At 70.6% G+C, this 55133-nt stretch carries 55 protein-coding genes, 1 tRNA gene and 2 riboswitches (2 of these 58 only partly in view); of the genes, 32 read left to right on the forward strand and 24 right to left on the reverse strand.

What is annotated here, in order from left to right:
- Window positions 1-1850, reverse strand: partial view of an acyl-CoA dehydrogenase gene (locus ACFSDF_RS03395; RefSeq protein ID WP_167006733.1) — the 5' portion only. Its footprint begins 22 nt before the window's first position; only the first 1850 of its 1872 coding nucleotides appear in the window; its start codon is at window positions 1848-1850; its stop codon lies beyond the left edge, outside the window.
- 145 nt (window positions 1851-1995) lie between these two features.
- On the opposite strand from ACFSDF_RS03395, the gene ACFSDF_RS03400 reads away from it, so the two are divergent.
- Complete coding sequence (locus ACFSDF_RS03400) at window positions 1996-2454, forward strand: RrF2 family transcriptional regulator (protein WP_167006730.1); 459 nt, start codon at window positions 1996-1998, stop codon at window positions 2452-2454.
- A 23-nt stretch (window positions 2455-2477) separates the two neighbouring features.
- Here ACFSDF_RS03400 and ACFSDF_RS03405 read toward each other — a convergent pair whose 3' ends face one another.
- A complete protein-coding gene (locus ACFSDF_RS03405; RefSeq protein ID WP_167006727.1) occupies window positions 2478-2702 on the reverse strand; it encodes a hypothetical protein in 225 nt (74 codons plus the stop codon).
- Between the two features lie 86 nt (window positions 2703-2788).
- Between ACFSDF_RS03405 and ACFSDF_RS03410 the strand changes: the two genes are divergently transcribed.
- On the forward strand, window positions 2789-3538 hold the full coding sequence (locus ACFSDF_RS03410) for a helix-turn-helix domain-containing protein (protein ID WP_167006724.1): 750 nt from the start codon (window positions 2789-2791) through the stop codon (window positions 3536-3538).
- Between the two features lie 77 nt (window positions 3539-3615).
- Here the strand turns inward: ACFSDF_RS03410 and ACFSDF_RS03415 are convergent, their stop codons facing one another.
- The 3 genes from ACFSDF_RS03415 to ACFSDF_RS03425 form a co-directional block, all read right to left on the reverse strand.
- Window positions 3616-5190, reverse strand: coding sequence for a M28 family metallopeptidase (locus ACFSDF_RS03415; protein WP_167006721.1), 1575 nt, complete (start codon window positions 5188-5190; stop codon window positions 3616-3618).
- 156 nt (window positions 5191-5346) lie between these two features.
- Window positions 5347-5417, reverse strand: a tRNA-Gly gene (locus ACFSDF_RS03420).
- A gap of 45 nt (window positions 5418-5462) precedes the next feature.
- The gene (locus ACFSDF_RS03425) at window positions 5463-6293 is read right to left on the reverse strand and encodes a VldE C-terminal domain-containing protein (protein WP_208322460.1); all 831 of its coding nucleotides are present in this window, start codon (window positions 6291-6293) and stop codon (window positions 5463-5465) included.
- Between the two features lie 277 nt (window positions 6294-6570).
- Here ACFSDF_RS03425 and dcd point away from each other — a divergent pair, with 277 nt between their 5' ends.
- Both dcd and ACFSDF_RS03435 read left to right on the forward strand, forming a co-directional pair.
- Window positions 6571-7146, forward strand: a complete 576-nt coding sequence (dcd, locus tag ACFSDF_RS03430) for a dCTP deaminase (protein ID WP_167006718.1) — start codon at window positions 6571-6573, stop codon at window positions 7144-7146.
- Window positions 7147-7161: 15 nt separating this feature from the next.
- A complete protein-coding gene (locus ACFSDF_RS03435) occupies window positions 7162-8061 on the forward strand; it encodes a pseudouridine-5'-phosphate glycosidase (RefSeq protein ID WP_377156181.1) in 900 nt (299 codons plus the stop codon).
- Between the two features lie 86 nt (window positions 8062-8147).
- On the opposite strand, the gene ACFSDF_RS03440 is transcribed toward ACFSDF_RS03435, so the two are convergent.
- Window positions 8148-8345 carry a hypothetical protein gene (locus ACFSDF_RS03440; protein ID WP_167006712.1) on the reverse strand — a complete coding sequence of 66 codons (198 nt, stop codon included), beginning with the start codon at window positions 8343-8345 and terminating at the stop codon, window positions 8148-8150.
- A gap of 138 nt (window positions 8346-8483) precedes the next feature.
- Window positions 8484-8675: a hypothetical protein gene (locus ACFSDF_RS03445; protein ID WP_167251286.1), complete on the reverse strand. Its 192-nt coding sequence runs from the start codon at window positions 8673-8675 to the stop codon at window positions 8484-8486.
- 101 nt (window positions 8676-8776) lie between these two features.
- Between ACFSDF_RS03445 and ACFSDF_RS03450 the strand changes: the two genes are divergently transcribed.
- The 4 genes from ACFSDF_RS03450 to ACFSDF_RS03465 all read left to right on the forward strand — a co-directional run bounded on the left by ACFSDF_RS03450 (window position 8777) and on the right by ACFSDF_RS03465 (window position 11988).
- Entirely contained in the window at window positions 8777-9682 is a 906-nt protein-coding gene (locus tag ACFSDF_RS03450; protein WP_377156184.1) for a carbohydrate kinase family protein, read from the forward strand.
- Between the two features lie 118 nt (window positions 9683-9800).
- Entirely contained in the window at window positions 9801-10721 is a 921-nt protein-coding gene (locus tag ACFSDF_RS03455) for an ABC transporter ATP-binding protein (RefSeq protein WP_167006703.1), read from the forward strand.
- Entirely contained in the window at window positions 10718-11536 is an 819-nt protein-coding gene (locus tag ACFSDF_RS03460; protein ID WP_377156186.1) for an ABC transporter permease, read from the forward strand. The genes ACFSDF_RS03455 and ACFSDF_RS03460 overlap by 4 nt, the downstream gene beginning before the upstream one ends.
- Window positions 11537-11646: 110 nt before the next feature.
- Window positions 11647-11988, forward strand: coding sequence for a hypothetical protein (locus tag ACFSDF_RS03465; protein ID WP_377156188.1), 342 nt, complete (start codon window positions 11647-11649; stop codon window positions 11986-11988).
- A gap of 70 nt (window positions 11989-12058) precedes the next feature.
- On the opposite strand, the gene ACFSDF_RS03470 is transcribed toward ACFSDF_RS03465, so the two are convergent.
- Together ACFSDF_RS03470 and ACFSDF_RS03475 are read right to left on the reverse strand one after the other, a co-directional pair.
- Entirely contained in the window at window positions 12059-14440 is a 2382-nt protein-coding gene (locus ACFSDF_RS03470; RefSeq protein WP_377156190.1) for a (Fe-S)-binding protein, read from the reverse strand.
- A 124-nt stretch (window positions 14441-14564) separates the two neighbouring features.
- A complete protein-coding gene (locus tag ACFSDF_RS03475) occupies window positions 14565-15770 on the reverse strand; it encodes an MFS transporter (protein WP_377156192.1) in 1206 nt (401 codons plus the stop codon).
- Between the two features lie 62 nt (window positions 15771-15832).
- Window positions 15833-15892: riboswitch (guanidine-III (ykkC-III) riboswitch) on the forward strand.
- Window positions 15893-15920: 28 nt separating this feature from the next.
- On the opposite strand from ACFSDF_RS03475, the gene ACFSDF_RS03480 reads away from it, so the two are divergent.
- Complete coding sequence (locus ACFSDF_RS03480; RefSeq protein ID WP_167006698.1) at window positions 15921-16235, forward strand: DMT family transporter; 315 nt, start codon at window positions 15921-15923, stop codon at window positions 16233-16235.
- 180 nt (window positions 16236-16415) lie between these two features.
- Here ACFSDF_RS03480 and ACFSDF_RS03485 read toward each other — a convergent pair whose 3' ends face one another.
- A complete protein-coding gene (locus tag ACFSDF_RS03485) occupies window positions 16416-16961 on the reverse strand; it encodes a DUF4916 domain-containing protein (RefSeq protein WP_167006696.1) in 546 nt (181 codons plus the stop codon).
- Between the two features lie 48 nt (window positions 16962-17009).
- Here ACFSDF_RS03485 and ACFSDF_RS03490 point away from each other — a divergent pair, with 48 nt between their 5' ends.
- Window positions 17010-18473: an MFS transporter gene (locus tag ACFSDF_RS03490; RefSeq protein WP_243843058.1), complete on the forward strand. Its 1464-nt coding sequence runs from the start codon at window positions 17010-17012 to the stop codon at window positions 18471-18473.
- A 32-nt stretch (window positions 18474-18505) separates the two neighbouring features.
- Here ACFSDF_RS03490 and ACFSDF_RS03495 read toward each other — a convergent pair whose 3' ends face one another.
- Genes ACFSDF_RS03495 through ACFSDF_RS03505 form a run of 3 tightly spaced genes read right to left on the reverse strand, consistent with a single transcriptional unit; the run spans window position 18506 to window position 20475 of the window.
- Window positions 18506-19231: a GPP34 family phosphoprotein gene (locus ACFSDF_RS03495; RefSeq protein WP_167006694.1), complete on the reverse strand. Its 726-nt coding sequence runs from the start codon at window positions 19229-19231 to the stop codon at window positions 18506-18508.
- 40 nt (window positions 19232-19271) lie between these two features.
- Window positions 19272-19889 carry a nitroreductase family protein gene (locus ACFSDF_RS03500; protein ID WP_167006692.1) on the reverse strand — a complete coding sequence of 206 codons (618 nt, stop codon included), beginning with the start codon at window positions 19887-19889 and terminating at the stop codon, window positions 19272-19274.
- Between the two features lies 1 nt (window position 19890).
- On the reverse strand, window positions 19891-20475 hold the full coding sequence (locus tag ACFSDF_RS03505) for a hypothetical protein (protein WP_167006689.1): 585 nt from the start codon (window positions 20473-20475) through the stop codon (window positions 19891-19893).
- 61 nt (window positions 20476-20536) lie between these two features.
- Here ACFSDF_RS03505 and ACFSDF_RS03510 point away from each other — a divergent pair, with 61 nt between their 5' ends.
- Window positions 20537-21193, forward strand: a complete 657-nt coding sequence (locus ACFSDF_RS03510; protein ID WP_167251294.1) for a hypothetical protein — start codon at window positions 20537-20539, stop codon at window positions 21191-21193.
- A gap of 7 nt (window positions 21194-21200) precedes the next feature.
- Here the strand turns inward: ACFSDF_RS03510 and ACFSDF_RS03515 are convergent, their stop codons facing one another.
- The 8 genes from ACFSDF_RS03515 to ACFSDF_RS03550 form a co-directional block, all read right to left on the reverse strand.
- On the reverse strand, window positions 21201-21992 hold the full coding sequence (locus tag ACFSDF_RS03515; protein ID WP_167006683.1) for a DUF1295 domain-containing protein: 792 nt from the start codon (window positions 21990-21992) through the stop codon (window positions 21201-21203).
- Window positions 21989-23257 (reverse strand): class I SAM-dependent methyltransferase, encoded by a 1269-nt coding sequence (locus ACFSDF_RS03520; RefSeq protein ID WP_377156197.1) that lies wholly within the window; start codon window positions 23255-23257, stop codon window positions 21989-21991. The genes ACFSDF_RS03515 and ACFSDF_RS03520 overlap by 4 nt, the downstream gene beginning before the upstream one ends.
- The gene (locus tag ACFSDF_RS03525) at window positions 23254-24582 is read right to left on the reverse strand and encodes a class I SAM-dependent methyltransferase (RefSeq protein WP_377156199.1); all 1329 of its coding nucleotides are present in this window, start codon (window positions 24580-24582) and stop codon (window positions 23254-23256) included. The genes ACFSDF_RS03520 and ACFSDF_RS03525 overlap by 4 nt, the downstream gene beginning before the upstream one ends.
- Window positions 24579-25271, reverse strand: a complete 693-nt coding sequence (locus tag ACFSDF_RS03530; protein ID WP_377156201.1) for a DUF1365 domain-containing protein — start codon at window positions 25269-25271, stop codon at window positions 24579-24581. The genes ACFSDF_RS03525 and ACFSDF_RS03530 overlap by 4 nt, the downstream gene beginning before the upstream one ends.
- Window positions 25268-26530: an NAD(P)/FAD-dependent oxidoreductase gene (locus ACFSDF_RS03535; RefSeq protein WP_377156203.1), complete on the reverse strand. Its 1263-nt coding sequence runs from the start codon at window positions 26528-26530 to the stop codon at window positions 25268-25270. Before ACFSDF_RS03535 ends, ACFSDF_RS03530 begins: the two co-directional genes overlap by 4 nt.
- 39 nt (window positions 26531-26569) lie before the next feature.
- Window positions 26570-27070: a MarR family winged helix-turn-helix transcriptional regulator gene (locus ACFSDF_RS03540; RefSeq protein ID WP_377156620.1), complete on the reverse strand. Its 501-nt coding sequence runs from the start codon at window positions 27068-27070 to the stop codon at window positions 26570-26572.
- Window positions 27071-27151: 81 nt separating this feature from the next.
- Window positions 27152-28657: a gamma-aminobutyraldehyde dehydrogenase gene (locus ACFSDF_RS03545; protein ID WP_167251306.1), complete on the reverse strand. Its 1506-nt coding sequence runs from the start codon at window positions 28655-28657 to the stop codon at window positions 27152-27154.
- 173 nt (window positions 28658-28830) lie between these two features.
- Window positions 28831-30450, reverse strand: coding sequence for a PucR family transcriptional regulator (locus ACFSDF_RS03550; RefSeq protein WP_377156205.1), 1620 nt, complete (start codon window positions 30448-30450; stop codon window positions 28831-28833).
- A 334-nt stretch (window positions 30451-30784) separates the two neighbouring features.
- Here ACFSDF_RS03550 and ACFSDF_RS03555 point away from each other — a divergent pair, with 334 nt between their 5' ends.
- From ACFSDF_RS03555 to ACFSDF_RS03605, 11 genes are all read left to right on the forward strand, one after another.
- Window positions 30785-31597 (forward strand): STAS-like domain-containing protein, encoded by an 813-nt coding sequence (locus ACFSDF_RS03555; protein WP_377156207.1) that lies wholly within the window; start codon window positions 30785-30787, stop codon window positions 31595-31597.
- 90 nt (window positions 31598-31687) lie between these two features.
- On the forward strand, window positions 31688-33208 hold the full coding sequence (locus tag ACFSDF_RS03560; protein ID WP_167006622.1) for a CoA-acylating methylmalonate-semialdehyde dehydrogenase: 1521 nt from the start codon (window positions 31688-31690) through the stop codon (window positions 33206-33208).
- A gap of 38 nt (window positions 33209-33246) precedes the next feature.
- Entirely contained in the window at window positions 33247-34572 is a 1326-nt protein-coding gene (locus ACFSDF_RS03565; protein ID WP_377156209.1) for an aspartate aminotransferase family protein, read from the forward strand.
- Between the two features lie 2 nt (window positions 34573-34574).
- On the forward strand, window positions 34575-35990 hold the full coding sequence (locus tag ACFSDF_RS03570; RefSeq protein WP_377156211.1) for an NAD(P)/FAD-dependent oxidoreductase: 1416 nt from the start codon (window positions 34575-34577) through the stop codon (window positions 35988-35990).
- A complete protein-coding gene (locus ACFSDF_RS03575; RefSeq protein ID WP_243845137.1) occupies window positions 35987-36337 on the forward strand; it encodes a cupin domain-containing protein in 351 nt (116 codons plus the stop codon). The genes ACFSDF_RS03570 and ACFSDF_RS03575 overlap by 4 nt, the downstream gene beginning before the upstream one ends.
- 49 nt (window positions 36338-36386) lie before the next feature.
- Entirely contained in the window at window positions 36387-37100 is a 714-nt protein-coding gene (locus tag ACFSDF_RS03580; RefSeq protein WP_167251312.1) for an SGNH/GDSL hydrolase family protein, read from the forward strand.
- Between the two features lie 10 nt (window positions 37101-37110).
- Complete coding sequence (locus ACFSDF_RS03585) at window positions 37111-37494, forward strand: ankyrin repeat domain-containing protein (protein WP_167006612.1); 384 nt, start codon at window positions 37111-37113, stop codon at window positions 37492-37494.
- Between the two features lie 119 nt (window positions 37495-37613).
- A riboswitch (TPP riboswitch) is annotated at window positions 37614-37733 on the forward strand.
- Window positions 37724-38359 (forward strand): ECF transporter S component, encoded by a 636-nt coding sequence (locus ACFSDF_RS03590; RefSeq protein ID WP_167006609.1) that lies wholly within the window; start codon window positions 37724-37726, stop codon window positions 38357-38359. It overlaps the preceding riboswitch by 10 nt.
- Window positions 38356-39807 carry an ATP-binding cassette domain-containing protein gene (locus ACFSDF_RS03595; protein ID WP_377156214.1) on the forward strand — a complete coding sequence of 484 codons (1452 nt, stop codon included), beginning with the start codon at window positions 38356-38358 and terminating at the stop codon, window positions 39805-39807. Before ACFSDF_RS03590 ends, ACFSDF_RS03595 begins: the two co-directional genes overlap by 4 nt.
- Entirely contained in the window at window positions 39804-40493 is a 690-nt protein-coding gene (locus ACFSDF_RS03600) for an energy-coupling factor transporter transmembrane component T family protein (RefSeq protein WP_167006603.1), read from the forward strand. The genes ACFSDF_RS03595 and ACFSDF_RS03600 overlap by 4 nt, the downstream gene beginning before the upstream one ends.
- Window positions 40494-40573: 80 nt before the next feature.
- Window positions 40574-41026, forward strand: coding sequence for a MaoC family dehydratase (locus ACFSDF_RS03605; RefSeq protein WP_167006600.1), 453 nt, complete (start codon window positions 40574-40576; stop codon window positions 41024-41026).
- An 11-nt stretch (window positions 41027-41037) separates the two neighbouring features.
- Here the strand turns inward: ACFSDF_RS03605 and crcB are convergent, their stop codons facing one another.
- Genes crcB through ACFSDF_RS03620 form a run of 3 tightly spaced genes read right to left on the reverse strand, consistent with a single transcriptional unit; the run spans window position 41038 to window position 45390 of the window.
- Window positions 41038-41418, reverse strand: a complete 381-nt coding sequence (gene crcB / locus ACFSDF_RS03610) for a fluoride efflux transporter CrcB (RefSeq protein WP_167006597.1) — start codon at window positions 41416-41418, stop codon at window positions 41038-41040.
- The gene (locus tag ACFSDF_RS03615) at window positions 41415-41861 is read right to left on the reverse strand and encodes a fluoride efflux transporter FluC (protein ID WP_208322456.1); all 447 of its coding nucleotides are present in this window, start codon (window positions 41859-41861) and stop codon (window positions 41415-41417) included. Before ACFSDF_RS03615 ends, crcB begins: the two co-directional genes overlap by 4 nt.
- 52 nt (window positions 41862-41913) lie before the next feature.
- Window positions 41914-45390, reverse strand: coding sequence for an FUSC family protein (locus ACFSDF_RS03620; protein WP_377156217.1), 3477 nt, complete (start codon window positions 45388-45390; stop codon window positions 41914-41916).
- Window positions 45391-45562: 172 nt separating this feature from the next.
- On the opposite strand from ACFSDF_RS03620, the gene ureA reads away from it, so the two are divergent.
- The 10 genes from ureA to ACFSDF_RS03670 form a co-directional block, all read left to right on the forward strand.
- On the forward strand, window positions 45563-45868 hold the full coding sequence (gene ureA / locus ACFSDF_RS03625; RefSeq protein ID WP_167006588.1) for an urease subunit gamma: 306 nt from the start codon (window positions 45563-45565) through the stop codon (window positions 45866-45868).
- Between the two features lie 4 nt (window positions 45869-45872).
- Complete coding sequence (locus ACFSDF_RS03630; RefSeq protein WP_167006585.1) at window positions 45873-46742, forward strand: sirohydrochlorin chelatase; 870 nt, start codon at window positions 45873-45875, stop codon at window positions 46740-46742.
- 51 nt (window positions 46743-46793) lie between these two features.
- Window positions 46794-47282, forward strand: coding sequence for an urease subunit beta (gene ureB / locus ACFSDF_RS20380; protein WP_167006582.1), 489 nt, complete (start codon window positions 46794-46796; stop codon window positions 47280-47282).
- Window positions 47282-49006, forward strand: coding sequence for an urease subunit alpha (gene ureC, locus ACFSDF_RS03640; RefSeq protein ID WP_167006579.1), 1725 nt, complete (start codon window positions 47282-47284; stop codon window positions 49004-49006). The genes ureB and ureC overlap by 1 nt, the downstream gene beginning before the upstream one ends.
- 7 nt (window positions 49007-49013) lie before the next feature.
- Entirely contained in the window at window positions 49014-49709 is a 696-nt protein-coding gene (locus ACFSDF_RS03645; protein WP_377156220.1) for an urease accessory protein UreF, read from the forward strand.
- Window positions 49710-49752: 43 nt separating this feature from the next.
- On the forward strand, window positions 49753-50388 hold the full coding sequence (ureG, locus tag ACFSDF_RS03650) for an urease accessory protein UreG (RefSeq protein ID WP_167006573.1): 636 nt from the start codon (window positions 49753-49755) through the stop codon (window positions 50386-50388).
- A complete protein-coding gene (locus tag ACFSDF_RS03655) occupies window positions 50355-51392 on the forward strand; it encodes an urease accessory protein UreD (RefSeq protein WP_208322455.1) in 1038 nt (345 codons plus the stop codon). Before ureG ends, ACFSDF_RS03655 begins: the two co-directional genes overlap by 34 nt.
- Before the next feature lie 8 nt (window positions 51393-51400).
- The gene (locus ACFSDF_RS03660) at window positions 51401-52330 is read left to right on the forward strand and encodes an urea transporter (RefSeq protein ID WP_377156223.1); all 930 of its coding nucleotides are present in this window, start codon (window positions 51401-51403) and stop codon (window positions 52328-52330) included.
- A 69-nt stretch (window positions 52331-52399) separates the two neighbouring features.
- Window positions 52400-53215, forward strand: a complete 816-nt coding sequence (locus ACFSDF_RS03665; protein WP_377156225.1) for a P-loop NTPase family protein — start codon at window positions 52400-52402, stop codon at window positions 53213-53215.
- Window positions 53212-55133: the 5' portion of a YhgE/Pip family protein gene (locus tag ACFSDF_RS03670; RefSeq protein WP_377156227.1), read on the forward strand. 172 nt of this gene lie beyond the right edge of the window; only the first 1922 of its 2094 coding nucleotides appear in the window; its start codon is at window positions 53212-53214; the stop codon falls past the right edge of the window. Before ACFSDF_RS03665 ends, ACFSDF_RS03670 begins: the two co-directional genes overlap by 4 nt.

The following is a 55133-nucleotide window of genomic DNA, read 5'->3' on the forward strand; positions in this document are numbered from 1 at the left end:
TCCATCACGTCGAGATCGACGGCCTCGGCGATCGCCTTCTCGGCGGCAAGCTTCGGGAGCACCTGGCGAGCGAAGAACTGTGCCGCGGCGACCTTGCCCTCGTAGAAGTGCTTGTCCGACGGCGAGACCTCACCGTCGAGCGCCTCGAGAGCGACCTCGGCCCCGCGCAGCAGCAACCACGCGCAGACGACGTCGCCGAGCGCCATGAGGAGACGGCTTGAGTTGAGGCCGACCTTGTAGACGTTCTTCGGGTCGCCGCCGTCGGCCGGGTTGGCCGACATCATCTGACCGAAGACCGCGCCGAGGATGCCCTGGGCGTCCTCCAGCCCCTTGGCGAGCAGCTCGCGCTCGAGCTTGAGGCGGCCGTTGCCGGCCTCGGAGGCGATGAAGCCCTGGATCTCCTGAGCGACGTGCGCGATGGCCTGCCCCTGGTCCCGGACGATCTTGCGGAAGAAGAGGTCCTGACCCTGGATCGCCGTGGTGCCCTCGTACAGGGTGTCGATCTTGGCGTCGCGGACGTACTGCTCGATTGGGTATTCCTGGAGGAAGCCCGAGCCGCCGAAGGTCTGCAGCGACTCGGTGCCCAGCAGGACCCAGGACCGCTCGGAGCCGTAGCCCTTGACGATCGGCAGCAGGAGGTCGTTGACGCGCTCGGCGAGCTTGTCCTCCTCGCCGTCGGCCTCGGCCTGCATGACGCGGTCCTGCCACGTCGCCGTGTAGATGACCAGCGAACGCAGCGCCTCGGAGTACGCCTTCTGCGTCATGAGCGAGCGACGCACGTCCGGGTGGTGCGTGATGGTCACGCGCGGGGCGTCCTTGGCAGGATCGAGCATGTCGGCGCCCTGAATGCGCTCCTTGGCGTACTCGAGCGCGTTGAGGTAGCCGGTCGACAGCGTCGCGATGGCCTTCGTGCCGACCAGCATGCGCGCGTTCTCGATGACCTGGAACATCTGGGCGATGCCGTCGTGGACCTCGCCGAGCAGCCAGCCCTTGGCCGGTGCGCCGTTGCCGACCGACGGATCGCCGAAGGTGACCTCGCACGTCGTCGAGACCTTGATGCCCATCTTCTTCTCGACGTTGGTGACGTACGCACCGTTGCGGGTGCCGTCGAGCTCACCGGTCTCGAGGTCGAAGCCGTACTTCGGGACGACGAACAGCGAGAGACCCTTGGTGCCGGGGCCGCCGACGCCCTCGATGCCGACCGGGCGGGCGAGCACCAGGTGGATGATGTTCTCGCTCATGTCGTGCTCGGCCGAGGTGATGAAGCGCTTGACGCCCTCGACGTGCCAGGTGCCGTCCTCCTGGAGGTACGCCTTGGTGCGGCCGGCGCCCACGTCGGAGCCCGCATCGGGCTCGGTGAGGACCATCGTGGCGCCCCACTGACGGTCGACCATGTGCTGCGCGATCAACTTGTCCCGCTCGGTGCCGTTGCGGTAGACGATCGAGCCGAAGTTCGGGCCGGCCGAGTACATCCAGACCGCCGGGTTGGCGCCGAGCACCAGCTCCGCCGTGGACCAGACGAGCGAAGGCGGCGCGGGCTGGCCGCCGAGCTCGACGGGGAGCTGCAGGCGGAACCACTCCGAGTCCATCCACGTCTTGTAGCTCTTCGCGAAGCCGGCCGGCATCGTGACGGTGCAGGCCTCGGGGTCGTAGACCGGAGGCGTGCGGTCGGCCTCGGCGAACGACACGGCGAGGTCCTCGCGAGCCATCCGGTCGATCTCGCTCAGGATGCTCTTCGCGGTGACCATGTCGAGGTCCTCGAAGAGACCTGTACCGAGGACCTCGTCGCGGCCGAAGACCTCGAAGAGGTTGAACTCGATGTCGCGAAGGTTGCTCTTGTAGTGGCTCACGGCGACGTGTTCCTTCGTGGTTGGTGCTGCCTCGGGAGGCCAGCGCACTTACTAGTCGGTAACACCAGTGTCCTACTCGCCGGTAACCCACGCAAGCCCGGGGCGCCCAACCAGAGTTCTCGTACGGATCTGGGAGACTTCACGCATGCGGGTTTCCACCAAGTCCGACTACGCCCTTCGCGGCCTGATCGAGATCACCAGCCGCGATGACGCGGGTCCCGTCTCCGCCGAGGAGATCGGCCGACAGCAGGACATCCCGCACGGGTTCTTGCAGGCGATCCTCGCTGATCTGCGCCGGTCCGGGATCGTCGTGAGCCAGCGCGGCCAGTCCGGCGGCTGGCGCCTCGCCCGCCCGGCCGACGACATCACCGTCGCCGACGTGATCAGGGCGGTCGACGGCCCGCTCGTCAGTGTGTACGGCCTGCGGCCCGAGGCCGTCTCGTACAAGGGCGGCGCGGAGGTCCTCCAGCACGTGTGGATCGCCGCCCGTGCGAGCCTGCGCGACGTGTTCGAGTCGGTGACCATCCAGCATCTCGCCGACGGCATCCTCCCCGATGCGGTCGAGGCGCTCACGAAGGACGACGACGCCTGGCAGCCGCACTGACGCGTCGGCGTGGACGACGGGGCTCAGCCCTCGGGCGACACGCCGTCCTCGAGGGTGAGCGGGGGAGCGCTCACGCGCCCGCGTTCGCGTTCGAGCAGGACGCGCGTCACCAGGACAGATGACGTGATCAGCCCCAGCGCGAGGAGCGCGATCTGGAGCGGGATCGGGCGGAAGCCCAACAGGGCGAGCGCGCCGGACCACACCACGACCAACGCGGCGTAGGCAGCGAGGATTCGCAGCACGAGCACGGGGGACCTCCTCGGGGGAAGGGGTCCTCCCGAGCCTAGTAGTGCGCCTCTTCGCCCCGTACGGCGGGGCGGCTAGCGTTGCTTCCATGACGACGACCGCGAACCCCTGGCGCGAGGCGCTCAACGCACTCGGCAGCGCCTTCATGACCTCCACGATCATTCGCTCGGCGTCGAAGGAGGCGGGGATGCCGGGCTCGGCGCTCTACTTCCGCGGACGCGTCGGCATCCTGGGTGACGTCTCGACCCAGACGGCGTACGACGTCCAGGCGATCTTCTCCCGTCGTGTCGTCGACACGATCTGGGAGCGCAGCGCCGACGTCACCTCCGACAAGGCGGTCGAGCTCTACGTCGACGCCTGTCGGCGCTGGGGTCGGGAGAACCTCGTCGAGAACGCGGCGGCCACCCGCGCGGCGGAGCTGCTCGAGTGCGTGCTGGACGAGGCCGAGCTCGCGCCGATGCTGCTCGCGCAGGGCTGGCAGCGCGCGCCGCGTGCCGACGACGTCCCCGCGCGGCTGGCCCAGGCCGCCATGGCGGTACGCGAGATCCGCGGCGGGCTCTACTTCGCGGCGCTCGCGCTCGTGGGGCTCCCCGTGCACCGCGCGATGCTCGCGGACCCCGGGGCCGGGCCGGACCGGATGACGTCGCTCGGATGGAACGAGGAGGAGATCGACGAGGCGAAGACCCATCAGCGTCCTGGTGACGGTGCGCGCTGGCGAGACGCGGAGCGCGCGCTCGACGGCGCCTTCCTCGGTCTGCTCGGTGACGTGCTCGGCGAGGACCGGCTCAACGACCTCGGTGAGGCACTGCTTCGGGTCGAGCGGAGCGACAAGGGCTGAGCGAGTGCCACGGCGCTGACGCGCCGGCGCCCCTGCACCCACGTGGGTGCAGGGGCCGCCGGTTTCTCCGAGGCCGGTCAGCGGATCAAGGCGTGACCGCTCCGCGTGGCCGTGCTCGGCGCGGAGAGCGCTTGCGCCTTGGCGGCCGCTGCCGCCTTGGCCTTGCGGCTGCCGTCGGGGAACAGTCCCGACCTCGACTTCGTCAGCGTCAGCGTGGCGTGCGCGGCGGCGTCGCCGAGTTCGTTGAGCGACTTCACGCTGAGGTTGGTGATGTCGTCGCAGGCCTGGTGGTAGCACGGGTCGTACGGCTCACCGGCCGTGCCGCCGTAGACCGCCGCCTGCTCCTCCGTCTTGATGCCCTCGGCGCCCGAGAAGAGGCCGCCGGCCGGGATGCCCGCCGCGATGAACGGCCCGTAGTCAGAGCGTCCGTCGAAGGCGGTCGGGTCGCTGGCCAGTCCCTTGCTGTCGAAGTAGTCCGTGAAGACGGTCTCGATGACGTCGGACCCAGGCGGTCCGACGGGGCCGCCGTCGGAGCCGTCGCCGTCGTACACGAACCGGACGTAGTTCGGCGAGCCGATCATGTCGAAGTTGAGGTTCGCGTAGATCTTCGACCGCTGCTGGTCGGTGAGCGAGGCGACGTAGTGCTCGGACCCGAGCAGGTTGGCCTCCTCTGCTCCCCAGAACGCGAAGCGCACCGGGCGGGCGAGCTTCTTGGTCAGCTTGAGCTTGGACATCTCCTGCGCGATCGTCAGGATGCCGGCCGTGCCGCTGCCGTTGTCGTTGATGCCCGCGCCGGCCGCGACCGAGTCGAGGTGTGCCCCGACCACGACGACCTGGTCCTTGTTCTTGATCTTCTTGAGGTCCTTCGCCGGGAGGTCCGCGATCACGTTCCAGGTGGTCCGGTTGGGATCGGTCTCGACCTCGGTCGAGACGTTCACGGTGACGGGACCGGCGGCGACCTGCCCGAGAAGGGCGACGGCGTCGTCGTACGACAGGCCCACGACCGGGACCGACTTCGGGTCACCGAGCGTGCCGATGGACAGCTCCGTGCGGCCCGGGTTGCCCTCGTTGAAGATGATCACGGCGTCGTAGCCGGCGGCCACGGCGTTGTCGACCTTGTCGGCGAAGTCGCAGCCGCCGCGCTGGACGAGCGCGACCGAGGGCTCTGCCGGTGCGGCGGTGAAGTCGCCGGCGGCGCAGCCCGCGGTGCTGCTGGGCTCCGGGGTCGCAGGGACGACGTTGTTGGTGGCCGGGACCACGACTCCGGTGACGTCACCGCCGCCCGAGTAGTCGAAGATGTCCGTCGTGTAGTCGGTCGGTGTGGGTGACACCTGGGACAGGGTCGGGTCGGAGAGCGACCGGAAGAACGAGAACGTGAACGCTTGCTTCGTGACCGAGTAGCCCGATCGACGCAGCTGCTTGGCGACGTAGTCGACGGAGGCCTCGTAGCCCGGGAGTCCGGATGCGCGCGTTCCTTCGTTCTGGTTGGCGATGACCTGGAGCGCGCGCGCGTGCTTCAGAATGCCGTTGACGGTGACAGCTTTGCGGAGCTGGCTCGTGTTGACGTCGTCGATTGCCGCTGCGGGTGTCGCGGTGGTCACCAGGGTTGCGGCGACCACCGCTCCCAGGGCTCCGGTGAGTGTTTTATTCACGTCGGACCTCCTCGTTGAGTCGGGTGTGACCCGCCCAACGTAGGTGAGACCTACGTCACATGCCCAGGGGTGATCGTGAAATTTGTGCGTACTCGCGAGGACGGTGTGACAACGACGAAGGCCCCGGACCATCGGTCCGGGGCCTTCGTGCGGGAGAGCGGGCGACGGGAATCGAACCCGCACTATCAGCTTGGGAAGCTGATGTTCTGCCATTGAACTACGCCCGCGATGCGTTGCCGCCGAGGCGACGCGGACCACTCTATACGACCTTGTCAGCCCACCGTCACGTGGACGTGGTCGTAATGGTTGGCCGTCGATGAGCCGCGATCCTCCATGGATCGCCAGCCCTCTGAGGCGCGCTGCGTGGTCCAGATCTGCTGGGCCCAGAGCACCTCGGTGACGCCGAGGCGCGAGGCGTTGGCACGGACGTAGTCGGCGATCTGGTCGCCCGTCGCACCGCTCACCATGATGTCGAGGGCGCGTCCGCTGCCGTGCTCGCCGCCGTCGCCCGAGCGGACGCCTCCGTACGACGTGACGCTGGGGAACTCGGCGCACACCGCGCGGTGGACCTTGATCGCGTTGGACGTGAGACCGCTCTCGACGGACGAGCCGCTCGCGCAGGGCTTGCCGGAGACCGACGTGCTCGGCGAGTCGGACTCGCTGCCGTCGGCGGACTCCCCGTCCTCCTCGGGCTCGGCGGTCGCCTCAGCGACGCCGGCGACCAGGCCCGCGCGTGCCTGAGGGAGGGCCTGGCGCTCGCTGGAGCGGCTGACCGCGACCTCGCGGCGCTCGGCGATGTGCTGCTCGAGGCTCGGGGGCGACGCGAGCACGTGGGTCTGGCCTACGTCTGTCGTCCCGCCGACACTCGCCGCGGTCGTCGTGACCACCTGCGGGGCGGACGCGGCGACGGTGGCGACCCCCGCGATCAGGAGGCCGGCCAGGGTGGCGGGCCGACGGCGGGTGGAGCGCAGCGGCAGCGCCTCGAGGCGTGCCTGCGGGGTCTCGCGTGCCGCCGTCTCGGGGGGACGGGTCCTGGACGACGTGCGGGTGACCAGGAGCTTGCGTGGCGCGCGGTGTGCCTTCCTGCGGCCGGGGGTAGCCACAAGATTCACCTTCCGTGGACTGCAGGGGGACCACGGAAGTGAAGCACATCCTCCCCGGCCGAGCCAAGGGGTCCTGCACAGGCTGGTCCGGGAGAAGCCGGTTCAGGAGGGTCCGAAAGCCGCACCGCTTGCCCCCGGTCATCGGCCATTTCAGACCGTGGCGATGAGTCGAATGGCACAGTTTGTCCGAGATGTCCACGACCGTACGAAAGGGTCGGGATCACGTCGGGCGGCCTTGCAGCGCGGGTCGCTTCGGGCCCTGCGCTACGGTCGGTCTGTGCTGCTCTCCGACCGCGACATCCGTACCGAGCTCGACAACGGACGGATCGAGCTCGATCCCTACGACGACGCGATGATGCAGCCGTCGAGCATCGACGTCCGTCTCGACAAGTTCTTCCGCGTCTTCGAGAACCACCGTTACCCGCACATCGACCCCGCCGAGGACCAGTCTGACCTCACCAAGGAGGTCACCGCAGCCGACGGGGCGCCGTTCATCCTGCATCCCGGCGAGTTCGTCCTCGGGTCGACCTACGAGCGCGTCGCGCTGCCGGTCGACGTGGCGGCGCGGGTCGAGGGCAAGTCGTCTCTCGGACGCCTCGGCCTGCTCACGCATGCGACCGCCGGGTTCGTCGATCCTGGGTTCAACGGCCACGTGACCCTCGAGCTCGCGAACGTCGCGACGCTCCCGATCAAGCTCTACCCGGGCATGAAGATCGGCCAGCTCTGCTTCTTCCGGCTCTCGTCGCCGGCCGAGCACCCGTACGGATCGGAGAAGTACGGCTCGCGCTACCAGGGCCAGCGCGGTCCGACCCCGTCGCGCTCGTACGCGAATTTTCACCGCACGCAGATCTGAGGTCAGACTGGGAGGATGCAGATCCTTCCTGAGGTCGCCGACGCCATCGCTGCCGGTCGACCCGTCGTCGCGCTCGAGTCCACGATCATCTCGCACGGACTCCCGCGCCCCCGAAACCTCCAGGCCGCTCGTGACTTCGAGCAGATCCTCCGCGACCGCGACGTCGTCCCCGCTACGATCGCGGTCGTCGATGGCGAACCGCGTGTGGGCCTGGACGAGAAGGCGCTGGAGAAGATCGCGCTCGACGAGTCCGTGGTGAAGGTCAGCGTCCGGGATCTCCCCGTGGCGATGGCGACCGGCGCGTCCGGCGCGACCACGGTGGCGGCCACGGCCTACCTGGCTGCGCAGGCGGGCATCCGGGTCTTCTCCACCGGCGGCCTCGGGGGAGTGCACCGCGGGGCCAGCACGACGTTCGACGAGTCGGCCGACCTCACCGTGCTCGCGCACACCCCGATCACCGTCGTCTCGGCGGGAGTGAAGTCGATCCTCGACATCCCCGCGACGCTCGAGCGGCTCGAGACGCTCAGCGTGACCGTCGTCGGCTACGGGACGGACCAGTTCCCGAGCTTCTGGCTGACGGAGTCCGGGGAGACCCTCGACTGGGCCGTCCCCGACGCGGGGGGTGTGGCCGCGGTGATGGCGGCCAACGACGCCCTCGGCCGCAGCAGCGCCGTCCTCGTCGCCAACCCGCTGCCGTACGACAAGCAGCTCGATCCACAGGTGCACCACGACGCGTTGGCCCAGGCGCTCGCCGAGGCCGAGCGGGACGCGATCACCGGCAAGGACGTCAGCCCGTACCTCCTCGCACGCATCGTCGAGCTCACCAGCGGCTCGAGCCTCGAGGTCAACCTCGACATCGCGGCCAACAACATCGCGGTGGGCGCCGAGATCGCGCGGGCCTGGAGCGCTCGCTAGCGTCACCGCCCCGTACGCACGAGACCGGTGACACCTCCCCTGCAGGTGTCACCGGTCTCGATGGTGCGAGCCGTACGGTCACGGGTTCACCGGGTGGCGGTGAGGTCCCGGGTGGGCGTACGGCGGTTGTCGTCGAGCAGGTCTGCCGTGTGGCGCAGCGTTGTGGCAAGCCGGACGCGCCAGGCGTGGCGCGGCTCGGAGTGACGCCGTTGCCGCTGCTCGAGCGTGCGGTAGAACTCGTCCTCGCGCATGCGCTCGAGGAGGAGATGGGTGTGTTCGGTCATAGCGAGTGCCCTCGTCATCGGGTCGTGCGTGTGTCCGCGCGCAGACGCGTGCGGCGGACGGAAGTGAGGCAGACCTCAAAGAGGTCGTGGGTCACCGCTGCGTGGAGCGGTGCGCGATGCGGCTGGGCGGGCCAGGAGTCACATCGGACGAGCCGGGGTCGTCGTCCCTCGGGGATCGACGTCCACCGTGTCGGCGAACCGGCGCAGAGCGTCGGCCGCGCGTCCGCGCCAGGAGGCGTGGTCGATGGTGTCGGCTCCCCTGCGTCCGTGCAGTCGGCGCAGCCGGGCCTCGCGCTGACGCGCAAGGATCTCGTGGGTGTAGTCGTCCATCTCTAGCCCCCCTTTCGGCACTCGTTCTTGTGCGACTGCACAGAGCCTAGGGGGAGGGCCGCCTCCTCCGCATCCGATTATTCGGCGGTACCGTTCCGTGCATGGCGCGCATCCTCGTGGTCGGTGACGTGGTCGACGACCTCATCGTCCGTCCGCTCACCGCCGTCACCCCGGCGAGCGACACTCCTGCCGTGATCCGCCGCCGCGACGGTGGATCCGCGGCCAACGTCTCGGCCTGGCTCGGCTGGCAGGGCGCCGACGTCATGTTCGTCGGCAGGGCGGGCCATGACGGCGCGGAGCGGCACACCGAGGCGCTGGCGCGCTTCGACGTCCAGGCGCGCATCGCCGCGGACGGGGAGCAAGACACCGCGACGATCGTGATCACGCTCGACGCGGTCGGTGAGCGGACCATGTACGTCGACCGCGGCGCCAACAGCGCCCTCACGACCAAGGACGTGCCGCTGTCGGCGTGGAAGGACGTGCGCTGGCTCCACCTGACCGGCTACACGTTCTTCGACCCGGTGACCCGTCCGGTCGCGCAGGAGCTGGTCGCCCGTGCTCGGGACCGCGGGGTGACGGTGTCTCTGGACCCGGGCTCGGTCGCGTTCCTGCGCGAGGCGGGGGTGGAGGAGTTCGCGCGGTGGACGTCAGGCGTCGACGTCGTGCTGCCCAACCTCGACGAGCTGCGGTGCATGACCGGGGAGGACGAGCCCGATCGTGCGGTGCTGGAGCTGTCCCGCTGGTATCCGACGGTCGTCGCGACGCTCGGTGCGGCGGGCTCGGTGCAGATGACGCCCGACGGCTTCCTCGTACGGCAGCGTGCCGAGGCCGCCGAGGTCGAAGACCTCACCGGTGCCGGCGACGCGTTCGCCGCGGGGTTCATCGCCGCGAGTGCGGACGGCCTCGAACCGCAGCAGGCGCTGCGTCGGGGTGCCGAGACGGCCGCGATCGCGGTGTCCCGTACGGGCGCGCGCCCTGTCCTCGGCGAGGTCAGGTCCGCGCTCTAGGGCGGGGATCGGTTCGGGGTCGGGTCAGGGCCGTACTGGGGTCATTCCCCGATGTCGGGGGCGATCAGGCCCGGCACGGTGGTCTCATGGATACCTCAGGCATCCGGGCGGCGATCGTATGATCCGCGCCCAGGCACTCACCAAGACGTTCGGAGACAAGACCGCTGTCGATGCGATCGACTTCACGGTCAAGCCCGGCAAGGTCACCGGATTCCTCGGGCCCAACGGCGCTGGCAAGTCGACCACCATGCGGATGATCCTCGGCCTCGATGCCCCGACGGCGGGCTCGGTGACGGTTAACGGCCACCGACACCTGACGTCGCGCGCGCCGCTGCGCTCGATCGGTGCGCTCGTCGAGGCCCAGGGGTTCCATCCGGGACGCTCGGCCCGCGACCACCTGCGCTGGCTCGCGGCGAGCAACGGCATCCCCGCCGCCCGCGTCGGTGAGGTGCTCGAGCTCGTCGGGCTCGAGAACGTCGCCGGCCAGCGTGCCGGTCGTTACTCGCTCGGCATGGGCCAGCGGCTCGGCATCGCCGCCGCCCTCATCGGGGATCCCCCGGTCGTCGTGCTCGACGAGCCTGTCAACGGCCTGGACCCGGAGGGCATCCGTTGGGTGCGCTCGCTCGCGCGCCGCCTGGCCGACGAGGGAAGGACCGTGTTCATCTCGAGCCACCTCATGGCGGAGATGGCGCTCACCGCGGACCACCTCCTGGTCATCGGGCGGGGCCAGATCCTCGCCGACTGCTCGACGGAGGACTTCATCGCGAGGCACGCCACCTCGTACGTGCGGGTCAAGTCGCCCGCACGTGCCGAGGTCGGTGCGCTGCTCGAGCGTGCGGGAGCCGACGTCGCCGCGGTCGACGACGCGCTCCACGTCCAGGGGATCGACGCCGCAGCGATCGGCGACCTCGTCCACGCGCAGGGGCTGGCCCTGCACGAGCTGGCACTGGTCCGGTCCTCGCTGGAGGACGCGTTCATGACCCTCACCGCCTCTCACGTCGAGTACGCGTCGAAGACCCGCGAAGAGGTGGCGGCATGAGCACGGCAGCGACCACGGCCGTGGCGGTGGCCACGGAGGACACGGTGGCCCGTCAAGGCTTCACCCAGGTGCTGAACGCCGAGTGGATCAAGCTGCGCTCGGTCCGCTCGACGTGGTGGACGGTCGCCGCGCTGGTCGGTCTCGGTGCGGGACTCACCATCGTGATGTGTTGGGGCAACGCCGACTGGCTCGCCAGTCCGGACGCCGACGAGTCGCCCGGTGCCTTCATCACCTGGGGCATGATGATCGCGCAGATCACGGCCATCGTGCTGGGGGTGCTCGCGGTGACGAGCGAGTACGGCACCGGGCTGATCCGGGCGACCTTCGCCGCCGTCCCGCGACGGCTTCGCGTGCTCGCCGCGAAGGCGCTGCTGGTGGCGGGTCTGCTGTTCGTGGTGGGCACGGCAACGGCCCTGATCGGCTACTTCGGGGGCAACTACTTCCTCGACCGTGAGGGCATCGGCATGGCGCTCGAGGGTGACGTGCTGCGGTCGATGTACGGCAGCGGTCTCTACATGGCTGGCCTCGGCCTGCTCGCGGTCGCTGTCGGCACGCTTCTGCGCCACACGGCGGCGGCGATCACGATCACCATCGCCGTCTGCTTCGTGGTGAGCAACATGGTCGCGCTGATTCCTGGCGACTTCGGCCTGTTCCTCGAGCGCGTCATGCCGGGCAACGCCGGCGCGGTGATCGCGACGCCGGTGTCGTTCAACCCGAACCTGCTGGACGCGTGGCTGAGCTTCGCGATCTTCGCCGGGCAGATCGCGGTGCTGATGACGCTGGCCGCGGTCTCGCTGCGCCGACGCGACGCCTGAGCTCGGCCCGGTGGTCGCGAGGTAGGCGACCCAGCCCCTGACATCGGTGATGTCGGGGGCTCTCGCCACGCGGTGCACAATGTGTCGACGGCACGAGGAGCGGTGGACCGATGAGCACGTTGATGGAGGAGGTCGTCCGCGGCCTCGCGGATGGGGGATACATCGCGCGGACCCGCCGTCACGAGCGGGGCCTCTTCGTGACGCTCGGCCACCAGGAGTGGCGCGGCGAGTGGCATCTCGACATCACGGCGCAGGACCTGGATGCCGCGCTGTCCCTGATCGACGGGGTCGAGCGGGCGAGCCCAGAACGAACGAGGACCGGCCGTCACGAGAACGTTGGCCGCCTCGTCGGTGCGATCTGGGCGGATCTCCACGTCTACCCGCCTGAGTGGGGACCGTTCAGATTCGAGGGCTTCTCTCTCGTGCCGACACAGCACCCTGACGAACGATGAGGGGTTCCGCCCAGCACATGGGCGGAACCCCTCATCGTTCGTGCACGCGTGGCGCGGGCCGCGAAGGAGATCAGGCCTTCGGGTGACCGTGGCCCTCGTCGTCGACGTGGACGTTGGACTCCTCGGCGATCGCCTCGTTCTCGGCGGCGCTGCCGACCTCGGGTGCGTCGAGCTTCTCGCCCTGACCCTCCGGGCGATCGAGCACCGCGGTCGCGGTCGCGGCCATACCCGCATCGGCGGCAGTCGCGTCCGGGCCCGGCTCGGTCGCCGCAGCGACGTCCGACCCGCGCTTGACGCCGGCGAGCAGCAGCTGCGCGACGTCGAGGACCTCGACCTCCTCACGGGCGTCGCCGTCGGCCTGCTTGGCCGTGAGACCGTCGGCGAGCATCACCCGGCAGAACGGGCAGCCCACCGCGATCTGGTCGGCGCCGGTGTCGATGGCTTCCTGGGTGCGGTTGAGGTTGATGCGCTCGCCGAGCGTCTCCTCCATCCACATCCGGGCGCCGCCGGCACCGCAGCAGAACGAGCGCTCGGAGTTGCGCGGCATCTCCTTGAACTCGGCGTTCGGGATGACGCTGAGCAGCTCGCGCGGCGCCTCGTACACCTGGTTGTGGCGTCCGAGGAAGCACGGGTCGTGGTAGGTGATCGTCTTGCCGCCCACGGCGCCCGCGGTCGGCGCCACCGGAGTCAGCCTGCCCTCGCGCACGAGGCGGTTGAGCAGCTGTGTGTGGTGGACGACCTCGAGCTCGACGCCGAACTCGGCGTACTCGTTCTTGAGCGTGTTGAAGCAGTGCGCACAGGTCGAGACGACCTTCTTGACCTTGGTCTCCTTGAAGACCTCGGCGTTCTGCATGGCGAGCTGGGCGAAGACGATCTCGTTGCCCGCCCGGCGCGCCGGGTCACCGGTGCAGGTCTCGCCGTCGCCGAGCACCGCGAAGGTCACGCCTGCGGTGTCGAGCAGCTCGGCGACCGCCTGCGTCGTCTTCTTGGCGCGGTCCTCGTATGCGCCAGCGCAGCCGACCCAGAACAGCCAGTCGACCTCGTCGAGATCCTCCACGTCGACACCGACCTGCTTCACCTCGAAGTCGAGGTCCTTCGCCCAGTCCATGCGGTTCTTGGGCGACATGCCCCAGGGGTTCCCCTTGCGCTCGAGGCCCTTGAAGATGTTGTTGAGCTCGGTGGGGAAGTTGGACTCGACGAGCACCTGGTAGCGGCGCATGTCGACGATGTGGTCGACGTGCTCGATGTCGACCGGGCACTGCTGGACGCACGCGCCGCAGTTGGTGCAGGACCACAGGACGTCGGGGTCGATCACGCCGTACATCGACTCGTCGCCGATCAGGGGGCGCTCGCCCTCCTTGAGGACCTCCTCGGGCAGACCCTCACGGCCGTCCTCGCCGGCGAGGACGTACGGGGACTTCGCGTACGCGTGCTCGCGCAGGCCCATCATGAGCAGCTTGGGCGACAGCGGCTTGTCGGTGTTCCAGGCGGGGCACTGGCTCTGGCAGCGGCCACACTCGGTGCACGTCGTGAAGTCGAGGATGCCCTTCCAGGAGAAGTCCTCGACCGCGCCGACGCCGAGCTTGTTGAAGTCCTCCTCCTCGAGGTCCTCCATCTTCTCGAGGTCGAGCGGCTCGCCCTTGATGTAGATCGGCTGCAGCGCGCCCAGTGCCGTACGGCCCGAGGACTCGCGCTTGAACCAGATGTTGAACCACGCGGTGAAACGGTGCCAGGCGACGCCCATCGTGATGTTGAGCGAGATCGTGATGAGCCAGGTCATCGAGATGACGATCTTGACCATCGCGACGGCGTAGATGGTCGTCTCGAGGGCGCTGGCCGACATGCCGGAGAAGATCTCGCCGAGCCAGAACGTGCCGGGGAATTGCACGAACGTCGCGTCGGAGGGGGCGTCGTGCGAGAACAGCGCGTACTCGAGGCCGCGCAGCAGGAAGCCGCAGACCACCACGGCAAGGATCACGGCCTCGACGAAGTACGCCTGCCAGAACGTCGAGCCGAAGAAGCGCGACTTGCGTCCGAGCGCGTTGGGCTTGTTGCGCTGCCGGACGAAGATCAGATAGAGGATGCCGATCAGCGTCAGCCAGGAGAACAGGTCGGCGACCCACTGGTAGACGACCCAGTGCCCGATGATCGGAAGCACGGCGTGGGCGTCGAAGACCTGGAAGTAGGCCGCGGCGACCATCGAGCTCAGCAGGATGAAGCCCGCGAACACGAACCAGTGCATGATGCCGATCCAGTGCCACTGGAGCATCCGGGTGTGGCCGATGGTCTCGACCAACATGTTCTTCCAGCGCGCGCCCTTGTCGTCGGTGCGCGTGCCAGGCGTGGGCCCACCCATCCGTACGACGCGCACCATCTGCGTGACCGCCTTGGCGGCGAGCGCGACGGCGACGGCGGTGATGGCCAGCGACACGATGATCGCGACGACCTGCATGCTCTTCTCCTGCCGAGAGATCTCCAGTCAAGCGAACTTTAGCCCGAGGTGATGGCGCTCCTACGGGTGAGGCTATCCAAACACTACCCGTCGGTAACATCTTGTGTCTCCCTGGCGGGGAGGGTCACGTGAGCGGGCGCTCCTCTTTGGCCGGTACGAGCGGTGCCGCGACGACCGGGAACAGTGCGACCAGGGCGAACATCACGGGGAACCCGGCCGCTGTCGCCACGGCTCCGAGGACCGGAGGTACGGCGGCCGCCGCGAGGTACTGGCCGGTGTTCTGGACGCCGAGCGCACGACCCGACCAGTACGGGCCGGCCCGCTCGGCGATGGCCGTGAACGCGAGCCCGTTGTCGGCGACCGTCACCACCGTCGCGACGACCAGCAGCGCGACGGCGACGGCATCCCAGCCGAGCCGGTCGGTCACCGCCAGCCCTGCCATCGTGACGGCAGCCGCGACCGCGACCCAGCGCATCGGACGCAGGCGGCTGGCGACGAGGTCGGAGACCTGTCCGGCGCCGATCCGGCCCAGTGCGCCGAGGAGCTGGGTCGCGGCGACCAGGCCGCCCGCCGCGCCCGGTGCCCAGCCGAGGTCGCCGACGAGCCAGACGAGCGCGAACGTCCAGACCGTGAACTGGGGGACGACCAGCAGCATCGAGGCGAGGTGGATGCGGGGGAGATACGGGCTCGTGTACGGGTGGCTGAGGTGGCCGGACGCCTGGGCGGTCGCACGGCTCGGACGGGGCGGGTCGGTGACGGCCGTGGCGCACGCGACGCCCGCGATCGCGGCGGCGGCGACGGGGACCCACAAGCCGGCGCCGAGCCCGGCGCCGGCCGCGAGCGGAGCCATTGTCGCGGCAGCGAGCCCGACACCGAGCGGCTGCGCCATCTGACGGATCCCCATTGCGAGGCCACGGCGGTGCGCGGGGAACCACCCCGCGACCACGCGACCCGATGCCGCCGAGGTGCTCGCCGCGAGCATCCCGGCGACGAGGAGCGCCAGGCACAGCGGGACGAGGCGATCGGCGACGACGACCGCGACCGCACCTGCCGCCGCGGTGCCGAGGGTGCCGCCGACGAGGACGACGCGCTCCCCGTACCGGTCGGCGATCGCGCCCCACGCGACCAGCGTGAGCATCGTCCCGACAAGCGGCATCGCGGCGACGGCCCCGGCGGTGGTGAGCGAGTGTCCGCGGTCCTGGAGTGCGGGGATGAGGAACGCGACGCCGTGAGCGAGGCAGGCGCCCGCCGCCTGGGCGAAGGTGGCGACGCCGAGCATCAGCCAGTGGCGTGCCGTGATCCGGGACGGCGCGGCTGCAGGCGCATCCATATGTTGAGACCCCGATCTCAGGATATGGAAATCGTAACGGCGTGTGCTGCTCGCGTAGGGTGGGGGCGGCCGTGAGGCCCCGGACGAGGGTGACGTACCCGGTGAAGCGAAGACGTCGCGACCGACTCGTCCGCGATCAAGGAGCTCGCCATGTCATGGCTCGTCCTCATCATCTCCGGCATCCTCGAAGCCGTCTGGGCCACCGCGCTCGGACGCTCCGACGGCCTCACCCGAGTCGTCCCCACCGTCGTCTTCGGCATCACCGTCGTGCTCAGCATGGTCGGTCTCGCCTACGCGATGCGCAGCCTCCCGACCGGGACCGCGTACGCCGTGTGGGTGGGCATCGGTGCCTCGTTGACCGTGGCGTACGCGATGGTGACGGGCGCCGAGCCCGTCTCAGCGTTGCGCGTCCTCTTCCTCGCGATGATCATCGGAGGGGTCGTCGGCCTGAAGGTCGTGCACTGAGGTCTCGACAGGCTCGACCGGCGGCGGGGTGGGTCTCGACAGGCTCGACCGGCGGGGGCGTGGGCGGGTCTCGACAGGCTCGACCGGCGGGGCGTGGGCGGGTCTCGACAGGCTCGACCGGCGGGGGCGTGGGCGGGTCTCGACAGGCTCGACCGGCGGGAACCCAGGCTCGACCGGCGGTCAGCCGCCCAGCAGCCCCAGGTAGCCGAGCGCCTGGCGCAGGAGCGCGCCGCGTCCGCCCTCCATCTCGGCGGCAACGGCGTCGGTCGCGGCCTCCGCGGGGGTGAACCAGGTGATCTCCAGCGCGTCCTGACGCGGGTGGCACTCGCCTGAGACCGGCACGACATACGCCAGCGCGACCGCGTGCTGACGCGGGTCGGAGAACTGCGAGGCGCCCGGGTAGGGGAAGTACTCGGTGACCGCGAACGGGACCGTGCTCACCGGCAGCACCGGGAACGCGGTGGGACCGAGGTCCTTCTCGAGGTGGCGCATGAGCGCGTCGCGGACCCGCTCGCCGTGCATCACGCGGCCGCTGACGAACGAGCGCGCGATCGTGCCGGTGTGCTGGGCGCCGCGCAGCAGCAGTCCGATCTCGGCGACGAGACCGTCGGGGTCCATGCGGACCGGGACCGCCTCGACGTACAGCATCGGGACGCGCTTGCGCGCCTCGTCGAGGTCGTCCTCGGAGAGCCAACCGGGATTGGGATCGGGCGTGCGTACCGTCATGGGCTCCATCCTTACCCATGGGGCCACAAGCGTGCGTACGGTGACGAGGTGGATGCCGTCGTTCGTCTTCGCACCGCGCCGGGGCGTTGGCTGCTGCTCGCGACCGTGCTCGGATCGAGCATGGCGATGCTCGACGGGACAGTCGTCAACGTCGCGCTGCCGACGATCGGCGAGGACCTGGACGCCGACGTCGGTGGTCTGCAGTGGGTGGTCAACGGCTACACCCTCGCGCTCGCCTCACTGATCCTGCTCGGTGGCGCGCTCGGCGACCGGTGGGGGAGGCGCCGCGTCTTCGTGATCGGGGTGATCTGGTTCGCGCTGGCGTCGCTGCTGTGCGGGATCGCGCCGAACGTCGAGATGCTGATCGCGGCGCGCCTCCTCCAAGGAGTCGGCGGCGCGCTGCTCACGCCCGGCAGCCTCGCCCTCATCTCGGCGTCGTTCGACCCCGACGACCGCGGCGCGGCGATCGGCGCCTGGTCCGGGCTCGGCGGAGTGGCGACCGCGCTCGGCCCGCTGCTGGGCGGATGGCTCGTCGAGGCGGTGAGCTGGCGCGCGGTGTTCCTCCTCAACCTCCCGTTCGCGGTCGCGATCGTGTGGATCTGCGGGCGTCACGTGCCGGAGAGCCGAGACCCCGACGCGCCCGCGCGCTTCGACGTCCTCGGCGTGGTGCTCACCGCGGGCGGTCTGGCGGCGCTCACATACGGGCTCATCGACTCGACCACGTGGATCGCGGTGGCAGGGCTTGTGGTGCTGCTGCTCTTCGTCGCGCAAGAGCACCGCAGCGCGAACCCGCTCGTGCCGCTCGGGCTGTTCGCCGACCGCGTGTTCGCGGGGGCCAACCTCGTGACGTTCGCCGTGTATGCGGCACTGGGCGCCGTCTTCTTCTTCCTCGTGGTGCAGCTGCAGGTCGTCGCGGGCTACTCGCCGCTGGCCGCCGGTGCCGCGACGCTGCCGGTGACCGTCCTCATGCTGCTCTTCTCGCCGGCGGCGGGACGTCTCGGGACGCGGATCGGCCCGCGGCTCCCGATGACGGTCGGGCCGCTCGTCGCGGCCGTCGGCCTGCTGCTCATGCTGCGCATCGGGGACGACGCGTCGTACCTCGTCGACGTCCTCCCCGGGGTGGTCGTGTTCGGCATCGGCCTGACGATCCTGGTGTCGCCGCTGACCACCGCCGTGCTCGCGGCCGCTCCGGACCACCTCGCCGGCACCGCGTCGGGAGTCAACAACGCGGTCGCGCGGACGGCGCAGCTGCTCGCCGTCGCGGCGCTGCCGCCGCTGGTCGGGATCGTCGGGGGAGCGCTGTCGGACCCGGTGCTCTTCGACGACGGGTTCGACCAGGCGATGCTCGTGTGCGTCGGGCTGCTCATCGCAGGTGCGGCGCTGGCGTTCGCGATGATCCGCGACCGCCCGAGCACGCACGCGATCCCGGTCGAGCAGCAGGCGGGCTGCGACGTCTGCGGGCCGCGGCCGTACCCGGTGGCGTCGTCGCGAGGAGCGCGGCCCGAACGCTAGGGCCAGAGACAGGGGTCAGAGAGCCGGAGGACTCAGACGGAGGCGGTCTCCGGCGCGGACGGGGCCGGCGGGGCGCCGTGGCTCGAGGCGGTGGCCGACGTGGCGAGAGCGGCGTGCACCGCGCGCTGGAAGGCCAGCACGTTGTCGGGGACGCTGTGGAGGCAGTTGCGCCCGTACGCCACATCGGCGCACCACTCCCGCATCCGTGCTGCCGAGGCCGGATTGCGCGAGGTCTCGGCGAGCGCGAGGAGGTCGGCGCCTCCGAGCACGGTGAGCAGCGCCGCCTCGCGCGGACCGAGCACCGGGTCCGAGGCCGACGCAGGCGTGCCCGAGGACGTGGCCAGGATGCTCGTGAGGTCGGCGCGCGCCGCGTCCGCCATCGCCGGGGCGGTCATGTGCCAGCGCACCAGGATCTTGAGGACGAGCGTGCGGTGCTCGTCGCGGCGGACCAGCCCCCGCACGGCCATCGTGTCGAGGACGGTCTCGGACAGGCCCGGGGCGAGGACGTGGATCGCGTCGCGCACCTTGAGCGGGATCTGGCCGGTGAGTCGCGACAAGCCGCTCCCGAGGACGGGGTGGCTGGGGCCGGTGCTGACGAGCTGGATCACGCCGTCGGAGTCGAGGCTCAGAGGGCCGGCCTGAGCGAGGTCGAGCAGCAGTGCGCCGGCGAGCGCCTGCTCGACGGCGGATGGATTCGCGCGCATCCTCCCGCTCTCGGGATCGAGCGCGAGCAGGGTGAGTTCCTCGGCGACCAGCATGCGGCGAGGCTACTCGTGATCTTGCTCACAGACCAGGGTCTTAGGTCCTGTCCTGCCCCCACCGGCCGCGGTGGACCACCTCCGACAGGGGGCGGCGACCACGTGCACGGGAGCCCTCGACGTCGTCCTCCGCGCGGTACCCGACGGTGATCGCGCCCACCGGGTCGTACCCGTCGGGGACGCCGAAGACGGCCCGGAGCTCGGCGGTACGCGCCGGCGGGATGCCGAAGAAGCAGGCGCCGAGCCCCTCGTCGACGGCGGTGAGGAGGACGAGGAGCGAGGCCATGCCGGTGTCGACGTACCAGTACGGGGCAGCCCATCGCGACTCGTCGCGGTCGGTCCAGCCCTTGTCGGCCTCGGCGTACCGGTCGAGGTAGGCCTCCTTGTGCGCGAGCGGCACGATCACGACGGGGGCCGTGCGCATGCCGCGCAGCCACCGCGACGGCGAGGCAGCGCGCTCCGGCGGGGTCGTCGCCGACCAGAACCGCGCGACGTCCTCCGGGGTGTCGAGCACGAGGAACGCCCAGCCCTGGCTGAAGCCGGCGCTCGGTGCACGGGTCGCATGCTCCAGCATCCGGTCGACGACCTCGCGAGGCACCGGGCGGGAGTCGTACGAGCGGACCATCCGCCGGCGTCGTACGACCTCGCGGAGCTCCACGTCAGGCCCCGAGGTCGTCGCTGTCGATCGCGAAGTGGGCGTCGGCCGCCTCCGCCTCCTCGTCGTACCCGTCCATCGGCCTGCCGAGCCGGGCGCGAAGGTTGCGCCGCGAGATCAGCAGCAGGTCCCACGTGCCGGTGTCGACCATGTCGGGGTCGAGGTGCTCGAGCGCACGGATGCCGATGTTGAGCCAGCGCTCGGCCGCCAGCGGCTCGCCGGCCTCGTCGTACAGGTCGCCCATGTAGTGGGCCGACAGCGGAGTGATGTGGCCGGACTTGCGGTAGCGGTCGGCGTACGGCGCGGGGTCGAGGCCGCGGCTCAGCGCGGCGCCCACGCGCACGACGTCGGGATGGATCGCGGAGACGCCGGCGGCGGCGTCGGCCATCGCGAGGACCTCCTCCTGGCGGTCGAACGCGCCGGCGTAGCCGAGGTACTCCGAGGCCGCGACGAGCAGCGAACGCGGGTTGACGTCGTCGACGAGCTCGTACTCGTCGGACGTGGCGAACTCGATGAGCTTCTCCGCCTTGTCGCGCGCCGAGAGGTCGGACTCCTCGACGGCATCGGCCTCGTCCCGCGTGATGCGCATGGCGTCCAGTATCGCCTGCGGGCCGCGGCGGTCCCTGCACCGGCAGGGCAGGATGGCGCGCATGGAGGCGTCGGTGGTGGAGTCCGGTCCGGGGTGGGCTTTGTGGCGTGCCGAGGGCGGGACGTTCCTCGAGGTCGTCGACGACCTGGCGCGCGTGCTGCCGGAGGGCGTCGACGCCGCGACAGTGGGGGCGGCGTGGCCGCGCGGGCGCTGGACGTTCACCTTTACGGGCACCCCGGTGCCGTACGAGGCTCCGATGGGTGTGCGGGCCGACCCGCTCCTCACGGCCGCGATGACGGTGCTCGCGGCGGCCAAGCAGGCGCGGCTGCACGAGGCCAGAGCCACGTTCGGCGAGCTGCGTACGGACGTGCCCGCCGCCGGCGTCGCCGCCGCGACCGTGACGGCGGTCCTCGACGTACGGGCGTCGCGCGAGGCCGACCGCGATGCGCTCGTGGAGGCCGTACGGGCTCAGGCAGCCGCGCGTGCGGAGCGTGACCGTACGAGCGTCGAGGTCACGGCGGGTGACGTGACCGGCGCCGTGGCTCTCGACGCCGATGCGGTGGCGGCTCTCGTGGCGGCGCTCGGCGCACCCACGGTGAGCTCGCCCGGCGCTGACCGTGCCGCTGCCCTCGCGGTCCGTGGGGAGCGGGCGGTCGCGCTCGTGCTGCGCCACCGCGACGACACCCTCGTCCGCGCCGCACTCGCCGCCCTGCCGTGAGGCCCCGTCAGCGCTTCGGCGGGAGAGGGAGGAAGCCGGAAGTGCGGCGCATGTAGTCGCGGTAGGCGGGGCGCTGCGACATCCGGCGCTCGAGCACCCTCTTGCCGGACCCGAACGCCAGCAGGTAGACCATGAGCGCCGGCGCGAAGACGGTCAGCGCGCCCGGCCAGCGGTCGGCCGTCACGAGGAACAGCCCGACCCACACGCAGGCGTCGCCGAAGTAGTTCGGGTGCCGCGTCCAGGCCCACAGGCCGCGGTCCATCACCGGCGGGCGCGCATCCTTCGGCTGGGCCTTGTAGCGGTCGAGCTGCCAGTCGCCGACCGCCTCGAAGACCATCCCGATGCCCCAGACCACGACACCCGCGTACGCCAGTGCGCCGAGCGGGGCGTCGAGGAACATCCCGACCTGGACGGGCGCCGAGATCACCCACGCGAGCACACCCTGCAAGCCGTACACGACGGCGACGATGCCGAGCTCGCCTCGGTCGCGCAGGAACTCCTCGTAGCGCGGATCCTCACCGGCCCCGCGGCTGCGCCGGCCGATGTGGACCGCGAGCCGCAGACCCCACACAAGCACCAGCACGAGGAGGAGCCAGCGGCGCGCATCGTCGCCGTGCCCCGCCGAGGCGACGAACGCGACCACCGCGACCGCGCAGAACAGCAGCCCCCACGCCACGTCGATGACGGCGTGCTTGCCGGCGACCTTCGACGCGAGGTACGTGACGGCGAGGACCGCGACGACGCCGAGCGCGGTCCACGGCAGCGCGCCCCAGAAGGCGCTGTCGAGGTGGGACGTCATGCGGCGGACCTCGTGACGAGCACCTGGTCGACCCCCATCCGGCCCTGCGCGAAGGCGAGTCCGCCGCCGACGAGATAGATCCGCCACATCCGGGCCTGCTCCTCGCCGACGAGCGCGACCGCCTCGTCGAAGCGCTTCTCGTACGCCGCCTGCCAGTCGGCGACCGTACGGACGTAGTCCTCACGCATCGCCTCGACGTCGAGGATCTCGAATCCTGCCCGCTCGACGTACGCGAGTGTCTCCGGCAGCGGTCGCATGTGCATGTCGGGCGCGATGTAGGTCTCGATGAAGGGCCCTCCACCCGGTGCTGAGCCGGCGCGGCGCGACATCTGCTGGACGAGCACCCGGCCGCCCGGCCGGACGTGGTGGCGCAGGACGGAGAGGTACGTCGCATAGTTCTCCTCGCCGACGTGCTCGCCCATCTCGATCGAGGCCACGGCGTCGAAGCCGCGCCCGTCCGCCGTACGGTCGAGGGCGTCGAGCACCCGGTAGTCCTGGCGCCGAACCTCGACGAGGTCGGCGAGGCCGCGCCGCTGTGCCTGCTCCGTGACGTACGCGTGCTGCTGCGCGGACAGCGTGATGCCGACGCCCCGGGCACCGCGGTGCTCGGCCGCGTGCAGCGCCAGCGAGCCCCAGCCGCACCCGACGTCGAGCAACGTCTGTCCCTCAGTGAGCCCGAGCTTGTCGCAGATCAGATCGAGCTTGGCGGTCTGCGCCTGCTCCAGGGTGACGTCGTCGGCGCGGTAGGAGGCGCTCGAGTACGCCATCGTCGGGTCGAGGAACAACGCGTAGAACGCGTTCGACAGGTCGTAGTGGGCGGCGATCACGTCGGCGTCGCGGCGGCGGGTGTGGCGTTCGCCGTCCAGCCGGATCTCGCCGGCCGGCGGACGTGGTCTGGGGCCGAAGGCGCCCAGGCGCAGCGCGGCCGGGAAGGCGCCCACCCACGTGCGCCAGCCCGGCCGCGTGGGCGCGGGACGGTCGGCGACGCCGTCCCACACTGTCCGCAGGCCGTCGGCGAGCGCGTCGGCCCCGCCCGGGACGTCGAGGTCGCCCGCGATGTAAGCCCGCGCGAGCCCGAGCTCGCCCGGAGACCAGAGGAGATGCCGCAAGGCACGGCGCGAACGGACGTCCAGCAGCGGCGCGTCGGACGGCCCCGCCGTGCTCCCGTCCCACGCCCGGACCCGGACGGGCGGTGAGGCGCCGAGAAAGGGGGTGACGAGGTCGAGGAGCCGGTGCGCGGCCCCGTACGGGGTGGTCTCGCTCATGCGGTCGGACCTTCCTGGGGATCGTCGGCCGGCTTCACCAGGCCGTACTGGACGACGTCGAGATAGCCGGAGCGGAAGCCGGCCTCGGAGTAGGCGAGGTAGAACGACCACATCCGCCGGAACACCGCATCGAACCCGAGCGCCGCCACGTCGTCGGCGCGTGCCTCGAAGCGGGCACGCCAGCGGCGCAGCGTCTCGGCGTAGTGCAACCCCATCGAGAACGCCGAGTCGATGCGCAGCCCCGCCGCCTCGGTGCACTCCGCGACGACCTCTTTCGACGGGAGGGCGCCGCCCGGGAAGATGTAGGTGAGCACCCACGTGCCGGTGTCACGGCTGGCGAGCATTCGGTCGTGCGGCATCGTGATCGCCTGGAGCCCGACCCGCCCGCCGGGCGCGAGCAGGCGCGAGAGGGTCGCGAAGTACTCGTCCCAGTGCTCCGCGCCGACGGCCTCGATCATCTCGACGCTGGCGATCGCGTCGTAGCTGCCCTGGGTGTCGCGGTAGTCCTGCAGCAGCACCCGCACGCGGTCGCCGAGCCCGGCGTCCAGGAGGCGCCTGCGCGCGAGCGTCGCCTGCTCCTGCGACAGCGTGATCGTCGTGACCTCGGCGCCGCGGTCGGCTGCCTCGAGCGCGAGCTCGCCCCACCCGGTGCCGATCTCGAGGAGCCGAGTGCCCGGTCCGGCTCCGGCGAGGTCGAGCACCCGGGCGACCTTGAGGCGCTGCGCGTCGGCGAGCGTCTCGGAGCCGAGATCGACAGGCTCGCCGAGCGCGTGGAGCGCGGGCTCCTCCGGGAAGAGGGCCGCGGAGTAGCTGAGGGTCGGGTCGAGGAAGGTGCGGAAGAGGTCGTTCGACAGGTCGTAGTGGTGCGCGATGTTCGCGCGCGACCCGTCACGCGTGTTGGCGTCGCCGCGGGGCCGGCGAGGCACCGCGAACCGTCGCAGGCGTTGGAGCGGACGCGGGACGAGCGTCGCCGCATGCTCCGCGAGCACCGTGAGGACTCCGGCGAGGTCGTCGGCCTCCCAGTCGCCCGCCATGTACGACTCCCCGAACCCGATCAGCCCGCGGGAGCCGAGCCGCTCGTGGAAGGCGTCAGGCCGGACGAGCCGGAGCTCAGGATCGTCCGGCCCGCCTGCGCCTCGTACCGTCCCGTCGGGCCAGCGCAGCCGAAGCGGGAGCCGTCGCGCGGCACCCGCGACGACCACGCGGGCCGCAACGGCGCGCAGGCGGCTCCGCGGGACCTCGGCGACGTACGGCCATCGCGCGGGATCGATGTCGACGTTGGCGCCGCCGAGGTGGTGGGTCGGGGCGAGTCGCAGTGTGGTCATGCGTGTCCTCCTCGAGGGAACGGGCGCAGGCCCTTGAGATAGAGGCGGATGCCGTGCCACCGGATCGCGGCGCTCACGCCGCGGGTGCGCCACGGTCGCAGCGGAGCACGCCAGAGCGACGCGTTAGCGCTGCGAGTGCCTGTCATGGTCGCGGTGAACGGCGGGTGGCCCGGCCGGTCGAGCGTGATGACGACGATCAGTGCGTCGTCGGGCTCGGGGACGCGCAGCGCATACCGGCCTTCGACCGGGTTGAACGGGGAGACGTAGAACGCCTTGTCGGTCTCGGCGCGGCCGTCGGCGTCGGGCTGGAGCAGATAGCAGTGGCGACCGCCGTAGGTGTTGCGCACCTCGGCGACGACGTGGCTGACCGCGTCGTCGGCCCCGTGGCACCAGAACACCGTCAGCGGGTCGAACGCGTGGCCGAGCATGCGCGGCTGCGCCAGCATCCTCACCCGAGCGGGCCGAGGAACACCGGACTCTGCGAGCCAGGAGTCGAGGTTCTCGCGGATCGTGCGCGCGGAGTCGCCGAGGTGGTCGGCGCTGTGGAAGCCGGTCAGCCAGCGCAGCCCACGTGGCAGCCGTGGCACCTCGTCGAGGTCGACGAGCCAGTACGCCTGCCGCGAGCGGAGCGCGTACCGGACGGGCCCGCGCCGCTGGTGTCGGACCACGACGTCGTAGCGCGCCGTCACCACCGCACCCCCAGGCTCTCGGCGGCCTGCACTCCCGAGCGGCAGCCGTCCTCGTGGAAGCCCCAGCCGTGGTAGGCGCCGGCGAAGGCGAGCACGCCGTCGTTCAGCGTGGGCAGCATCGGCTGAGTCCCGACGGACTCCGGGGTGAAGACCGGGTGTGCGTAGTCCATCCGAGCGAGGACGCGGTCCTCTGCGACCGCGCCGCCGTCGTCGTTGAGCGTGACGAACCATCGGGGCTCAGGATCGAGCCGCTGGAGGCGGTTCATGTCGTAGCTGACGCGGACCGCCGACGACCGGGCGTCGCAGGCAGGCATCCGGTAGTTCCAGGACGCAGCGGCGCGCTGGTGCCGCGGCATCACCCGGGTGTCGGTATGGAGCACGGTCGCGTTGCGCGAGTAGCGCCACGGGCCGAGCGCGGCGACCTGGTCCGGCGTCGGATCGGCGAGCAGGCGGAGCGCGTCGTCGGCGTGCGTCGCGACGACCGCGACGTCGAAACGGCGGTGGTCGCCGTCGGCGTCGTGGACGAGGACGCCGTCGTGCACGCGCGCCACCGCCCGTACGGGCAGGGACGTGTGGGTGGCGGTCAGCCCCTTCGAGAGCCGCTCGACGTATCGCGCCGACCCGCCGACGACCGTCCGCCACGGCGGTGAGCCGGAGACGGAGAGCATCCCGTGGTGGGCGAGGAACTGGAAGAGGTAGCGGGCGGGATAGGCGGCGGCGGTCTCGGCGTCGCACGACCACACCGCGGAGACGAGCGGGACCACGAAGTGCTGACGGGCGTAGGCGCTGAAGCGGTGGCGGTCGAGGAAGGCGCCGAGCGTGAGCCCGGTGTCGGCGCCGTCGTCGAGGTGGGCGCGCGCGGCACGGTGGAAGCGTGGGATGTCGGCAAGCATCCGCAGGTACGCGCCGCGGGCCAGGTGCCCCGCTGTCGGGAGCAGGCCCGGCAGGCCTCGTGCCCCTGCGTACTCCAGACCGCAGCCGTCGCAGCGGACGGACATGCTCATCTCGGAGGCCTGGGTCGCGACGCCGAGCTCATGGAAGAGCCGGACGAGGTGCGGGTAGGTCTGCTCGTTGTGCACGATGAAGCCGCTGTCGACGCCGACCGTACGGCCGTGCGCGTCGAGCAGGTCGTGCGTGTGGGCGTGGCCCCCCAGACGGTCGTCGGCCTCGTACACCGTGACGTCGTAGGCACGTTGGAGCAGGTACGCGGCCGTCAGGCCGGACACCCCCGCACCGATCACCGCCGCGCGGCGCCTCATCGGACCCCCCTGCGTCGTCCCATGCAGGTGGTTCGTCGCTCAGGCGCTCGAGGATGGGTCCCCGAGCGACTCTTCTGTGTCGTCGTGGTCGGCGAAGCCGCGCAGCAGGTCGATCGCCTCGGCGAGGAAGACGTGGATCTGGTCCGCGACCTCGTCGTCGAGCTCTCCGGTGAGGGAACGGATGGCCGTGATGAGCGGAGCGGCCGCGCGTGCGGCGTCGGTGTACGCCGAGTCGGTCGGGACCAGGCTCGTCCGGCGCTTGTCCGTCGGATGGGAGGCACGCTCCATGTGGCCCGACGAGACCAGGCGGTCGACGGCCACCGTCGCAGAGGCCGAGCGGATGCCGAGGTTGTGGGCGAGGTCGCCGACACCCATCGGGTCCGGGAGTGCCGCCATTGCGTGGTCGAGCGCCTGGGCGTCCGTGATGCCGATGCCGATGTCGGAGGCGAGGCGTGCATGGACCGACGGGGCGAGGCGGAGCAGCTCGCGCAGCTGCATCCCGACCTGGAAGCGGACGTCGTTCCGGTCGATGGGAGGCATGGGATCCACGGGCTCATGCTACGGGATGATACCCGTAGATTATCTATCTATCTTCGGAAGGGCCGACTTTCCTGTCAGAGGTCATGCGGTGAGGACCGTGCTGTGCCACCCCTTGCGCGGCTCGCCGGTGAGGTCCTGCATCACGTGCTTGGCCTGGGTGTACTCGTCGAACGAGTAGGTGCTCATGTCCTTGCCGTAGCCGGACTGCTTATAGCCGCCGTGCGGCATCTCGGACACGATCGAGATGTGGTCGTTGATCCACACGCAGCCTGCCTGGATCTCGGCCGCCGCCCGCTGCGCGCGATAGACGTCGCGGGTCCACGCCGACGCGGCGAGCCCGTACGGAGTGTCGTTCGCCAGTCGGATCGCCTCGTCGTCGGAGTCGAAGGGGAGCGCGACCAGGACGGGGCCGAAGATCTCGTTCTGGACGGCCTCCGCGTCCTGCGGGAGCCCGGTCAGCAACGTCGGCTCGTAGTAGAAGCCCGGGCGGTCGGGCGCGCTGCCGCCGCACACCACGTCGGCGCCGGCGGCGCGGGCGCGCTCGACCATCGCGGCCACCTTGTCGCGGTGCGCCGCCGAGCTGAGCGCCCCGAGGTCGGTCGCAGGATCGGTCGGATCGCCGATCACGACCTTGCGCATCAGCTCCGCCACCCCGTTCACGAAGTCGTCGAAGCGGCTCGCGTGCACGTACGCCCGGGTAGCCGCCGTGCAGTCTTGACCGCCGTTGATGAGCGAGCCGGCGACGGCGCCTCTGACGGCGGCCTCGAGGTCGGCGTCGTCGAAGACCACGAACGGCGCCTTGCCGCCGAGCTCGAGGTGGACGCGCTTGACCGAGGCCGCAGCGGTCGTCGCGATCTGCTTGCCGACCGCGGTGGAGCCGGTGAACGAGACCATCCGGACGTCGGGGTGGCCGACGAGTGCGGTGCCCGTCGACCGGCCGGGACCGTTGACCACGTTGAAGACGCCGTCCGGGATCCCTGCCTCGGTTGCCGCACGGGCGAACATCAGGGAGGTGAACGGCGTGATCTCGGCGGGCTTGAGCACGATCGTGTTTCCCGCGGCGATGGCGGGGAGGACTTTCCAGGCCGCCATCTGGAGCGGGTAGTTCCAAGGGGCGATCGAGCCGACGACGCCGAGCGACTCACGGCGGATCGACGACGCATGGTCGGGGGAGTAGCGACCGGTGGCCTTGCCTTCGAGGTTGCGCGCTGCGCCGGCGAAGAAGGCGGTGTTGTCGATGGTCCCGGGCACGTCGAACTCCGTCGACATCCGGATCGACTTGCCGGTCTGGAGGGTCTCGGCGGCGGCGAGCTCGCTCGCGATCTCCTCCAGGCGGGCCGCCAGGGCGTGCATGGCCGCGCTGCGCTCACCCGGCGTCGCGCCGGACCACTCGGGATACGCCTGCTCGGCCGCCGACACGGCGTCGTCGACGTCGGACTGCGTCGCCGACGCGAAGCTCCGGACCACCTCGCCGGTCGCCGGGTTCGTGACCACGACGTCCTCGGGTCCGGAGCCGTCGAGGAAGCGCCCTGCGACGTACTGGCCGGCGGGGATGCTGCGGGGATCGAAGGCGCGCGGTGCGGTCATGCGGCGATTCCAGCACGACATCCGGGCGCGGACAACAGCCGGTGTGTCACCGCGGCGAGGTCCGCCGTGACGTCCTGTCGCCGGTCGGACCGTCTGCTGTTCTCATCGGAACGGAGCGACGAGCCCCAGCAGGAGCGGCTACGGGAGGCTGCGGCCCATGCGCAGTCCTTTAGTCAGCGGCGCTGGTCGTGCACCATCAGCGCGACGCCGAGAGCCAGCCGGGAGTCGGGGTCGTCGAGGTCGACCTCGAGGATCTGCTCGAGCCGGTGGAGACGCTTGTAGAGCGCGGGGCGGCTGCGGTGGCTGACCCGGGCGAGCTCGGTCTTGTTGCCACCGACGGCGAGGTACTGGCGGAGCAGGGCGAGCATGCCGTCGTCGTGCGTGGCCTCGTGGACGAGCAGGTGGTCGAGCTCGGACTCCGCGAAGGCCTGCACCCGAGGGTCGTCGTGCAGCAGGGCGACGAGACCCCGGAGTCGGACGTCACGGGCGCGGAAGAACGGGCGCCGACGGCCGGGCGGGAGCGCATGCGCGACCTCGGCGACGTGCCGGGCGTGCCGCAGGCTCGCGCCGGCGGTGAGGAGAGTGGCGGCCGGCTCGCCTGCGCCCACGGCGACGGCGTCGAGGTCGGGTTGGCGCAGGACCTGCACGTGCAACGCGTCGGCGAACGCCTCCAGCGCGGTGTCTTCGGGGCGGCCGCCGGCGGCGAGGAGGACGGCGACCTCGGCCGGGCCGAGCGAGCCGAGGAGGACGGGGACCCGTACGGTGCGTGCCGCCTGGGCGACGCGCTCGAGGAGTCCGCGGGCGCGGCGGTGGACGGCGACGGGGTCGGTCGGGCTCGTGCCGCGGGGCGCCGATCGCACCACGAGCGCGACGTACGGGGCGGCGGGCGGCAGCCCGAGTGAGCGCGCTCGGGCATCGGCTTCGGCGTCGTCGCGGATGCGACCATCGGCCAGCTCGGAGAGGAAGCCGCCCTGCGCCTGGTGGGCGATGCCGAACCTGTCGCTCTCCGCCATCCGGCCGAGCTCGAGCGCCTGCGCGGCGCGTTCGAGGACCATCGCCAGACGTGCCTGGTCGGACGCGGGGTTGACGACGACGAGCCTGCCCCAGCGCTGCTGGAGCCCGACCGGCGTCACCATCCATCCCTCAGGTCCGGTCAGCCCCGCGGTCCCGGTGGGAGCAACGAGGCGGGAGCGCTTCTCCCAGTCCTTGAGCAGACCGCTGGCTGGCCGGCCGACGGCCGCGTACGCGACGACGTGCCGGGAGAGGTCCTCCAGGACGACGGAGGATCCGGCGAGCTCGGCGGTCGCCTCGACGATCGCCTGCGCGCCGGCGCCTTCGAGGCTGAGTGCGGTGAACCGCTCGTGCACCCGTCGCGCGAAGTCGACCCGCTCGTACTGCTCGGCGACGATCGCGCGGTGCACCTGCTCGGTGATCTCGACGAAGCGGGTCTTGCGCCGCAGCGCGATCACGGGGAAGCGGCGCTCGCGAGCCACGCGAAGCGCGGCGAGGGGGACCTCCGGGAACGCGTCGCCGACCTCGACGATCAGACCGGTTGCACCGGCCTCGACGAGATCGGCCACGTACGCCGCGGCGTCCTTGCCGCCGCCGCGCATCGCCAGCCCGGTCGAGAGCAGCAGCTCGCCGCCGGTGAGCAGCCCGGTCACCTCGCGCACCTCGCTCACGTGGACCCAGCGCACCGGGCGGTCGAGCCGGTCCGCACCGGAAAGGACCTCGGGCTTGGCGGCGCGGACGGCGTCCGAGGCGAGGACGGCGCGCAAGGTCGGGAGAGGCACGGGATCAGCGTACGGTTCGTCGCCGCCGCGCGTGAGCGGGGCGACGGATCGTCGGTAGTCGGCGCTGGTCGCGCGCGTGTGTGGAGGTTTGGCCGAGGAAAAGTCGCCAGATGTAGATTCCGCAGGGAGGTAGGCAGTGGATCGAGAGGTCCTCGGCATCGGTGCGCTTTCGCGGCTTCTCGGGCTGTCGGTGAGCCGCGTGCGGCAGTTGGCTGACGCAGAAGTGACCCCCTCGGTGCGGACAGCCGGCGGGCATCGACGGTTCGATCGGGCCCTCGCAGTCGCGTCGTACCGCGCTCATCGCCTGGCAGAAGTGGTCCCTGACCGTGCGAGAGTGCCTCGGTCACGCCAGAGGCTCGACCTGGCCGACCTGGCCGAGGATCTCGTCTGGCGCGATGTCCGCCTCACGCTCGGCGAGCTCGAGTCGCTGCCGGGTGCCCGTGTGATCGCTGGCTATGCCTTCACCGAGATCCTCAACAATGCCATCGATCACTCGAGCGGGTATCACGTCGACGTGCAGGTGGGGATCGACGGCGGTGTCCTGTGGATCGAGATTGCCGATGACGGGGTCGGCACGCTGGCGCATCTCCGGGACTCGTTCGAGCTCCCTGACCTCTTCGCTTCGATCGCCGAGCTGACCAAGGGGAAGCGGACGACGATGAGCGAGGCGCACACGGGGGAGGGCATCTTCTTCACCTCCAAGGCGGTCGACACGTTCGAACTGGCGAGCAACGGTCTGCGCTGGTTCGTCGACAACCTGCGCGACGACATCGGGGTCGGGATCTCCGAGGTGGTGACAGGGACGACCGTCAGGCTCGCGATCGCGCTCGCGACCGAGCGTCATCTCGCTGAGGTCTTCGCCGAGTTCACGACGAATCATGAGTTCGCCCGATCGAGGCCCGTGATCGAGCTGTTCGAGATCGGCTCGGAGTTCGTGAGTCGGAGCGAAGCGAAGCGGCTTGCGGTCGGACTGGAGGAGTTCGATCAGGTGGAGCTGGACTTCGACCGTGTGGACATGGTCGGTCAGGGGTTTGTCGATGAGCTCTTCCGTGTGTGGGCGAACGAACATCCCTCGACCGAGCTCATTCCTGTACGGATGAATCCTGCCGTCGCTTTCATGGTGGAGCGTGGCCTCCCGCGCCGGTGAGCTGCTCCGGACAGTCCGTCTCCTGCGGGAGGTTGTCGGTGACACGTCGTCAGTTGCCGTACGGGGGCCTGCGGGCTCACGCTCGTACCCATGAGCACTTCGACCCTGATCCCGCACTGGCTCGACGGCGCCCCGTACCTCGGCAGCGCCGAGACGGCGTCCGCCCGTACCGGTGACGTCACGAACCCCGCCACCGGCGCCGTGACCGCACAGGTCGCCTTCGCCGACGAGGCCGACGCCGAGCGCGTCATCGGCGCCGCCGCAGCAGCCGCCCGTGCGTGGGGCGAAACCTCGATCACCAAGCGGACCCAGATCGTCTTCGCGTTCCGCGAGATCCTCAATGCGCGCAAGGAGGAACTTGCCGCCCTGATCACCGCCGAGCACGGCAAGGTGCTCGACGACGCGCTCGGCGAGGTGACCCGGGGTATCGAGGTCGTCGAGTTCGCGTGCGGCATCCCGCACCTGCTCAAGGGCGGCTACTCCGAGGGCGTCTCCACGGGCGTCGACGTCCACTCCAAGCGCCAGCCGCTCGGCGTGGTCGGCATCATCAGCCCCTTCAACTTCCCGGCCATGGTGCCGATGTGGTTCTTCCCGATCGCGATCGCCGCGGGCAACACCGTCGTGCTGAAACCGAGCGAGAAGGACCCGTCCGCCGCGCTCTGGATCGCCGAGCGCTGGAAGGACGCGGGACTTCCCGACGGCGTCTTCAACGTCCTCCAGGGCGACAAGGTGGCCGTCGACGCGTTGCTCGACAGCCCCGACGTCAAGGCCATCAGCTTCGTCGGCTCGACCCCGATCGCCCGCTACGTCTACGAGCGCGCCAGCCAGTCCGGCAAGCGCGTCCAGGCCCTCGGCGGGGCCAAGAACCACATGGTCGTCCTGCCCGACGCCGATCTCGACCTCGCCGCGGACCAGGCCGTCAGCGCCGGGTATGGCTCGGCCGGCGAGCGCTGCATGGCCATCTCGGTCGTCGTCGCCGTCGGTGGCGTCGGCGACGAGCTCGTCGCGAAGATCGCTGACCGCACCCGCACGCTGCGTACGGGCGACGGGACCGAGGGCGCCGACATGGGCCCGCTTGTCACGCAGGTGCACCGCGACAAGGTCGCCTCGTACGTCGACGCCGGTGAGGAGGCGGGCGCCAAGCTCGTCGTGGACGGTCGTGACGTCGTCGCCGACGGTGGCGCCGACGGCTTCTGGCTCGGCCCGACGCTGCTCGACAACGTCACCACCGACATGAGCGTCTACACCGACGAGATCTTCGGTCCGGTGCTCTCGGTCGTCCGGGTCGACACGTACGACGAGGCTGTCGCGCTCATCAACGCGAACCAGTACGGCAACGGCGTCGCGCTGTTCACGAGCAACGGCGGTGCGGCACGCAAGTTCGAGTACGACGTCGAGGTCGGCATGATCGGCATCAACGTCCCGATCCCGGTCCCGATGGCGTACTACTCCTTCGGCGGCTGGAAGAGCTCGCTGTTCGGCGACAGCCACGCCCACGGCACCGAAGGCGTGCACTTCTTCACCCGTGGCAAGGTGGTCACCTCCCGTTGGGGCGACCCCGCGGTCAAGCCCGTCGGCGGCCTCGAGCTCGCCTTCCCGAAGAACAGCTGAGCGGGTTTCGACAGAGCTCAACCAGCGAAAGGATCTCGATGAGCAACCGCACGTACGAGCTCGACCGCGCGCACGTCTTCCACTCGTGGTCGGCGCAGGCGTCTCTGACGCCGATGGTGGTCGAGAGCGCCGAGGGGAGCTACCTCGTCGACGACCAGGGCCAGCGCTACCTCGACTTCTCGTCGCAGCTGGTCTACACCAACATCGGCCACCAGCACCCGCGTGTCGTGAAGGCGATCCAGGACCAGGCGGCGACGCTGTGCACGATCGCGCCGCAGCACGCCAACGCGGCCCGCTCGCAGGCCGCGCACCTCATCGCCGAGCTCGCTCCCGAGGGGATGGACCGCGTCTTCTTCACCAACGGCGGCGCCGACGCCGTCGAGCACGCGGTCCGCATGGCGCGGCTGCACACCGGCCGCCGCAAGGTGCTGAGCCGCTACCGGTCGTACCACGGCGGGACACAGACGGCGGTCAACCTCACCGGTGACCCGCGGCGCTGGCCGAACGACTACGCCGCCGACGGAGTGGTCCACTTCTTCGGGCCGTTCCTCTACCGCTCGGAGTTCCACGCGACGACTGAGGCCCTGGAGTGCGAGCGCGCCCTCGCCCACCTCGAGCACACGATCCAGATGGAGGGTCCGGCCACGATCGCCGCGATCATCCTCGAGACCATCCCCGGGACCGCCGGCATCATGCCGCCGCCGCCGGGCTACCTCGAGGGTGTGCGCGAGATCTGCGACCGCTATGGGATCGTCTGGATCGCCGACGAGGTCATGGCCGGCTTCGGGCGTACGGGCACGTGGTTCGCGCTCGACCTGTACGACGCGAAGCCCGACCTGATCACCTTCGCCAAGGGCATCACCTCGGGTTATGTCCCGCTCGGTGGCGTCATCATCTCCGAGCCGATCTACGACACGTTCGCCGAGCGCGTCTACCCCGGCGGCCTGACGTACTCGGGCCACCCGCTCGCGTGCGCGGCCGCCGTCGCGACGCTCGAGACGATGAAGGACGAGCGCATCGTCGAGGCGGCGGCGACGCTCGGGACCGACGTCCTCGGACCCGGTCTCGCCGAGATCGCCGCGAAGCACGCGTGTGTCGGCGAGGTCCGCGGCATCGGGGCCTTCTGGGCGCTGGAGCTGGTCGCCGACCCGCAGACGCGCGAGCCGCTGGCTCCGTACGGCGGCTCGAGCCCGGCGATGAACGAGATCGTGGCCGCGTGCAAGAAGAACGGGCTGCTCCCGTTCGTCAACTACAACCGCATCCACGTGGTCCCCGCGCTCAACATCGGCCACGACGACGCGCGCGACGGCCTGCGGATCCTCGACGAGGCCCTGTCCGTCGGCGACGCCCACGTGGCGCGTTAGCCATGGTGCGGTCGACCGTCTTCGAGCGACTCGCACCGCCCGCAGCAATCGTCGACGCGTCGCTCGAGGCGACGCGCGACGGCTGCTTCTGGCTCGACGACGTCGGTGACACCGTCGCGTACCCGCCGCTGGCCGGTGCGCACACGACCGACCTGCTCGTCGTCGGGGGCGGCTACACGGGCCTGTGGACGGCGGTGAAGGCCAAGCTGCGCAACCCTGGCACGCGCGTCGCCGTCCTGGAGGCGCAGACGGTCGGCTGGGCCGCGTCCGGGCGCAACGGCGGCTTCTGCGACGCGAGCCTCACGCACGGCGAGGAGAACGGCCGGTCACGCTGGCCCGACGAGTACGACACGCTCGAGCGGCTGGGGCAGGACAACCTCGAGTCGCTGTGCAAGGCGGTCGACGCGCTCGGCATCGACTGCGACCTGGAGCGCACGGGGTCGCTCGACGTCGCCGTGGAACCGCACCAGATGGCGTGGCTCGAGGAGGGGTCCGGCGAATTCCTGGACACCGACGCCGTACGGGCGCAGGTCGACAGCCCGACGTACCTCGCCGGCGTCTGGCACCGCGACTCGACGGCGATGCTGCACCCGGCGAAGCTCGCCAAGGAGCTCGCTCGCGTCGCGGCGGGTCTCGGCGTCGAGATCTTCGAGTACAGCGCTGCCGAGTCGCTGGAGACGTCCGGGCGCCGCGGGCCGGTGCTCGTACGGACGCCGCGCGGTTCGGTGCGGGCGGACCGGGTGGCGCTCGCGACGAACGTGTTCCCGTCGTTGCTCCCGCGGTACGACCTGTTCACCGTGCCGGTCTACGACTACGCGCTGATGACCGAGCCGCTGACCGCCGCCCAGCGCGACGCGATCGGCTGGGACAACCGGCAGGGCGTCAGCGACATGGCGAACCAGTTCCACTACTACCGGCAGTCTGCGGACGGCCGGATCCTGTTCGGCGGCTACGACGCGGTCTATCACTACGGCGGCAAGGTCCGATCGGCGTACGAGCACCGGCCTGAGACCTATCGGACGCTCGCGTCGCACTTCCTCACGACGTTCCCGCAGCTCGAGGGCATCGGCTTCACCCACCGGTGGGCAGGCGCCATCGACACGTCGACGCGGTTCTGCGCGTTCTTCGGACTCGCGAAGCAGGGGCGGGTCGCGTACGCGGCCGGCTTCACCGGACTCGGTGTCGCCGCGACCCACTTCGCGGCCGACGTGATGCTCGACCGGCTGGCCGGCGAGCGGACGCCGCGGACCGAGGTCGAGATGGTCCGCAAGAAGCCTCTGCCGTTCCCGCCGGAGCCTGCCGCCGCGGTCGGCATCAACCTGACGCGGTGGTCGCTCGATCGCGCCGACCACCACGAGGGCGTACGCAACGCGTGGCTGCGGGCGATGGACGCCGTCGGCCTGGGGTTCGACTCGTGACGGGCGAATGGGCGGCCGCGCGGCTTCTGTCTGGGGACGTCGAGGCGCACCCCCTGCAGCCCGGCGCCCTCGACCCGGCCGACGTCGTGCACGGGACCCCGGCCGTCGCGTCGACGGCACTCGCGACGTTCGGTGACCTCTCGGTCGGCCTCTGGGAGATCACCGCGGGCGCCGTGCGCGACACCGAGATCGACGAGGTGTTCGTCGTGCTGTCCGGAGACGCAACCGTGCGCTTTGAGGACGGCAGCGCTCTCGAGCTGCGTCCCGGCGTCACCGCACGTCTGTACGCCGGCGACCGTACGGTGTGGGAGGTCCGCGAGACGCTGCGCAAGGTCTACGTGGCCTGACCGTCGCGGTTCTGGCCCCTCAGGGCCGCGCGCGAGGGATCATGGAGTGGTGAGAGTCCTCCGTGCTGCCCGACCGCGCCTGCTCGACGCGTCGTGGCGGATGCGGGTCGCGGCAGTGCTCGTGCTCACGCTGCTGAGCGGTGTGCTGCTCCTGGAGCTCGGCGGGGGCCGTGCCGACGCCGCGCGGTGCGAGCGGTTCACCGCGGAGTCGGAGGCGCGCCGCGCGGCGGTGCCGTCCGCGGTCGGCCAGCGGGTCGTCGTGATCGGTGACTCGTGGTCGGCGGGCCGAGGGCTCGACGATGCCGGTGACGCATGGACCGCCCGGCTGTCCGGCCAGGTCCACGTCGACGCGTTCTCCGGGTCGGGCTTCAGCCGGTACGCGAGCTCGTGCGAAGGCTCGTGGTTCGCCGGGCGGGCCGCGCGCGCCGTGGCCGGCGGTGCCGACCTCGTGCTCGTCCAAGGTGGGCTCAACGACGTCGACCAGCCGCTGGAGGCCGTACGAGCAGGCTTCGCGCGGGTGATGCGTGCGGTCGAGGGGCTGCCCGTCGTCGTGGTCGGTCCGGCAGTCGCCCCTGCCCGTGAGGCGGGTGTGCAGCGCGTCGACGCCGACCTCGCCAGACTGGCCGAGGCCCACGGCGCCTCGTACGTCTCGGCGGTCGGGCTCGACCTGGCCTACCTCGAGGACGGGCTGCACCTCACGCGCGACGGGCACCGGGAGTTCGGCGACTTCGTGAGAGGGAGCATCGAAGGGATCGCCCGGTAAGGTCCCCGTTATGAGCGAGAGCGCGCGCCCTGATCCGGCGGTGGTCGAGCTCGCGCACCGGATGTTCGACCTGGCGCGCGACGGCGACGCCGACACGCTGCTGGCGTACGTCGACGCCGGAGTCCCCGTGGAGCTGACCGACTCCAGCGGCAACACGCTGCTGATGCTCGCGGCCTATCACGGCCACGCCGACATCGTGCAGCGGCTGCTCGACGCCGGCGCGGACGTCAACCGGCTCAACGACCGGGGTCAGAGCCCGCTCGCCGGCGCCATCTTCAAGGGCGAGGACCTGGTGGTGTCGGTCCTCATCGGCGCGGGTGCAGACCCGGATCTGGGGACGCCGTCCGCGCGTGCGACGGCTGCGATGTTCGGCCGCGACAGCCTGCTGACCTGACCTCTCCGACCCCCTCGTGACCCTCGCGCGGGGCGAGGAGGTGCCGTTCGTCCTGCCGGCCCGCTGACGCAGTGTGCGCGAGACGCGGTGTACGCGGAGCAGGCGGGGGGCTAGAGTCGACCCCACGACAGGGGAGCGCGGGTGCCTACGGGCACGGCGCGCTGAGAGTGCGGAAAGGCCGCAGACCCTCCGAACCTGCACCGGTTAGCACCGGCGAAGGGAGTCATCCATGGCTGAGGCCATTCGTTCTCGCGCGTCCGCGACCACCCGCTACCGCACGGTCGACCTCGTCACCGTGGCGATGCTCGGCGTCGCGCTCGGCGTGGTCTTCTGGGGCTGGAACCAGCTGTTCGCCGTGGTCAGCGGCACCGCGCTGTTCGCGTTTCCGCCGAGCTCGGGGCTCATCTGCGGCGTCTGGCTGCTCGGCGGCGTCGTCGGCGGTCTCGTCGTCCGCAAGCCCGGCGCCGCCGTCGGCACCGAGCTCGTCGCGGCAACGATGTCGGCGCTGCTCGGCAACCAGTGGGGCATGTCCGTCGTCGTCTCGGGGCTGATCCAAGGGTTCGGCGCCGAGCTCGTCTTCGCGGTCCTGCTCTATCGGCGCTGGGGTGTCGTCGCGGCCGCGCTCGCAGGCGCGTTGGCCGGTGCGGGTGAGGCCGTGTACGAGTGGTTCGCGTACTACGCGGACTGGTCGTTCGGCTACCAGCTCACCTACCTCGCGTTCCTCGTGGTCTCGGGTGCGCTCGTCGCCGGCGTCGGTGGGTGGGCGCTGGTGCGTGCGCTCGCCTCGACCGGGTCCCTCGACGCCTTCGGTCCGGGCCGCGAGCACCACGAGCGCGCGGCAGCGACCAGCCCCGCACAGGCGTGACCGGCTCGGTCTCCCTCCGCGGCTTCGGCTGGCGTCCGCTCGGTCGGCGTTCGTCGGTCGTGGCCGATCTCGACCTGCGGATCGAGCCCGGCGAGCGGGTGCTTCTCGCGGGCCCCTCCGGCGCCGGCAAGTCGACGGTGCTCCGCGCCGCCGCCGGGGTGCTCGCGACCGCCGCCGACGGTGACCTGCTCGGCGAGGTCGAGACCGTGGGTCGCGTCGGGCTGCTCCTCCAGAACCCCGGGGACGCTGGCGTCGCCGATCGCCTCGGGCGCGACGTCGCCTTCGGTCTGGAGAACGCCCGCGTGCCGCGCGACGCGATCTGGCCGAGGGTCCGCGCCGCCCTCGAGGCCGTACGGCTGCCGTACGGGATCCAGCACCCGACCTCGGCGCTCTCCGGCGGCGAGCTCCAACGTGCCGCGCTCGCCGGGGTGCTCGCGTCGCGGGCCGACGTCCTGCTCCTCGACGAGCCGACGTCGATGCTCGATGACGCCAACGCCGAGGCCGTACGCCACTGCGTTGCCGAGGTGGTGGCCGAGACCGGCGCGACTCTCGTCGTCGTCGAGCACCGGCTCGCCGCGTGGCTCGGCCACGTCGACCGGGTCGTCGTGCTCGGGCGTGACGGCGCGGTGGTCGCCGATACCGATCCGGCGACGTTCGCGGAGACGATGCGTGACGACCTCGCGTCGGCGGGGGTGTGGATGCCGGGTGCGCCCGCGCCGGTGGCGGCCCCGCCACCGGCTGCCCTCGTCACGCCGCGCGATCCTGCGCCGACCCTCGAGGCCGTCGCGCTGAGCGTCGACCTTCGCCGCAGCGACGTCCGGGGGACCACGCGCACACCCGCCCTCCGTGAGGTCGACGCCGTGCTCGTACCGGGAGCCGTCACCGTCCTCGGTGGGCCGAGCGGTGCCGGCAAGTCGACGTTGCTCGCGATGCTCGGCGGACTGCAGCGCCCGACCTCGGGGGAGGTGCGAGGACTGGGCGTGCCCCCACACCGGATGCGCTCTCGTGCGCTCGCCGCGGTCGTCGGGTGGGTCCCTCAGAATCCCGAGCACGGATTCTTGACGACCCGGGTCCGCGACGAGGTCGCGGCGACGTCTCGGCAGGTCGGGGCAGTGGTCGACGTCGACGCGGTGCTCGCGCACCTCGGTCTCGAGTCGTTGGCCGAGGTGAACCCGTACCGGCTGTCCGGTGGCGAGCAGCGCCGGCTCGCCCTCGCCGCCGCGCTCGCCCACCGACCGCCCGTCCTCCTGCTCGACGAACCCACGGTCGGGCAGGACCGTGGGACCTGGGCAGCGGTCGCCGGCTGGATGCTCGCGGCGGCCCGGGAAGGCGCGGCAGTTGCCGCGGCGAGCCACGACGGCGTGCTCGCGGCCCGCGCGGATCACCTGGTGCGACTCGCGGGCGGACGCAACGCCGAGCCGGCCAGGACTGCGGAGGACGCGCGATGAGACGCCTCGTCCCCGCCGCGAACCCCTTGGTTCTGCTGGCCGTGGGCATGCTCGCGATCGTGGCGTCGTTCGCCGTACACGACCTTCGTACGGCCGTCGTGGCCCTGGGTGCCTACGTGCTCGCGGGCGCGGTGCTGCTGCCGTCGCCGCGGTTCGCGCTGGCGCGGTTCACGGCGATCGCCGTGGCGTCGGTCTCGCTGGTGTGGTCGACGTGGTGGCTTGGCGGCCGCGACGTCGAGGTCGCACTGACAGCCGGTCTCAGGATCGTCGTCCTCGCTCTGCCAGGAGCGGTGCTGGCCGCCTTCGTCGACCCCTCGAGGCTCGCCGACCAGCTCGGGCAGCGGCTGAGGATGCCGGCGCGGCCGGTGGTTGCGTTCGCCGCGGCGATGCAGCGCTTCGGTGCCCTGCGCGAGACGTGGGGACAGCTCGACCGAACGCGACGTGCGCGTGGGTACGGGCCGACCCGCAACCCGCTCTCTCGTGCGCGGCACGCGGTGTCGCTCGCGTTCGGGCTGCTGGTCAGCGCGCTGCGTGACGCCGCGCGGATGTCGGTGGCGATGGATGCACGCGGGTTCGCCGGCGCGCAGACCCGTACGTGGGCCGAGCCTGCGCCGTGGACGCCTGCAGACTCCGGCCTGCTCGCGCTCGGTGTCCTCCTCGCCGCGGTCCCGTGGTTCGTACGGTGAGACGGCCGGTGTGCCGCACATCACGGCGGCACTCTAGGATCGGCGTGCCGTAAGCGATCGCTTAGTACGGAGGATTCCGGATGCGCACCTTCAAGAACCTCGCCGAGCTCGCGTCGTGCACGGGCGAGGAGCTCGGCGTCAGTGACTGGCACGAGGTCACTCAGGAGCAGGTCAACCTCTTCGCCGAGGCGACCGGCGACCACCAGTGGATCCACGTCGACCCGGAGAAGGCCGCACAGGGGCCATTCGGTCGGACCATCGCGCACGGCTACCTCACGGTGTCGTTGATCCCGAAGCTGTCGGCCGAGACCTACAAGGTCGAGAGCGTGAAGATGGGCGTCAACTACGGCTCTGACAAGGTCCGTTTCCCGGCGCCGCTGCCAGTCGGCTCCAAGGTCCGAGGGCGGGCGAAGCTCATCGAGATCGTCCCCGTCGCGCTCGGCCAGCGGGTCACGGTCGAGTTCACCGTCGAGGCCGAGGGCGTCGACAAGCCCGTCTGTGTCGCGCGGACGCTCGCGATCTTCGCCGAGTAGCCGCGCGCTTCCTAGAGGCTCTTGCCCCACACGTAGCCGAGGACCGCCAGCGCGACGGCGGCCGCCAGGATCCCGAACCCGTACGCGACGGCGAGCCCCCAGCGCTTCTCGCGGATCAAGGTGACGGTCTCGTAGCTGGCGGTGCTGAAGGTCGTGTACCCGCCGAGGAATCCCGTGCCGATGACGGCGCTGACGTCGGTCGAGGCGATGTTGCTCACGACCAGGCCGGTGAGGAAGCCCAGGACGAGCGAGCCGGTCAGGTTGATGATCGCGGTCGACCAGGGGAACTTCGAGTGGGTGGTCTTGGCCTTGATCATCGCGTCGACCACGTAGCGCACGGTGGCGCCGAGCCCGCCGGAGACGATCATCAGGAGGAAGAGTGCGAACGTCATGTGCCGGACCCCGTCCCCTCGCTCTTGCGTTCGTGAAGGGTCGACGCGAGCGCGATGCCGGCGAACGTCGCGCCCGCGCCGATGACGACCGTCCCCACGGCGTACAGGATGCCGATGCCGGCCCGGTCGTCGTCGAAGAGCACGGCGGTGTCCGTCGCGAGCGAGCTGTAGGTCGTGAGGCCGCCGCAGAACCCGGTGCCGATGAGCAGCTTGAGCCGTGAGGTCAACTCCGGACCAGGGGCGGTACGGGTGAGTGCCTCGTACAGGTAGCCGAGCACGAACGCGCCGAGAATGTTCACGATCGGGACGACTATGGGGATGTTGTCCTCGTTCGGAACGGCGAGCATGAAGCCCTCGCGTGCCGCTACGCCGATGACCCCGCCGACGAAGACGAGCGCGATCGACGCACCCTTCAGGTACGCCGGCCGTGCCCCAGTGGTCATCATTCGACCATAGTGCGGCTTCACCGAGGGTGCGCGTCGGGTGTCGCGCACCTCAGAGGCGGACGGCGTCGCCCTTGTCTGCGGCGTTGACGGCGCCGGGTGAGATGTCCTCGGTGAGCGCCAGCACCGTCTGGTTGACCAGCTGGAGCTCGCGCAGGACGTCCTTCGTGGCGCGGGAGGCCGCAGGCGTCAGCCCGTCTTCCTCCTGCCCGTCGTCGCCGGTGACGACGGGGTTGACCCGTCCTGGGAGGCTCCCGCTCAGCGCGGTCGTCAGTGCGGTGACGTTCTCACTGGTGGCGCCGCCGAGGTCGCGCCAGTCCTCGGCCGTCGTGCTGACGCCTGCACTGATCGCGTGCTCGACCGCTCCGACGAGGTGGCGGGTGTGGTACATCAGCGACCAGACCGCCGTGAGCCGGCTCTCGACACCGCCCACCTCGAAGGCACCCACCGCGAAGGCGCTGGGGGCGAGTCGCAGCGGTGCGGCGGCGGTGTCGATCGTGCGGACGTGCTGCTCGGCGAGGAAGAGCCGCTGACGGATCGCGGACCTCGAGATCGTCCGGTCGCCGGCGAGCCGGCTCAGGCTCGCGCTCACGATCGCATCGACGTCCTTCGCGAGGGAGGCGATGTCCTTGTTCACGACGGAACGGGTGCGTGTGGGCAGCACGACGACAGAGACGACGAGGGCGATCGCGGCACCGAAAAGCGTCTCCAGGACCCGGATCTCCAGCGCGAGCGTGGTGAGCCGACCGAGGAACTCGTACAGGAGGGCGAAGATCATCGTGGTCCAGAACGTCGACACCGCCGGGGCCACCGGGCGGTAGTACGTCGACCCGAAGACCGCGACGGCGAGCAGCGGGAGCACCACTGCGGCGTCGGCGTCGGTCGAGAGCACGACCCAGAAGCCGACCGCGGCGCCCGCGACGGTGCCGGCCACACGCTGCGCGCCCTTGACGAAGGTCTCGCCGTTGGTCCCACCCAGTACCTGGTACGCCGCGAGCGCAGCCCAGTACTGGTGGGTCGCGGAGACGACCTCGCCAATCGTCAGCGCGGCGCCCGTGGCGACGGCGGCCTGGGTGGCGAGGCGGGTCGTGGGGGACAACGGTCGGCCGCCGGCTGCGGCGTCCGGCGTCGGCGTCGCGACGGAACGGTCGGGCTCGCTGTCGACGCCGACGTCGTCGCTCAGGGCGGCGGTGAACGGGACGGTCGGGTCGAGGGTCGCCACCGCGACGGTCCGGAACTCGCGGGCGGAGCGGTGGAGGTCGCCGATCGCCTGGTACAGGAGCCGCGCCGCCTTCGGCCATGTCGGAGGTGGGTCGTCGTCGCTCCATGGGGCGAGCGGGGTCACGTCGCGTGCGGGCGCCTCCGCGCCCGGGATCCCTGGCTGTCTGGCCATCTGGACGAGGTGGGCCTGCAGTAGCTCGATCCGGCCCGCAAGTCGGCCACGCAGCTCCAGCGAGATCACCGTGCCGGTGACGTTGCGCGCCGCCATGACGAGGTTCGTGAGCGCGAGCTCGCTGTCGAACACCCGAAGCCGGAGCGCGGCGGCTCGTTCGGCGGGGATGTCCGTCATGCTTTCGTCGGCGCTCAGCTGACCCTCGAGGAACGCCGCGTCTCTGCGGAGCTGGCGCTCGCTGAGAGAGACACGCCGACGGATGTCGGGATCCCACCGTGCCCCGGCGACGGCGTCGAGGAGCGGGTCCAGCGAAGACAGGAGGCGGTGGCCGAACCCGTCGATCCCGCTGCGGAGGATCCGGCGGGGTCGCGGCGGGAGCAGGACGTGGTTGAACAGGAATGCCATCGCGACGCCGACCACGGCCGCGCAGAGGTACGGCAGCACCTCCGAGATGTCCAGCCGCAGGATCAGGGCGAAGTAGTACGACATGAACGTGACGCGGCCGAGCGATGCCCAGCGAGGGCCGAACCGCCCTGACCAGACGCCCAGCAAGGCGACCACGACGACGAGGACTCCGGTCAGCAGGACAGAGTCGGAGACGAGGGCGCCCAGGAGCACGACGACCCCGATCGGGAGGACGACGAGGGCACTGGTGATCCTCGCGGCGCGGGGCGTCGTGCCTCCTGAGGCCCCGGTGCTCAGCATGCCCACGAACCCGCAGAAGATGGCCGGCTGCAGGGCGGTACGGCCGGTCGCGTCGAGGAACAGATAGAGGAGGAGCGCGGCGCTGACGGCCGCGAGGACGGCTCGGCTTGCCGCGCGCAGACGCGCGTACCCGGGATCGACCTGGGAGTGCCGCAGGTCCAGCGACGACCACCAGCGCGAGAGGCGGGAGCCTGCGGGGGCCGGGAGCTCGCGCGCCGGGTCGGGCTGCGGACGGACCGGTGACGACTCTTCCGCCAGAACGGTCTGCATGGCGAGAGTGTCGTGGCTGTGCAAGAGCGAGATCGGTCTGTCCGTGACGATGGCGGGTTGGTAGTCGAGGTCCTTGCTCACGGCGAGGGCGATCTGCTGGGCCCGGTACGCGAACGGCAGCCACTGGCTGTAGCGCTGATAGGCGTCGTCGATGTCGGCGAGCGGCTCGACCTGGGCGAGCCGCGCCATCGACGCGTCGAGGTCGACGAACTGGCCGACCCAGCCGTCTCCCGCGTCACGTCCGTGATCCCGGACGAGGGTCGTGAACTCCTCGGCGCTCACGACTTCGGGTACGTCGCGACTCTTCCAGGGTGCGCCCCTCTTTATGTACTCCCCGAACTCGAGGAACTGGAAGGTGAGAGGGACCAGTCCGGGGTCGGTCGACGCGGGGTGCCCCGAAGGCAGGCCCCATCTGAGCGCCCCGAGCGTCCCGGCGAGCATGCGGAGCGCGTACGGGAGCGCGAACTGGTCGTGTCCGCTCTGGAAGTAGTACGCGGCGTGGTGGAAGCGGAGACCGTCGGTGTACGCGGCGAACGCGCCGACGATGCCATCGAGATGGCCGTCGAGTCCGTTGGGCTGCCCGTCGCGGAAGAAGGGCGAGAGACTCGCGACGGGGGAGCCTGCACCACGTTCGACGGTGAAGAAATAGCGGCACAGGGTGTTGAGGTCGCTGATGACCGAGTACACGCCGAGCAGGAACGTGAGGACGAGGGAGATCAGGATGACGCCGGTCAGCGTCTCGGTGATGCTGAGGAAGCGCAGCAGGTCGGTCTCGGCTGTCAGCGACGAGCCGCCGACGGTCGACAGCTGAGCGGCGCTGAAGTAGAGCGCGTCGAAGAGCGTGAGCCCTGCGCCACTGCCCGAGACGGAGAACGACGACTTCGACATCAGCCCGTAGTAGACCAGCCCGAACCCGAGGATGATCCCGAACAGCCAGACGGCGATCACGACGACGATCTGGATGCCGGTGACCTGGCGCAGGCCGACCGCTCGCCAGCGACGGGGAAGCCGCCGGGTGATCTGACGTAGGACGCGCCACTGCACACGCGTCACCACGCCGCTGATGAACCCGGCCTCGTCGTAGTTCAGTGCCGTGAGGAAGACGTCGAGCAGTGTCGCCGTCAGGACGACGACGCCCAGGACGAACCAGATGGCCTCCACCCGGTCAGGCTAACGGCGCGGGCGAGATACGCCTCGCGAATCCTTCGCGCTGGTCAGACGCCTCTTTCGACTTGCGGTGCACACGGCCCCAGCGAACTATCGGATGAGGTACGACACACCCAGGTTGGTGTCTGTCCGTCGCCAGCCGCGAACATGAAAGGTGGTCGAGGCAATGAATCTCACGCCACGAGAGATCGACAAGCTCTACGTGTACCAGGTCGCCGAGCTGGCCCGGCGGCGGCGAGACCGCGGCACCAAGCTCAACCTCAGCGAAGTCCAGGCTCTCGTCTCCGAGGCAATCCTCGAGGCGGCACGTGACGGCAAGTCGGTCGCGGAGTGCATGGAGCTCGGCAAGCATGTCGTGTCCGAGGCTGACTGCATGCCCGGCGTACGCGAACGCCTTGCCTTGCTCCAGGTCGAGGCGACGTTCATCGACGGCAGCAAGCTCGTGTCCTGTCACGATCCTGTGGCGGCCTGACGTAATGCCGACGGGGGAGCACGGCGCGGTCACGACGGTTCTCGTCGGTGGCCACGAGAGCGCTCAGGGGAGCGACCTTGTGCCGCTGCTCGACGCGCTGCCTGGTGCTGTGGTGACCCCGCCCGGACGCGCGTTGCGCGACGCCGTCACGACGCACCTCGCTGCGGATGAAGCCCGCGTGGCGGTCCTTCCCATGACGTGGGGCCGGGACCCGGTCATGGTGGCCGACGCCGCCAAGACGTTGAGCTGGATCGCAGCCAGCGCCGGCGCCGGACGCGTGGCTCTGTGCCCGAGCTTCGGGACCATCGACCACATGGTTGCCTGGCTGCGTCGTGCTGCGACGGAGACGGCACGACAGTGCCACGGCAGTGGGATGCTCGTCACCGCGCCGTCGTCCAACCCGTTCGACGACGCGGAGCTGCATCGCATCGCCCACCTCGTGCGCACGCACGGTGCCGGCGTCCAGGTCGAGGTGGCGTGCGTCGCTGCCACGGCGGACCTGGCACACGCCGTGGACCGGGCTCGCCTGCTCGGTTCCGACGACGTGGTCGTGGTGCCGGCCGGCTTCGCGCGGACCGCACCGGCGGGGCTGCCCTCCGAGCACGCGACGTTCTTCGGACCGCTGCTCTCGGAGCGGGCCGTGCTCGACGTCATCCGCCGCCGGGTGGGTGCCGCGCAGCACGACCTGAGCCACGGGCTCGACGGGATCGCTGCCGGCCTCCTCGCGGACCACGGTCACGGGTACGCCCACTCACACGCGTTCGAGGTCGATGCGGGAGGTCATTCCCACCCGCATCCCCGTCACCACGCACCGTACGAGACGTCTGCCGAGCGCGGCGCCTCCCACGACGAGGTCCTCACCTCGCCCCACTGAGCCATCGGGCTACGCCTCTGGCGCGGGCCCGCACAGAGCGGAGGGAACCACATGCTGGGAAGCCCTAAGTACCACCACCTCGACGACGACATCGAGATCAATGCCGGGCGCGAGAGCGTCACGATCGCCGTGAGCAACACGGGTGATCGGGCAGTGCAGATCGGGTCGCACTTCCACTTCTTCGAGGTCAATCGCGCCCTGCTCTTCGAGCGGGAGAAGGCGTACGGGATGCATCTCGACATCCCGGCCGGGACCGGCGTGCGGTTTGAGCCGGGCGACACGCGCAACGTCACGCTGACCGCGTACGCGGGTTCGCGGCGCGTCTACGGGTTCAACAACCTCGTCGACGGCGGGCTCGATGCCGGACAGACCCGTATCGACGCGATGGCCAGGATGACCGAGGGCGAGTTCAAGAACGGCAAGCCGGCGGCACGTTCCCGACCGGCCAAGAAGTCCAGCGCGGCGACGAAGTCGACCGCGGCGAAGAAGACCGGCGCCGCGAAGAAGACCGGCGCCGCGAAGAGGGCGAGGAAGAACTGATGGCTATCGTCTCGCGCAAGCAGTACACGGATCTCTTCGGTCCGACGACTGGCGACAGGGTTCAGCTCGCCGACACCAACCTCGTCATCGAGATCGAGAAGGACTACAACGAGGGGCACTACGGCGACGAGGTCGTCTACGGCGGCGGCAAGTCCGCACGCGACGGCATGGCGGCCGATCCACAGGCCACTGGCGCACAGGGTGCCCTCGACCTCGTCATCACCAACGCGATCGTCCTCGATCCCGTCCTCGGTGTGGTCAAGGGCGACATCGGGGTCAAGGACGGCAAGATCGTCGGTGTCGGCAAATCGGGCAACCCGGCCCTGCAGGAAGGGGTCGACCCCCGCCTGGTCGTCGGCGCTGTGACCGAGGTGCTCGCGGGGGAGCACTGCATCGCGACCGCCGGGGCGATCGACAGCCACGTGCACTACATCTCTCCGCAGCAGGCGCTGGCGGCGCTGTCGAACGGCATCACGACGCTGTTCGGCGGCGGCACCGGACCGACGGACGCCACGAACGGCGTCACCACGACGCCGGGTGCATGGAACCTCCACCGCATGATCCAGGCTGCGGAGGACGTGGGGGTCAACATGGGCTTTCACGGCAAGGGCAACGGCTCCCTGCCAGCGGCGCTCATCGAGCAGATCGAGGCCGGGGCCTCCTCGCTCAAGGTGCACGAGGACTGGGGCTCGACGCCAGCGGTCATCGACAACGCGCTGACCGTGGCCGACGAGTACGACGTTCAGGTGTCGATCCACACCGACAGCCTCAACGAGGCTGGGTTCGTGGAGGACACGATCTCCGCCATCGACGGTCGGACGATCCACACCTACCACACCGAGGGTGCGGGCGGTGGTCACGCGCCGGACATCATGAGGGCTGCGGGCTACCCCAACATCCTCCCGTCCTCGACGAACCCGACGCTCCCGTACACGGCGAACTCGGTGGACGAGCTGCTCGACATGGTGATGGTCTGCCACCACCTGTCGCACGACATCCCCGAGGATGTCGCTTTCGCGGACTCGCGGGTGCGTGCGGAGACCATCTCGGCGGAGACCGTGCTGCACGACGAGGGCGTCTTGTCGATGTTCTCGTCGGACTCGCAGGCGATGGGGCGCATCGGTGAGTCCGTGACGCGCGCGTTCCAGACGGCCCACCACAACAAAGAGGTGCGCGGCCCACTGCCGGAGGACGACGAGGGCAACGACAACTTCCGGGTGCTGCGCTACCTCGCCAAGGTGACGATCAACCCGGCGATCACCCAAGGCGTCTCCGACTACATCGGATCGCTCGAGGCCGGGAAGATCGCCGACATCGTGCTCTGGCCGGTCTCCTCCTTTGCCGCGAAGCCGCGGATGGTCATCAAGGGCGGCCTTATCAACTGGGCGCTCATGGGGGACCCCAACGCCTCGCTGCCGACGCCTCAGCCGGTGTACTACCGGCCGATGTTCGGCGGGTACGGCAAGGCGCAGCAGAAGACGCGGGTCACCTTCATGTCCCAGGCCGCCATCGACCTGGGCGTCCCGGAGCAACTGGGGCTGGAGAGCCAGGTGCTGCCCGTGCGGCGGTGCCGGGCGATCGGCAAGCAGCACATGATGTACAACGACCAGCTGCCGGTCATCGACGTCGACCCAGAGACATACAAGGTGACGTACGACGGGAAGCCAGCACACATCGAGCCGGCGGAGTCCTTGCCGCTGACCCAGCTGTTCTTCCTCGCCTGAGACCGCGATGACGTCGACCGCAGTGCGTGACCTCCTGGTGAGCCTCCAGCTCTCCGACTCCGCGTTCCCGAGCGGCTTCTACACGATGTCGCACGGGCTCGAGGGGTTCAGCCAGGCGCGTGCGGTCGACCAGGACGGGATCGAGGGTCTGCTCATCGGACTGCTGCGGCACTCCGTCGGCCCGGGGGACGCCACGGCGCTCGCCCGGGCGCACGAGGCGGTCGAGGACGGTGACTGGGAGCGCGTACGCCGGGTCGACGAGATGCTGTTCGCCGCGAAGCTCAACGCAGAGATGCGCCGGGCGTCGGTGCGCAGCGGTCACCAGCTCACCGACATCGCACTCGAGGCGATCGGGGGACCGGAGCTCGAGGAGTGGAAGCGGGCCGTGGCCGCCAAGGAGACGCCGGGCTGTCAGCCGGTCGCGACGGCAGTCGCCTATGCGGCGACCGGCGTAGGCACGGAGCAGGCGGTCGCCTCGGACATGTTCGCGTTCGCGGTGAGCTTCCTCGGGGCGGCTCTGCGTCTGCGGCTCTCCGACCATCGGCACGTGCAGGTCGTGCTGCACGCGGTCGGACCTGTCATCGCCGAGGAGGCCGCCGAGGCGGTCGGTCGTGACCTCGAGGACGTGGGCGGGTGCGTCCCGATGGCGGACGCCATGTCCGCCCAGCACGAGCGCGCGGAGGCACGACTCTTCGCGAGCTGACGACACCACAGCGAGGCAAGAGCGACGAGAACGAGGAGGACGAATGAGCGAGGACGTGCTGCGGATCGGCATCGGAGGACCGGTGGGCTCGGGCAAGACGGCGCTGACGGAGGCACTCGTGCCTCGGCTCTTCGCCGCCGGCCGGCAGCCCGCGGTCATCACCAACGACATCTACACGCAGGAGGACGCGCAGCATGTGCGTCGTGAGCTCGCGGGGGTTCTGGACCCGGATCGGGTGGTCGGCGTCGAGACGGGCGCCTGCCCCCACACCGCGGTCCGCGACGACCCGACGATGAACCTCGCCGCGGGAGCCGAGATGCTCGAGCGGTTTCCGCAGGTCGACACGCTGGTCTACGAGTCGGGCGGGGACAACCTGACGCTCACGTTCTCGCCGTCGCTGGCCGACGTCTTCGTCTTCGTCCTCGACACGTCCGAGGGGGAGAAGATGCCACGCAAGAGGGGGCCCGGGATCACCGACTCCGACATCCTTGTGATCAACAAGATCGACATCGCCCAGTATGTCCGGACCGATCTCGAGGTCATGGAGTCCGATGCCCGTCGGGTGCGCGACGGCAAACCGGTGGTGCTCACGAACTCGCTGACGGGGGAGGGTGTCGACGCGCTGCAGGACCAGATCCTCGCTGCGTGGGAAGCCCGCCCGGCGGTGCTGTCGCGATGAAAGCCGCCACCGTCCGCGCCGTGTCGCCCACACCCGCGAGCGGTCTGGCGCCGGCGTCGCGGTACGGCGGGCACCGGCTCGATCCTTCGTACTACGAGCCCGACCGGGTGCCGCGCGAGGTCGCACGCTTCAGCGGCGTGCCGGACACCCTGCCGTCCGGCAGCCCCGGGAAGGTCGGGGTGCTCCAGCTCGAGTTCGGCCGGACCGGCAATGGGACTGAGCTGGTCCAGCACTACCAGAAGTCGCCGCTGCAGATCATGCGCCCGCTCTACTACGACCTCGCCCGTCCCGACATGCCGTACACGTATCTCATGTCGACCGGGGCCGGGATCCTCCAGGGTGACCGGCTCCGTACCGACCTCACGTTCGGAGCGGGCACGTCGGCGTACGTGACGACATCGGCGTACACGAAGGTGCTGCGGATGGAGCACGACTACGCGGTGGCCCAGACCAACATCTCGGTCGCCGAGGACGCTTACCTCGAGTACCTGCCGGACCCGGTCATCGCCTTCGGCGGCGCGCGCCTCTATCAGCGCACGTCGGTGACGCTCGCGCCGTCGGGGACGCTCGTCCTGGGCGAGACGCTCATCTCAGGACGCCTCGCCCGCGACGAGCGCCACCAGTACACCGCGATCGCGTCGGACCTCGAGGTACGTCGTCCCGACGGGGCGATGGTCGCACTGGACCGGGTGCGCCTGACCCCCAGCGACGGGGTCACGGGTGGACTCGCGGTGCTGGACGATCACGACGTCCTCTCCACGCTGTACGTATTCACGCCACGCGCCTCGGTGGGCGAGGTCAATGACCTCCTTCACGAGGCGCTACGGCCGTCCTCCGCTGCTGGCCTCGTCCTCGGAGTCAGCGCGCTCCCCGCTGACGCCGGCGTCTGGGTCCGGCTCCTGGGCGATGACACTCAGGTCGTCCTGCATGCGATCACGCTGGCCTGGCGCGCCCTGCGATGCCTGCTCACCGGCATCGATGCCCCCGCCATCCGTAAGAGCTAGGAGCCGACATGTCGACGTCCGGAGCCACTGCGTCACCACTGACTACCTGGGTCACGTGGGCCTCCACGCTGCCGCGCGGGGTGTCCGAGATCTTCTTCCAGAACAACGTGTGGACCGGCCTCCTGATCATCGCCGGCTTCTTCTTCGCCGACTGGCAGATGGCGCTGCTCGTTGTCATCGGAGCCGTCTGCTCGACAGTTGCCGGTGCCCTCATGCGCGTCGGTGCGGACAACATCCGGATCGGGATGCAGGGGTTCAACGGCGCGCTCATCGGCGCCGCGATGTACACCGCGATGGGCGGCGAGGGGTGGGCGTACCTCTTCACCGTCATCGGGGGCGTCCTGTGCGCGCCGGTGACGTGGTTCTTCGTGTGGCTCTTCGCCACCGAGCCGCTCAAGCGTTTTGCTCTCCCGTCGACGACCGCACCGTTCTGCACGGTCGCTGGGATCATCTACGCCTCGACCCTCAACCTGCACGTCAGCGGATCGACCGTGCACGCCACCGACGGTACGGGGGAGTCCGTGCTGCGCTCGCTGCTCACCAACGTCTCCGAGGTCGTGCTGGTCAACAGCGTGTGGGCCGGCGCGCTGATCCTCCTGGGGCTCTTCATCGCCTCCTGGAAGGTCGGTCTCGCCGCCGTGATGGGCAGCGTGATCGGGAGCCTCTGCGCGCTTGCGCTCGGAGAGACCGACGCCACCATCGCGGAGGGCCTGGCCGGATACTCCGGCGTCTTGACGGCGATCGCACTGGCGGTCGTGTTCCTCAAGAGCAGCGCCGCCTCGTGGGTGTACGCCGCGGTCGGTGCGGCGATCACGGCGGTGACGACCCTCGTGATGACGGACCTGACCGATCAGCCGCACTACACGTGGCCCTACATCCTCACCACCTGGGTACTGCTGGTCGTCGCGGCGTTCATCCCGATGCTCAAACGCCCATGACGCCGCTGGGCAGGAGCGCGCGCCAGCCGCGACGACGCCCACGCGGTCGCTGACCGAGGGAGTGCGGACGTGCAGCTCGTGCTGGAGGACATCACGGTCTACGGGCGGCGCGGCCCGCTGCTCGAACTCGACCGGTTCACCGTCTCGACCGGTGAGTGCGTGCTCATGGCGGGGGAGCCCGGGCAGGGCCACACGGCCATGGCCCTCGTCGCGACTGGTCGCCTCGCCCCCTTCTCAGGTCGGGTCCGCCTCGTCAGGGACGACGGGTCGGAGACCGAGGACCGGACGGAGCGCCGACGCCTCACCGCCGTCGTCGACCTCCCCGCCGTCTCCGAGCCCGACGACGCCGTCCCGGTGGGGACCGTCACCGCCGAGGGACTCGCCCTGGCCCGCCGGGGTAGCGTGCCGGGCGGGCCGACGCGCTGGCTGGACAGGCACGACATGGGAGCGCTGCGCACCGTCCGGGTCGACGAGGTCGTGGGCGCCGTCCGCACGGCACTGCTCACCGCGCTGGCTGCCGAGCGGAAGGAGGTCCGCTTCCTCGTACTCTCCCTGCCCGACAGGCACGGCGGGGAGCCAGCGGACTGGTGGGAGATCGCTCAGGCGTATGCGTCGTTCGGGTACGGGGTGCTGGTCCAGTGCGGCCGCTCCTCGGCGCGGGACCTCGGTGCCGACATCCCGCCGGCCCGCGGGGACAGCGCACGCCGGGCGACACCACTGGAGGCCCTCCGGATCCGGCCGCCGTCGGCGTCGCGACCAACCGCCGCCGACCCCGACCGTCCGGCCCACGACGAGGCGCTCGACACCGCCTGGCTGTTCGGCGAGGCGCCGGCAGACGACCAGCAGGAGCCCGGTGCTCCCCGTACGAGGGAGAAGGATCAATGATTGCGATCCGCCTGGCCGTCTCGGAGATCCGGCGCATCAGTGCAGGCACGCTGCCCAAGCTGGCGATCCTCGCCATGGCCGTGATCCCTTCGTTGTACGCAGGGCTCTACCTGTTCGCCAACGAGGACCCGTACGGCGAGCTCCACCGCGTACCGGCGGCCCTCGTGGTGCAGGACCGTGGTGCGACCACGACCAACGCGATCAACGGGACGACCGAGAAGGTCGACTACGGAGGCGAGGTCGCCGAGCGCCTCTTGCGCGGCGACGGCGGATTCGGCTGGGTCGAGACGACGGAGGGCGAGGCGGAGTCCGGTGTGCGGAACGGACGCTACGACGCCGCGCTCATCATCGGTCCACAGTTCTCCGAGGAGCTGACGTCGTCCGCCCGGTTCGAGCCGGAGCGCGCAGGGCTCACCCTCATTACGAACAACGCGAACAACTACATCGTCACCCGGGTCGCCGAGACGATCGTGGGAGATGTGCGGGACACGATCGCGACACAGGTCGGCACCGTCGCCGCGAGCAGCTTCCTCGACGGCCTCTCCGTGGTGCACACCGATCTCACCAAGGGGATGAACGGCGCACAGGAGCTCGTCACCGGCTCCAGTCGGCTCACCAGTGGGACCGCCGAGCTCGTCGACGGGACGGCGACGCTCGCGCGTGGCGCTGAGGAGGCAGCGAACGGTGCCGCCCGCCTCGAGTCGGGTGCCGGTGAGCTGGCGACTGGGACGCGTCGTATTGCCAACGGCGCGACCACGCTCTCGAACGGGCTCGAGGAGCTGAAGCGTCGCACGGGGAGCCTGCCGGCGGACACGCGCAAGCTCGCGAACGGCGCGCAGGAGGTCGCCGCGGGAAACGCGAAGGTCGCCGCCGTCGGTGACGACGCGGCGGAGGTGGCGGGCGCGGTGGTCGACCAGTTCCGTGCCGCGCGAGCCTCGCTCGACGAAGGCCTCGACTCGCTCGTCGAGCAGGGGAGGATGACCGACGCCGAGAGAGACGCCCTGCTGGCGTTGTTCGCCGACGCCGAAGTCCCCGTCGACGCGGTGGCAGCGCAGATCGAGAGCGCCGCAGACCGGCTGGACGCGCTGAGCAGGGGATCCTCCGAGGTCGCCGCCGGCACCGAGAAGCTCGCGGGCGCGGCCCCCGTTCTCACGCGAGGCGTCAGGAAGGCCGCGTCGGGAGGAGCCGAGCTCGCCTCGGGGTCGGCGCGCGTCGACCGCGGCGCCCAGACGCTGGCACGTGGTGCCGGCACCCTGGCGGACGGGACGGAGGAGGTGGCGAACGGCGCTGAGCGGCTCGCCACCTCGAGCCTCGCGCTGCGCAAGGGCAGCGCGAGGCTCGAGACCGGGACCAGCGAGCTCCGGAACGGACTGCAGGACGGGCTGCGCAAGGTCCCCGACCTGGACAAGACGACCGCGCGTGACACCGCGGAGACGATCGGTGATCCGGTGGCGGTCAAGGAGGACACGCTCGCGCCCGCCGGGTCGTACGGTGCCGGCCTCGCCCCGTTCTTCATGTCGCTCGCGGCATGGATCGGGGCGTACGTGCTCTTCCTGCTCGTCCGGCCGTTGTCGTCGCGTGCCCTCGCGGCGAACGGCCCGGCGACCCGGACGGCGCTCGGCGGGTGGATCCCGCCGGCGGTCGTCGGACTGATCCAGGTCGCGGTCATGTTCACGATCGTCCGGTTCGCACTCGACATCGATCCGGTCTACGAGGTCGCGACAGTCGCCCTGCTCGTGATCGCGTCGATGACCTTCGTTGCGATCCTCCAGGCGCTCAACGCCTGGCTCGGCGAGGTGGGCGAGTTCCTGGGGCTCGTCCTCATGCTCGTCCAGCTCGTCACCGCGGGTGGCACCTTCCCGTGGGAGACGATCCCCGAGCCGCTGCGGTCGCTGCACTGGCTTCTGCCGATGTCGTA

The organism is Mumia zhuanghuii (assembly GCF_042681565.1).
In the GTDB taxonomy this organism is placed as follows: Bacteria; Actinomycetota; Actinomycetes; order Propionibacteriales; family Nocardioidaceae; genus Mumia.

What these genes read in the sequence shown, in the direction of transcription:
- ACFSDF_RS03400 (WP_167006730.1), top strand. Translation starts at nt 1,996, where the DNA reads ATGCGGGTTTCCACCAAGTCCGACTACGCCCTTCGCGGCCTGATCGAG.
- ACFSDF_RS03410 (WP_167006724.1), top strand. Translation starts at nt 2,789, where the DNA reads ATGACGACGACCGCGAACCCCTGGCGCGAGGCGCTCAACGCACTCGGC.
- ACFSDF_RS03435 (WP_377156181.1), top strand. Translation starts at nt 7,162, where the DNA reads ATGCAGATCCTTCCTGAGGTCGCCGACGCCATCGCTGCCGGTCGACCC.
- ACFSDF_RS03440 (WP_167006712.1), bottom strand. Translation starts at nt 8,345, where the DNA reads ATGACCGAACACACCCATCTCCTCCTCGAGCGCATGCGCGAGGACGAG.
- ACFSDF_RS03445 (WP_167251286.1), bottom strand. Translation starts at nt 8,675, where the DNA reads ATGGACGACTACACCCACGAGATCCTTGCGCGTCAGCGCGAGGCCCGG.
- ACFSDF_RS03450 (WP_377156184.1), top strand. Translation starts at nt 8,777, where the DNA reads ATGGCGCGCATCCTCGTGGTCGGTGACGTGGTCGACGACCTCATCGTC.
- ACFSDF_RS03455 (WP_167006703.1), top strand. Translation starts at nt 9,801, where the DNA reads ATGATCCGCGCCCAGGCACTCACCAAGACGTTCGGAGACAAGACCGCT.
- ACFSDF_RS03460 (WP_377156186.1), top strand. Translation starts at nt 10,718, where the DNA reads ATGAGCACGGCAGCGACCACGGCCGTGGCGGTGGCCACGGAGGACACG.
- ACFSDF_RS03465 (WP_377156188.1), top strand. Translation starts at nt 11,647, where the DNA reads ATGAGCACGTTGATGGAGGAGGTCGTCCGCGGCCTCGCGGATGGGGGA.
- ACFSDF_RS03470 (WP_377156190.1), bottom strand. Translation starts at nt 14,440, where the DNA reads ATGCAGGTCGTCGCGATCATCGTGTCGCTGGCCATCACCGCCGTCGCC.
- ACFSDF_RS03475 (WP_377156192.1), bottom strand. Translation starts at nt 15,770, where the DNA reads ATGGATGCGCCTGCAGCCGCGCCGTCCCGGATCACGGCACGCCACTGG.
- ACFSDF_RS03480 (WP_167006698.1), top strand. Translation starts at nt 15,921, where the DNA reads ATGTCATGGCTCGTCCTCATCATCTCCGGCATCCTCGAAGCCGTCTGG.
- ACFSDF_RS03485 (WP_167006696.1), bottom strand. Translation starts at nt 16,961, where the DNA reads ATGACGGTACGCACGCCCGATCCCAATCCCGGTTGGCTCTCCGAGGAC.
- ACFSDF_RS03495 (WP_167006694.1), bottom strand. Translation starts at nt 19,231, where the DNA reads ATGCTGGTCGCCGAGGAACTCACCCTGCTCGCGCTCGATCCCGAGAGC.
- ACFSDF_RS03505 (WP_167006689.1), bottom strand. Translation starts at nt 20,475, where the DNA reads ATGCGCATCACGCGGGACGAGGCCGATGCCGTCGAGGAGTCCGACCTC.
- ACFSDF_RS03510 (WP_167251294.1), top strand. Translation starts at nt 20,537, where the DNA reads ATGGAGGCGTCGGTGGTGGAGTCCGGTCCGGGGTGGGCTTTGTGGCGT.
- ACFSDF_RS03515 (WP_167006683.1), bottom strand. Translation starts at nt 21,992, where the DNA reads ATGACGTCCCACCTCGACAGCGCCTTCTGGGGCGCGCTGCCGTGGACC.
- ACFSDF_RS03520 (WP_377156197.1), bottom strand. Translation starts at nt 23,257, where the DNA reads ATGAGCGAGACCACCCCGTACGGGGCCGCGCACCGGCTCCTCGACCTC.
- ACFSDF_RS03525 (WP_377156199.1), bottom strand. Translation starts at nt 24,582, where the DNA reads ATGACCACACTGCGACTCGCCCCGACCCACCACCTCGGCGGCGCCAAC.
- ACFSDF_RS03535 (WP_377156203.1), bottom strand. Translation starts at nt 26,530, where the DNA reads ATGAGGCGCCGCGCGGCGGTGATCGGTGCGGGGGTGTCCGGCCTGACG.
- ACFSDF_RS03540 (WP_377156620.1), bottom strand. Translation starts at nt 27,070, where the DNA reads ATGCCTCCCATCGACCGGAACGACGTCCGCTTCCAGGTCGGGATGCAG.
- ACFSDF_RS03545 (WP_167251306.1), bottom strand. Translation starts at nt 28,657, where the DNA reads ATGACCGCACCGCGCGCCTTCGATCCCCGCAGCATCCCCGCCGGCCAG.
- ACFSDF_RS03560 (WP_167006622.1), top strand. Translation starts at nt 31,688, where the DNA reads ATGAGCACTTCGACCCTGATCCCGCACTGGCTCGACGGCGCCCCGTAC.
- ACFSDF_RS03565 (WP_377156209.1), top strand. Translation starts at nt 33,247, where the DNA reads ATGAGCAACCGCACGTACGAGCTCGACCGCGCGCACGTCTTCCACTCG.
- ACFSDF_RS03570 (WP_377156211.1), top strand. Translation starts at nt 34,575, where the DNA reads ATGGTGCGGTCGACCGTCTTCGAGCGACTCGCACCGCCCGCAGCAATC.
- ACFSDF_RS03585 (WP_167006612.1), top strand. Translation starts at nt 37,111, where the DNA reads ATGAGCGAGAGCGCGCGCCCTGATCCGGCGGTGGTCGAGCTCGCGCAC.
- ACFSDF_RS03590 (WP_167006609.1), top strand. Translation starts at nt 37,724, where the DNA reads ATGGCTGAGGCCATTCGTTCTCGCGCGTCCGCGACCACCCGCTACCGC.
- ACFSDF_RS03600 (WP_167006603.1), top strand. Translation starts at nt 39,804, where the DNA reads ATGAGACGCCTCGTCCCCGCCGCGAACCCCTTGGTTCTGCTGGCCGTG.
- ACFSDF_RS03605 (WP_167006600.1), top strand. Translation starts at nt 40,574, where the DNA reads ATGCGCACCTTCAAGAACCTCGCCGAGCTCGCGTCGTGCACGGGCGAG.
- crcB (WP_167006597.1), bottom strand. Translation starts at nt 41,418, where the DNA reads ATGACGTTCGCACTCTTCCTCCTGATGATCGTCTCCGGCGGGCTCGGC.
- ACFSDF_RS03615 (WP_208322456.1), bottom strand. Translation starts at nt 41,861, where the DNA reads ATGACCACTGGGGCACGGCCGGCGTACCTGAAGGGTGCGTCGATCGCG.
- ureA (WP_167006588.1), top strand. Translation starts at nt 45,563, where the DNA reads ATGAATCTCACGCCACGAGAGATCGACAAGCTCTACGTGTACCAGGTC.
- ACFSDF_RS03630 (WP_167006585.1), top strand. Translation starts at nt 45,873, where the DNA reads ATGCCGACGGGGGAGCACGGCGCGGTCACGACGGTTCTCGTCGGTGGC.
- ureB (WP_167006582.1), top strand. Translation starts at nt 46,794, where the DNA reads ATGCTGGGAAGCCCTAAGTACCACCACCTCGACGACGACATCGAGATC.
- ureC (WP_167006579.1), top strand. Translation starts at nt 47,282, where the DNA reads ATGGCTATCGTCTCGCGCAAGCAGTACACGGATCTCTTCGGTCCGACG.
- ACFSDF_RS03645 (WP_377156220.1), top strand. Translation starts at nt 49,014, where the DNA reads ATGACGTCGACCGCAGTGCGTGACCTCCTGGTGAGCCTCCAGCTCTCC.
- ureG (WP_167006573.1), top strand. Translation starts at nt 49,753, where the DNA reads ATGAGCGAGGACGTGCTGCGGATCGGCATCGGAGGACCGGTGGGCTCG.
- ACFSDF_RS03660 (WP_377156223.1), top strand. Translation starts at nt 51,401, where the DNA reads ATGTCGACGTCCGGAGCCACTGCGTCACCACTGACTACCTGGGTCACG.